At 66.7% G+C, this 43341-nt stretch carries 40 protein-coding genes and 2 pseudogenes; 22 read left to right on the forward strand and 20 right to left on the reverse strand.

Features of this window, described 5'->3' with window-relative positions; all coding sequences use genetic code 11:
- Both ON27_RS35955 and ON27_RS35960 read left to right on the forward strand, forming a co-directional pair.
- Positions 1 to 2692 (forward strand): response regulator (locus tag ON27_RS35955; protein ID WP_043737948.1); only part of this gene is annotated, 2692 nt, incomplete at its 5' end.
- On the forward strand, positions 2692 to 5064 hold the full coding sequence (locus tag ON27_RS35960; RefSeq protein WP_051047394.1) for a SpoIIE family protein phosphatase: 2373 nt from the start codon (positions 2692 to 2694) through the stop codon (positions 5062 to 5064). The genes ON27_RS35955 and ON27_RS35960, both read left to right, overlap by 1 nt.
- Before the next feature lie 101 nt (positions 5065 to 5165).
- Here the strand turns inward: ON27_RS35960 and ON27_RS35965 are convergent, their stop codons facing one another.
- Positions 5166 to 5594, reverse strand: coding sequence for a hypothetical protein (locus ON27_RS35965; RefSeq protein WP_043737950.1), 429 nt, complete (start codon positions 5592 to 5594; stop codon positions 5166 to 5168).
- Positions 5595 to 5625: 31 nt separating this feature from the next.
- On the reverse strand, positions 5626 to 5823 hold the full coding sequence (locus ON27_RS35970; protein WP_043737952.1) for a hypothetical protein: 198 nt from the start codon (positions 5821 to 5823) through the stop codon (positions 5626 to 5628).
- 249 nt (positions 5824 to 6072) lie between these two features.
- Here ON27_RS35970 and ON27_RS35975 point away from each other — a divergent pair, with 249 nt between their 5' ends.
- The 3 genes from ON27_RS35975 to ON27_RS43610 all read left to right on the forward strand — a co-directional run bounded on the left by ON27_RS35975 (position 6073) and on the right by ON27_RS43610 (position 9343).
- Positions 6073 to 6999, forward strand: a complete 927-nt coding sequence (locus tag ON27_RS35975; RefSeq protein ID WP_083888068.1) for a helix-turn-helix domain-containing protein — start codon at positions 6073 to 6075, stop codon at positions 6997 to 6999.
- Positions 6989 to 7195 (forward strand): DUF397 domain-containing protein, encoded by a 207-nt coding sequence (locus tag ON27_RS35980; protein WP_043737954.1) that lies wholly within the window; start codon positions 6989 to 6991, stop codon positions 7193 to 7195. Before ON27_RS35975 ends, ON27_RS35980 begins: the two co-directional genes overlap by 11 nt.
- 171 nt (positions 7196 to 7366) lie before the next feature.
- Entirely contained in the window at positions 7367 to 9343 is a 1977-nt protein-coding gene (locus tag ON27_RS43610; protein WP_157227754.1) for an NACHT domain-containing protein, read from the forward strand.
- A 268-nt stretch (positions 9344 to 9611) separates the two neighbouring features.
- Here ON27_RS43610 and ON27_RS35990 read toward each other — a convergent pair whose 3' ends face one another.
- On the reverse strand, positions 9612 to 11258 hold the full coding sequence (locus ON27_RS35990) for an MFS transporter (RefSeq protein WP_043737958.1): 1647 nt from the start codon (positions 11256 to 11258) through the stop codon (positions 9612 to 9614).
- 338 nt (positions 11259 to 11596) lie between these two features.
- Here ON27_RS35990 and ON27_RS42190 point away from each other — a divergent pair.
- A pseudogene (locus ON27_RS42190) lies at positions 11597 to 11757 on the forward strand (ATP-binding protein); the annotation flags it as partial.
- Between the two features lie 134 nt (positions 11758 to 11891).
- Here the strand turns inward: ON27_RS42190 and ON27_RS35995 are convergent.
- Positions 11892 to 13322 (reverse strand): DUF2252 domain-containing protein, encoded by a 1431-nt coding sequence (locus ON27_RS35995; protein WP_043737960.1) that lies wholly within the window; start codon positions 13320 to 13322, stop codon positions 11892 to 11894.
- A 240-nt stretch (positions 13323 to 13562) separates the two neighbouring features.
- Positions 13563 to 14099 carry a hypothetical protein gene (locus ON27_RS36000; RefSeq protein ID WP_043737962.1) on the reverse strand — a complete coding sequence of 179 codons (537 nt, stop codon included), beginning with the start codon at positions 14097 to 14099 and terminating at the stop codon, positions 13563 to 13565.
- Positions 14100 to 14563: 464 nt separating this feature from the next.
- Between ON27_RS36000 and ON27_RS36005 the strand changes: the two genes are divergently transcribed.
- Complete coding sequence (locus ON27_RS36005) at positions 14564 to 16276, forward strand: alpha/beta hydrolase (protein ID WP_043737963.1); 1713 nt, start codon at positions 14564 to 14566, stop codon at positions 16274 to 16276.
- Between the two features lie 20 nt (positions 16277 to 16296).
- On the opposite strand, the gene ON27_RS43620 is transcribed toward ON27_RS36005, so the two are convergent.
- The 3 genes and pseudogenes from ON27_RS43620 to ON27_RS36015 all read right to left on the reverse strand — a co-directional run.
- On the reverse strand, positions 16297 to 16434 hold the full coding sequence (locus tag ON27_RS43620) for an SHOCT domain-containing protein (RefSeq protein ID WP_157227756.1): 138 nt from the start codon (positions 16432 to 16434) through the stop codon (positions 16297 to 16299).
- A gap of 91 nt (positions 16435 to 16525) precedes the next feature.
- Entirely contained in the window at positions 16526 to 16930 is a 405-nt protein-coding gene (locus ON27_RS36010) for a DUF7144 family membrane protein (protein ID WP_043737965.1), read from the reverse strand.
- A 323-nt stretch (positions 16931 to 17253) separates the two neighbouring features.
- Positions 17254 to 17492, reverse strand: a pseudogene (locus tag ON27_RS36015) (hypothetical protein); the annotation flags it as partial.
- Positions 17493 to 17561: 69 nt separating this feature from the next.
- On the opposite strand from ON27_RS36015, the gene ON27_RS43625 reads away from it, so the two are divergent.
- Both ON27_RS43625 and ON27_RS36020 read left to right on the forward strand, forming a co-directional pair.
- Positions 17562 to 17966: a hypothetical protein gene (locus ON27_RS43625; RefSeq protein WP_157227758.1), complete on the forward strand. Its 405-nt coding sequence runs from the start codon at positions 17562 to 17564 to the stop codon at positions 17964 to 17966.
- A gap of 107 nt (positions 17967 to 18073) precedes the next feature.
- Complete coding sequence (locus ON27_RS36020; protein ID WP_043737969.1) at positions 18074 to 18487, forward strand: SHOCT domain-containing protein; 414 nt, start codon at positions 18074 to 18076, stop codon at positions 18485 to 18487.
- A gap of 184 nt (positions 18488 to 18671) precedes the next feature.
- Here ON27_RS36020 and ON27_RS36025 read toward each other — a convergent pair whose 3' ends face one another.
- Positions 18672 to 19136, reverse strand: coding sequence for a hypothetical protein (locus ON27_RS36025; RefSeq protein WP_157227760.1), 465 nt, complete (start codon positions 19134 to 19136; stop codon positions 18672 to 18674).
- A gap of 771 nt (positions 19137 to 19907) precedes the next feature.
- Between ON27_RS36025 and ON27_RS36030 the strand changes: the two genes are divergently transcribed.
- The 3 genes from ON27_RS36030 (at position 19908) to ON27_RS36040 (ending at position 23550) form a co-directional block, all read left to right on the forward strand.
- Positions 19908 to 20471, forward strand: coding sequence for a dihydrofolate reductase family protein (locus ON27_RS36030; RefSeq protein WP_043738005.1), 564 nt, complete (start codon positions 19908 to 19910; stop codon positions 20469 to 20471).
- Between the two features lie 288 nt (positions 20472 to 20759).
- Positions 20760 to 21626, forward strand: coding sequence for an alpha/beta fold hydrolase (locus ON27_RS36035; protein WP_043737973.1), 867 nt, complete (start codon positions 20760 to 20762; stop codon positions 21624 to 21626).
- A 253-nt stretch (positions 21627 to 21879) separates the two neighbouring features.
- Positions 21880 to 23550, forward strand: a complete 1671-nt coding sequence (locus ON27_RS36040) for a bifunctional 3'-5' exonuclease/DNA polymerase (protein ID WP_043738007.1) — start codon at positions 21880 to 21882, stop codon at positions 23548 to 23550.
- A gap of 13 nt (positions 23551 to 23563) precedes the next feature.
- Here ON27_RS36040 and ON27_RS36045 read toward each other — a convergent pair whose 3' ends face one another.
- The 5 genes from ON27_RS36045 to ON27_RS36070 all read right to left on the reverse strand — a co-directional run bounded on the left by ON27_RS36045 (position 23564) and on the right by ON27_RS36070 (position 28713).
- Entirely contained in the window at positions 23564 to 23863 is a 300-nt protein-coding gene (locus tag ON27_RS36045) for a hypothetical protein (RefSeq protein ID WP_043737975.1), read from the reverse strand.
- A 298-nt stretch (positions 23864 to 24161) separates the two neighbouring features.
- Entirely contained in the window at positions 24162 to 24572 is a 411-nt protein-coding gene (locus ON27_RS36050) for a hypothetical protein (RefSeq protein WP_043737977.1), read from the reverse strand.
- Between the two features lie 162 nt (positions 24573 to 24734).
- Complete coding sequence (locus tag ON27_RS36055) at positions 24735 to 25931, reverse strand: L,D-transpeptidase (protein WP_245560524.1); 1197 nt, start codon at positions 25929 to 25931, stop codon at positions 24735 to 24737.
- 227 nt (positions 25932 to 26158) lie between these two features.
- Positions 26159 to 26596: a Zn-ribbon domain-containing OB-fold protein gene (locus ON27_RS36060; RefSeq protein WP_051047397.1), complete on the reverse strand. Its 438-nt coding sequence runs from the start codon at positions 26594 to 26596 to the stop codon at positions 26159 to 26161.
- An 893-nt stretch (positions 26597 to 27489) separates the two neighbouring features.
- Positions 27490 to 28713, reverse strand: coding sequence for an FAD-dependent monooxygenase (locus tag ON27_RS36070; protein WP_043738014.1), 1224 nt, complete (start codon positions 28711 to 28713; stop codon positions 27490 to 27492).
- Between the two features lie 305 nt (positions 28714 to 29018).
- On the opposite strand from ON27_RS36070, the gene ON27_RS36075 reads away from it, so the two are divergent.
- Positions 29019 to 29435 carry a VOC family protein gene (locus ON27_RS36075; RefSeq protein ID WP_043737981.1) on the forward strand — a complete coding sequence of 139 codons (417 nt, stop codon included), beginning with the start codon at positions 29019 to 29021 and terminating at the stop codon, positions 29433 to 29435.
- Positions 29436 to 29575: 140 nt separating this feature from the next.
- Here ON27_RS36075 and ON27_RS36080 read toward each other — a convergent pair whose 3' ends face one another.
- Positions 29576 to 29965 carry a winged helix-turn-helix transcriptional regulator gene (locus tag ON27_RS36080; protein ID WP_043737983.1) on the reverse strand — a complete coding sequence of 130 codons (390 nt, stop codon included), beginning with the start codon at positions 29963 to 29965 and terminating at the stop codon, positions 29576 to 29578.
- Positions 29966 to 30020: 55 nt separating this feature from the next.
- On the opposite strand from ON27_RS36080, the gene ON27_RS36085 reads away from it, so the two are divergent.
- From ON27_RS36085 to ON27_RS36100, 4 genes are read left to right on the forward strand one after another with little or no spacing between them, the layout of a single operon-like run.
- Positions 30021 to 30875 (forward strand): NAD(P)H-binding protein, encoded by an 855-nt coding sequence (locus tag ON27_RS36085; protein ID WP_245560525.1) that lies wholly within the window; start codon positions 30021 to 30023, stop codon positions 30873 to 30875.
- Entirely contained in the window at positions 30872 to 31270 is a 399-nt protein-coding gene (locus ON27_RS36090; RefSeq protein ID WP_043737987.1) for a PPOX class F420-dependent oxidoreductase, read from the forward strand. Before ON27_RS36085 ends, ON27_RS36090 begins: the two co-directional genes overlap by 4 nt.
- Before the next feature lie 39 nt (positions 31271 to 31309).
- Positions 31310 to 32215, forward strand: a complete 906-nt coding sequence (locus ON27_RS36095; RefSeq protein WP_051047399.1) for a haloalkane dehalogenase — start codon at positions 31310 to 31312, stop codon at positions 32213 to 32215.
- 44 nt (positions 32216 to 32259) lie between these two features.
- Positions 32260 to 33261, forward strand: a complete 1002-nt coding sequence (locus tag ON27_RS36100) for an alpha/beta fold hydrolase (RefSeq protein ID WP_245560526.1) — start codon at positions 32260 to 32262, stop codon at positions 33259 to 33261.
- Between the two features lie 52 nt (positions 33262 to 33313).
- Here ON27_RS36100 and ON27_RS36105 read toward each other — a convergent pair whose 3' ends face one another.
- Positions 33314 to 33961, reverse strand: a complete 648-nt coding sequence (locus ON27_RS36105) for an MBL fold metallo-hydrolase (RefSeq protein ID WP_218003099.1) — start codon at positions 33959 to 33961, stop codon at positions 33314 to 33316.
- 351 nt (positions 33962 to 34312) lie between these two features.
- Between ON27_RS36105 and ON27_RS36110 the strand changes: the two genes are divergently transcribed.
- Positions 34313 to 34984 (forward strand): chymotrypsin family serine protease, encoded by a 672-nt coding sequence (locus ON27_RS36110; RefSeq protein WP_043737989.1) that lies wholly within the window; start codon positions 34313 to 34315, stop codon positions 34982 to 34984.
- A 209-nt stretch (positions 34985 to 35193) separates the two neighbouring features.
- Here ON27_RS36110 and ON27_RS36115 read toward each other — a convergent pair whose 3' ends face one another.
- On the reverse strand, positions 35194 to 36705 hold the full coding sequence (locus ON27_RS36115) for a DUF11 domain-containing protein (RefSeq protein WP_043737991.1): 1512 nt from the start codon (positions 36703 to 36705) through the stop codon (positions 35194 to 35196).
- 296 nt (positions 36706 to 37001) lie between these two features.
- Between ON27_RS36115 and ON27_RS36120 the strand changes: the two genes are divergently transcribed.
- Positions 37002 to 37295 carry a hypothetical protein gene (locus tag ON27_RS36120; protein ID WP_245560527.1) on the forward strand — a complete coding sequence of 98 codons (294 nt, stop codon included), beginning with the start codon at positions 37002 to 37004 and terminating at the stop codon, positions 37293 to 37295.
- 83 nt (positions 37296 to 37378) lie between these two features.
- Here ON27_RS36120 and rfbD read toward each other — a convergent pair whose 3' ends face one another.
- From rfbD to ON27_RS36135, 3 genes are read right to left on the reverse strand one after another with little or no spacing between them, the layout of a single operon-like run.
- Positions 37379 to 38248, reverse strand: coding sequence for a dTDP-4-dehydrorhamnose reductase (rfbD, locus tag ON27_RS36125; RefSeq protein ID WP_043737993.1), 870 nt, complete (start codon positions 38246 to 38248; stop codon positions 37379 to 37381).
- On the reverse strand, positions 38245 to 39588 hold the full coding sequence (gene rfbH, locus ON27_RS36130; RefSeq protein WP_051047401.1) for a lipopolysaccharide biosynthesis protein RfbH: 1344 nt from the start codon (positions 39586 to 39588) through the stop codon (positions 38245 to 38247). The genes rfbD and rfbH overlap by 4 nt, the downstream gene beginning before the upstream one ends.
- Position 39589: 1 nt before the next feature.
- Positions 39590 to 40816, reverse strand: coding sequence for a glycosyltransferase (locus tag ON27_RS36135; protein WP_157227762.1), 1227 nt, complete (start codon positions 40814 to 40816; stop codon positions 39590 to 39592).
- Positions 40817 to 41279: 463 nt separating this feature from the next.
- On the opposite strand from ON27_RS36135, the gene ON27_RS36140 reads away from it, so the two are divergent.
- The 3 genes from ON27_RS36140 to ON27_RS36150 form a co-directional block, all read left to right on the forward strand.
- Positions 41280 to 41753, forward strand: a complete 474-nt coding sequence (locus ON27_RS36140; RefSeq protein ID WP_043737997.1) for a hypothetical protein — start codon at positions 41280 to 41282, stop codon at positions 41751 to 41753.
- Positions 41754 to 41757: 4 nt separating this feature from the next.
- Positions 41758 to 42789 carry a hypothetical protein gene (locus ON27_RS36145; RefSeq protein WP_043737999.1) on the forward strand — a complete coding sequence of 344 codons (1032 nt, stop codon included), beginning with the start codon at positions 41758 to 41760 and terminating at the stop codon, positions 42787 to 42789.
- 258 nt (positions 42790 to 43047) lie between these two features.
- Positions 43048 to 43341, forward strand: a 294-nt coding sequence (locus tag ON27_RS36150; RefSeq protein WP_043738026.1) for a DUF4158 domain-containing protein, incomplete at its 3' end; no start/stop codon positions are given.

A 43341-nucleotide genomic window follows, 5' to 3' on the forward strand; every position in this document is an offset into this window, starting at 1 on the left:
CGATCAGCTGTCCGCGTTCGCTGCCGAGGTGACCCGCGTCGCCCGTGAAGTCGGCTCGGAGGGCCGGTTGGGCGGGCAGGCCGAGGTCGAAGGCGTCTCGGGCACGTGGAAGCGGCTGACCGAGAACGTCAACGAGCTGGCGGGCAACCTGACCCGCCAGGTGCGCGCGATCGCGGCGGTCACCAGCGCCGTGGCCGAGGGCGACCTGACCCGCTCGATCACCGTGGAGGCTTCCGGCGAGGTCGCGGAGCTGAAGGACAACATCAACGCGATGGTGGAGTCGCTGCGCGAGACCACCATGGCCAATCAGGACCAGGACTGGCTGAAGACCAATCTGGCCAGGATCTCCGGTCTCATGCAGGGGCAGCGAGACCTGCACGTGGTGGCCGGGCTGATCATGGACGAGCTGGCGCCGTTGGTTTCCGCGCAGTTCGGCGCGTTCTACCTCGCCGACGACAGCGAGGAACAGCCGGAACTGCGACTGATCAGTTCCTACGGCAGCCCGCAGCAGCCGGGCAGCCCGCCGCGGTTCGCTTTCGGCCAATCCCTGGTCGGCCAGGCGGCCCGCAGCCGCCGCACGATCGACGTGGAGAACGTGCCCGGCGACTATGTCACCATCTCCTCCGGGCTGGGACAGACCGCGCCGGTCAACCTGCTCATGTTGCCGATCGTGGTGGAGGACCAGGTCCTCGGCGTGATCGAACTGGCCACCCTGCACCGCTTCACCCGAATTCACCGGGACTTCCTCGACCAGCTGATGGAGACGGTGGGCGTCAACGTCAACACGATCATCGCCAACGCCCGCACCGACGAGCTGCTGGTCGAATCACAGCGCTTGACCACCGAACTGCAAGCCCGTTCGGAGGAGTTGCAGGTACAGCAGGAAGAACTCCAGCGCTCCAACGCCGAGCTGGAGGACAAGGCGGCTCTGCTGGCCATGCAGAACCGCGACATCGAGGCGAAGAATCTGCAGATCGAGCAGGCCAGGCAGGAACTGGAGACCCGCGCCAAGGAACTCGCGCTCGCCTCGAAGTACAAGTCGGAATTCCTGGCCAACATGAGCCACGAGCTGCGCACCCCGCTGAACAGTCTGCTGATCCTCGCGCAGCTGCTGGCCCAGAACCCGAGCCGCAATCTCACCCCGAAGCAGGTCGAGTACGCGGGCATCATCCACTCGGCGGGTTCGGACCTGCTCCAGCTGATCAACGACATCCTCGACCTGTCCAAGGTGGAGGCGGGCAAGATGGACCTCACGCCGGAGCGGGTGCTGTTGCGTCAGCTGCTGGACTACGTCGAGGCCACTTTCCGGCCGATGACCACTCAGAAGAGTCTCCGCTTCCATGTCACGACCGCGCCGGGCCTGCCGTTGGACCTGCTCACCGACGACTCGCGGCTGCGGCAGGTGCTACGGAACCTGCTGTCCAATGCCGTCAAGTTCACCGAGACCGGATCGGTGCAGCTACGGATCGAACCGGCGGAGGCGAGCGAGCTGCCCGCCGCCGTGCGCCAGCACGGCCCTGCCGTCGCGTTCCGGGTGATCGACACCGGTATCGGCATCGCCGAACACCAGCTGGAGTCGATCTTCGGCGCATTCCAGCAGGCGGACGGCACGACCAGCCGCAAATACGGCGGCACCGGCCTGGGCCTGTCGATCAGCCGGGAGATCGCCTACCTGCTCGGCGGCGCCATCACCGCGGAGAGCGCGCCGGGCCAGGGCAGTACGTTCACCCTGTATCTCCCGGTCGCCCGGCCGGACTTCCAGGAGGCGCCGCCGCGTGAGCGGGAGGACGCACAGCGGGACGACAGCCGCGCCGAGCACACTCCCGCTCCCTCCGCGCCCCAACAGCACCGCAGGCTGCTGGTCGTGGAGGAACGCCCGCAAGGTCTGCTGTCGCTGGTCGCGCAGAGCGCCGTCGCCGAACTCGCCGACAGCAACGATCCGCGCGGGCCGGTCCAGGTCGTCACCGCGGTCGGGGTGGAAGAGGCCGCGGCGGCGATGGCCGCCGAAGCGTTCCACTGTGTGGTGCTCGAGCTGGAGATGCCCGACGACGCCGCCCTGCGTTTCCTGGAGACGATGAACGGGGACGCCGCGTTGAGCAGCGTGCCGGTACTCGTGCACAACCGTAGGCTCGACGCCGAGCAGGAACGCCTCCTGCACGATCACACCACGCGTCAGCCGCTCGAGCTGCTGTCCAGCCTGGACGATCTGCGGGAACGGATCGCGCTGCACGTCACGGCCGAGGCGCCCGGCGACATGGTGCCCCTGGTACGGCGCGAGGACGCCCCGGCCACCGCCCCGCAAAGGCCGGACGGCAAACTCGCCGGCCGCACGGTGCTCATCATCGACGACGACGCCCGCAACCTCTTCGCGCTGAGCAGCATTCTCGAACTGCACGGCATGAGTGTCCTGCACGCGGAGGACGGGCGCGAGGGCATCGACACGCTCCTGGCTCACCCCGAGACGGACCTGGTCCTGATGGACGTGATGATGCCCGAGATGGACGGTTACACCGCGACGGCGACGATCCGTGACATGCCGCAGTACGCGAGCCTGCCGATCATCGCCGTCACGGCCAAGGCGATGCTGGGCGACCGCGAGAAAAGCCTTGCCTCCGGCGCCAACGACTATGTCACCAAACCGGTCGACGCGGACGCCTTGATCGCATGCATCCAGCACTGGCTGGGTGCCTGATGCCCGACCTGGACAGACCCGACGCCGATACCGGCGGTCATACGACGACGGGGCCCGCCGTGCACCGCCTCGCGGCCACCGTGGAGCGGTTGCGTGCGGAGATCCAGCAGGCCCAGGCCACCGCCGACGGGCGCGCGCTGATCGAGATGGCCAAGGGCGTGCTGGTGGAACGGCTGCGCTGTGGGCCCGCGCAGGCCGCGCGGCAACTCGGCACCCTCGCCGAGCAGGCGGGCATCACACCGCTGGAGTTGGCTGCCGAGCTGGTCGGCCAAGCGGCCCAGGACGAGGTCAGCGCGGTCGTAGGAGAGTTTCTGCAGCGCACCGCCACGCGCGAGGAGCCTTCGGCGGCCGTGCGGTTGCGCACGGCCGAAAGCGGGCTGCTCGCGGCCGGCGACGCCCACCGGGTGGCGGAGTCTTTGCTCGAGCACGCCGCGATGCCGCTGGGCGCCACGGCTGTGGCGATCTGGTCTGCGGGCGCCGACGCGTCGCTGACCCTGGCGGGTTTCGCCGGCATCAGCCGGCAAGAGGCCGAGCGCTGGCGATACGTGCCGCCCGGGGTGGCGACTCCGGCCCGGCAGGCGCTGGTGGAGCGCAACGCGGTGTGGATCGGCGACCTGGGCCGGTCGGGGCTCCCGTCGATCGGCGACCGCGACGGCGGCCGAGCGGCGATTCCGGCGGGTGCCGGGGGCAAGCTGCTGGGCGTGCTGGAGGTGGGCTGGCCGCAGCCGCTCGCGCCGCAGCCGCCTCAGGTCCACCGGCAATTGGAGGCGCTGGCCGAGCTGTGCGCGCACACCCTGGAGTCGGACACGGCCGCGGTGCGGGCAACGGACCGGTCCGACGTCGCGGATCTGGTGCGGCTCGCGGACGGTCTTTTCGATCCAGCGCTCGTGCTGCTGCCCCACCTCGACGAGGGTGGCGCGCTGGTCGACTTCCGCATCCATCACGTCAACCGTTGCTTCGTCGACCCGGCCGGTCGTCCCCGGGGCTTGGTCAACGGCGCGTTGCTACTCGAGGCGTACCCGATGGCCGCGAGCGATGGGCAGCTGTTGGAGCGGATCGAGCACGTCTTCGCCACCGGCGAGACCTACCGCGCCGACCGAATGTTGTTGACCGAACTGGTCGACCAGGTTCCGCTGACCGTCTCGGTGGCGCTCAGCATCAGCCGCCATGGCGACACCGTGCTCGTGGTGTGGCGGGTGGAGGACGAGACGGCGCGACTGGCGGCGCTGCTGCAACATGCCCAGCGGCTCGGCCGCGTCGGCGGATTCGAGGAGAACGCCGCCACCGGCGAGATCACCTGGAGCAGTCAACTGTTCGCTCTCTACGGGCTGGCGCCGACCGCGGATCCGATCCCGCTTTCGCAGCTGCCCGCGCACGTCCACGACGACGACGCGGATGCGGTGCGACGGTTCCTGCGAACCCTGCTGCGCCACCGCCGTTCGGCCTCGACGGCCTTCCGCCTGATCCGGCCGGACGGCGTGGCCCGGCACATCCGGATCGTCGCCGAACCGGTGCTGGAGGCGGGGCACCTGGCCGCCGTCCGCGGCGCGTACCAAGACATCTCGGCGCAGCACTGGACCGAAGTCGCGCTGTCGGCGACGCGCGACCGGCTCGCGCACACCGAGCAGCACGCCGCCGAACAGAGCCAGCTGGCGCGGCAACTCCAGCAGGCGATCATGCCGGACGCGCAGCCGTCCATCGAGGCGTTCGGGCTGCGCATCGCGGTGCGCTACCGCCCCGCCGAGCAGGACTACACCGTCGGCGGCGACTGGTACGACGCGATCGTGCTGCCCACCAAGCAGATCCTGGTGTCCGTCGGTGACATCACCGGCCACGGCATCAAGGCGGCCACCGGCATGGTCGTGCTCCGCAACGCCCTGCGCGGTCTCGCCGCCACCGGCGCGGGCCCGGGCCAGATGCTGACCTGGCTGAACCAGGTGGCGCACCACCTCACCGACAGCATCTTCGCCACCGCCATCTGCGGGCTCTACGATCCGAACACCCGGGTGCTGCGCTGGGCTCGTGCGGGGCACTTGCCGCCGGTGCTGGTGCGCGCGGGCCAGGCCACCAGCCTGCCCATGCTCCAAGGCATGCTTCTCGGCGCGGTGGCCGAGGCGACCTTCGAAGAAGCGGAACTCCAGCTGGAAACCGACGACACCCTCCTGCTCTACACCGACGGGCTCATCGAGCGCCGGGATCGACTCCTGGACGAGTGCATCGAGCGGTTGCTCGCGACGTCGGCACAACTCACCGGCAGCCTGGACGACCGACTGGACGACCTGCTCGACGGCAGCGACGCGGACACCGACGACGACACCTGCGTGGTGGGCATTCAAGTGGGACCAGGTCAGGACGCGCCGGACGAGGGATGACCGCGCCGATCACCGGCATCGCCGATATTGTCGGCGGTCTCGGTGCGGCGTCAGGGCGCAGGACCCGGCTTCTGACCGGTGGCGATCGGTCGCGCTTCGGCTCACCGGCATCGCCGATGTCGTCGCCGGTCTCGGTTCGGCGTCACGGCGGACGACCCGCTTCTGATCGGTCGCGCTTCGCGCAGGGGAGGAGCCCGGACAGTGCGTGAAAGAGGGCTGCCGCCGGGGTTCGGCACCCTGCTGGTGGTGCACGGAGGTGCGCGCTCTGCCGGTTCGTCGGGCGGGTGCCACCGCGTCGGCACCCGGTGGCCCACTGTGAACTCCTCGGCATCGCGCAGTGCCCGGCCTGCGGCGAGATCCAGTTCGAACGAGTGGTCGTCGTGTCCGGTCGTCGCCGCGATCATCCGGCGGGCGGTGGACCGGATCGCCGACTTGTCACCGGTCACCGTCCAGCGGTCCAGCGCAGGCACATGGATGAGCCAGCGCGGGCCGCAGCAGTGCACGTCGACGTAGTACCGGCGCACGGTCACGGCCTCCCCGCTCGGACGGGACGACGGCGGGTCACTCGGCCCATGACAGAGCCTCGGTGAGGGTCACCGGAGGCGGGGGAGTGGTCGGCACCCCGCCTCCGGGACGTTCGGGTGCGGCGGCCCACTGCCGCAGGGCGACCGCGTAGCGCTCGAGCACGGGCAGCGGCACGCCCTTGTACGGGGCGCGCGGCCGGGGGAACGGAACGCGTCGCGGGAGTGCGTTGGTCACGGGTCCTCCGCTGGTCGAGTGGCGGCGAACGGGAGTCTCGCCGCGCCGAAGACGCGCTCAGTGGAGCACCGGACGCGGGCCGCGTCGACCTTCCCGTGGAAATTCGCGAAGGAAAGTGGCGAAAGCCCTGGACACCTTCCAGCGACCCGGCAGAATGTCGTCTATAAGGCCGAATTATGGCCTTCCACAACGGCTTTCGGAACATTCCAGTACGCGGGTTCGGATCTTCCACAGAAGGGAGCAAACAGTATGGGGGACAGGGACGCGGGCGCCGATGATCGGCAGCTCGAGGCCGACATTCGCGGGACCGGGGGCGTTCCACACCGCAGCCTCGGCCGCTGCCTGCGCGGGATGCGGCAGGAGGCGGGACTGTCCATCGAAGTGGCGGCGCGAGCCATCGGGCGCGGGGCGGGGACGCTGCACCGGCTGGAGACCGGCGCGCCGAACGTGATCGTGCGCGACGACGACTTGCGGCGGCTGTGCAGGCTGTATCAGCGGGTGGACATGCTGCCGGTGTTGAAATCGCTCGCGGCGCAGGGGAGGACGCCATCCTGGTTGGACGAGTTTCCCGATCAGGTGAATCCGACGTTCAACGCGTACATTCAAATGGAGGCGGCGGCGTCCCATCTCACGTTCTATCGGCCTGACATGGTGCCGGGACTGTTCCAAATCCCGGACTACGCGCGAGCGCTGGATCGTGCCTACTTCCCGATGGACACCGCCGATGAAATCGAACGGCGGGTACGAGTCCGGCGCAACCGGCAGGCGTTGATAACCCGTGATTTCGCGCCGCTGGCAGCGATGCTCGTGCTGGACGAGGCGGCGATCAGACGGGTCGTCGGCAGTCCACGGATCATGTCGGCGCAGCTGCGACACCTGGCGGACCTGCCGCCGAACGTGCGGGTCTACGTTGTACCGTTCGGTGCCGGATTCCCGCTGGGAACATCGACCGGTCCGTTCACGATCTTGGACTTCGCTGCCGATGGCGACGGTCGGCCGTTGGAGCCGCCAGTAGTCCATGTCCAGAGCTACACCGGCGACATCTACCTGGAACGTGCCAACACAGTGCGCAGGTACAAGGCTGGAGTCGATGTCATGCGGCGAGTAGCGTTGGACACGCCCAACAGCAAGCGTCTGCTACGGCAGGTGGCGAAGGAGTTCGACTGTGTCCGTTGATCTATCCGGAGCGCGCTGGTTCAAGAGCACCCACAGCTCCGCTGGTAGTGAGTGCGTCGAGATCGCGCATTTGGACGGCGGGCGCGTCGGAGTTCGTGACTCGAAGAATCCCAACGGCGGGGTGCTGGTGTTCACTCCCTCGGAGTGGGACGAGTTCATGTCGGGTGCGCGTGACGGGAAGTTCGACCGGCCCTGAGCTGATCGCTCCTCACGCACCGTTTCCTTCGACGCCTGAGAATGCGGTTCAGCGCAATCAGGCCGGTTCTCGCGGAGACCGTCGGCATAGTAATGCCCTGCACCGGCTCGATGCCGGTCGATCGTTCGACAATGCGCGTGTCGAATGGTGCGGAATGGCAGTCTGTTTCGCGTGACGGGTGTGGAGACGGGAGTTGTCGTACGCGTTGTCGCGGCGCTGTTCAAACCGATGGTGGAGCTGTGGCGACTGTGGCGGCCGCGCACCGACAGGGTGTCGGTCGCGGCCCTGGCCGACGATCTGGCCGAGGCGGCGCGTCAGGAGGAGCAGCGGCTACGGGAGGAGTTGCGGGCGGGGCCGGGCTCGTTCATGCACGTCGGATTCACCGCCACCGCGCAGGCGAGCCCCGGCGAGGTGATCGAGTCGGCCGAGGTGTGGGACATCGTGACCTATTTCGAGTTGCTGACGACGCCACGGCGGTTGATCGTGCTCGGTGAGCCGGGCAGTGGCAAGACCGTGGCCGCGGCCCATCTGGTGCTGGGGTTGCTGGAAACCCGACGAGACTCGGTCGATGCCCGCCGTGCGGTGGAACCGGTACCGGTACGGGTCAATGCCGCCGGCTGGGATGGGAAAGAAGACTTCTCCGGGTGGCTGACCACACGGCTCGGATACGACTACCGCCTGCGCCCCAGGAGCGCGCGGGCTCTGGTCGACGCGGGGTTGGTTCTGCCAGTGCTCGACGGCCTGGACGAGATGGATGCCCACAACGGCGAGGAGTCGCGGGCGCGGGCGGTGTTGAACCGTCTCAACGAAACCCCTTGGGGCAACCGACCGGTGGTAGTCGTGTGCCGCAGCGACGAGTTCGAGGAACTGACCCGCCTCGGTGCGGACAACGGGCTGCATGGCGCGACGACCATCACACTGCGCCCCTTCACCTCCGGCCAGATCGCTGCCTATCTCACCTCCTACCGACGCCGGATCGGCGCGCTCGGGCCGATATGGGCCGAGGTCACCACCCGGATCGCCGACCAGCCGGACGGTCCGCTGGCGCGCGCGCTGAACACTCCATGGATGCTCGGACTCGCCGCCACCGCCATGCACCACGACCCGCGCACCGCCGAACAACTGACCGGCTGCGCCGACACCGATACTGTGCGTGGTCTGCTGTTCGCGGCCCAGATCCCCGCGGCGGTGGCCGGCACCGACCGCACCGGCCGTCTCCGCGGCTACACCGTCGAGAACGTCCGGACGTGGATGCTGTCCCTGGCTCGGTGCCTCGAACATCGCCGTGATCTCGGGCAGGACGGCACCGCCATCCGTCTCGACGAGATCTGGGAGATCGCCGGAACCGCCCGCTGCCGAATACTGCACGGACTCACCGTGAGCATCGCCGTGACAACCCTCATCGTGATCGCGGTGCGTCTCGAGTTCGGGCTCGTGGCCGGACCGGTGGTCGGGCTCGCGTTCGGGCTGTTGGCCGGCCTCAGCCGGTCTCCTCGCGCGAATCGGATGGCGTGGCGTGTCCCCGCACGGTCCCGATGGCGCGGCGGGCTCACCTATGGGCTCGCGGCCGCGCTCACGTTCGGACTCACGGCCGAGCTCACGCTCGGGACCTGGTTCGGCATCGCAGCCGCGCTCACCGCCGGACTCACAGTCGGGCTCACGTTCGGACTCGAAGCCAATGCCGAAGATCAGCTTGGTATCGCTGTCGACGAAAGGCGGCTGATAAGGGACGATGCTCGGGTCGCGGTCTTCACCGCCGGTGTGGTCGCGCTCGCGCTCGCGCTCGCGGCCGGGCTCGTGATCGGGCTCGTCGGTGGACTCTCAGGTGGACTCGTGAACGGACTCACCGGCGGGCTTGCCGCCGGCGCCGTGGGTGGGCTCACCTTCGGGCTCACGCTCGGGCTCATGCGCGGGCTGGCCGCTACGCGATATTTTCTCGCGGCGCTGATCTTCCGGTTCACCTCGTCGTTCGCGCCCCGGCCAGGTTTGTTCCTCGAATGGGCTCGTCGCAGTGGCCTCCTGCGCGTAACCGGCACCGGCTACCAATTCCGGCACGAAACCTACCGACAGTGGCTCCTGCGGCCCTGCACAGACGACGCGGACCGATCCTCGAACACCAACGTGCCACCGCTGGTCATCGCTCCGTAGCTCGACCTCGGCGGCCGATCGGAGATGCGCCATCCGACCAAGAGCATTTCGGTCCGCTCGGGCTGGCTTTCACTTCGGTCAGTTGGCTGTTCGTCCTGTCGGTGGTGATCGTGGGCTCGGCCTCGATCGTCAAGGCGCTGGCCCTCGACGAGACCACCCTCGGCCGCTACCTGCGCGGCCGAGTCGACGGCGACCAAGCATGAAGCCCGCCGGACTGGCACCGGCTCCGGCGTGCGAGGCGAGGTTCGGCCGCCGATGTGCGGGCGTGTCATCGCTCGGCGTCGGATTCGGCTTCCCCTGACGTGCGCCGATCCTTTCCGTTGCGCAGGGCGACCGGTCGCCGCGGCAGCAGACCGGTGCCGAACAGTGCCGCCACCGCGAGCAGGGCCGTCACCGCGAAGGCCACTTGCAGCGCCTCGAGACGGGCGTCGGAGTTGACCGCGAGAACGGCGTCCGCGGTGGTGTCATCGATACCGGCGCTGTCGAGCGCTCCCGCCAGCTGGCTGTCGGACAGGAACGGCACACCCGCGGCCAGCTCCGTCGTGGCTTGTTCGCGCACGGACACCGGAACGGCCGGGTTGTTCTCGATGCCCGTGACGACGGTCGAGGTGAGCGTGGCGATCAGAATCGACCCGATCAGCGCGGTGCCCAGCGAGGCACCGAGAGTGGTGGCGGTGTTCTGTAGTCCGCCGACCTCGGAACTCCGCGAATCAGGCACGGCCGACACCGTGACGGCGCCCAACTGGGAAGCCAGCGCGCCCAGACCCAGACCCATCAACAGCATCGGAATCGACACCACGCCCGCGTTGGCGCCCGGGTCCATCCCGGCGGCGAGGATCACAACGCCGACGATCATCGCGCCCAGACCCAGGCGCACGACCCGGCGCGGGTCGGCATTCGGCCGGAACCGGGGGATGCCCGCCGCGGCCAGGACAAGCGCGATCGACAGCGGAAGGATCCGCACCCCGGTCTCGAGTGCGGTGAGCTCGAGCACCACCGACAGAAACAGCGGCACGGAGAAGAACACCCCGGCTTGAACGGCGAACTGCGCGAAGAACATGCACGAGCCGCCGACGAGTTGTCGATTCCGCAGCAGTGCCGGATCGACCAGCGGGTCACCGCCCCGCTCCGCCAGATACGTCTGTCTCCGCAGGAACAGGTACAACGTGAGCAAGCCACCGATCAGCAGCCAGATGACCGGAGACAGGCCCAGCACGACAGGTCCGCCGGGCTCGGTCCGCACCCACCCCCATTCGCTCGACCGCAACACCCCGTACACGACCGCGCCGAGGCCGATCACCGACAGCAGCGACCCGACGATATCCAGCCGGACCCGGTCGGCAGGAGCGTCCTCGACCCGGCGCAGCACCAGCAAGATCAACAGGACGATCACCACTTCGCCGAAGAAGACGTAGCGCCACGACGCGAACGTCGTCACGGCGCCACCGAGCAGCGGGCCCACGGCGACGGCCATCGCTCCCGCCGCCGCTATCAGGCCGTAGGCCGCCGATCGGCGTTCCGGGGCGAAGTTGCCGGCCACGAGGGCGACGATCGCGGGCATGATCAGGGCCGCGCCGATTCCCTCCAGCAGAGACCACCCCAGCAGGAGAATCGGCAGGTTCGGCGCGAGCCCGGTGATGAACGAGCCTGCGCCGTAGACGACGAGGCCGAGCCCGAAGGTCCGGCGTCGGCCGAGAATGGCGCCCACCTTGCCGCCCGTGATCATCAGGGATGCCATCACCAGCGTGTACAGGGTGATGGCGGTCTGGATGCCGGTGATCGTGGTGCCGAGATCCTGGGCGACAGTGGCCATGGAAACGTTCATCACCGAGCTGTCGAGCGTCATCAAGAACTGCCCCGCCGCCAGCACGCCCAGCACGAGCGAGTTCGACCTCACCACCGGCGCCGACGACATCTGACGCTCCCTTCCCGAACATATGTGCCGACGTCCGAACAATCTCCGCCCGACCCAGCACACACGGATATCCGCTTCGCCCGCACCGGCGGGACTTCGGCCGAGAGAGGCACCGCCGCTACAATTCGAGATCCTGTCGAGGGAGGCGAAGTTGTGCGCGAACTCTGCACCTGCGAATGGGTGAGTTCGAACTTCCCAGCTCCATCCATATCTGCGCTGATATCGCATCCTATCTGCGAAGACCGGCTGTTCGGGCCATAAGCCAGTAGTGCGCCGCGCGCGGCGAGGCAGCCGACACGCGCCTTCGGGGTTCCGGTCACGCCTACCAGCAACCGGGACCACCCGAAATTCTGACCATGACGGCCGACCCCTGCTGGCGCGATCGGCGATGGACCGGCTGCAATCCGCCGCCTACGAACTCGTCGTCGAGGGCGAGTCCTACCGGCAACGGCAGAAGCCGCGCCGCGGCAAACCAGCCGGACCAGCCGGCTCGGATTGACCAGCAACCCGATCATGCGTCACCATCACTGGAACAGCCGCCGCGAGAGACGCCAGCGCGAGCGACGCCCGCGCCCACCACCGCTGGGATCGAGGTGCGGCATCAGCGGACGGGGCGCGGTCACCGTCAACCGATTACACCCCTTGCCACGCGGTGATCGTGCCGTCGTCGATGGCCTTGCGCAGGGCAGCGTGATCGCGTGCGTTCTGGTCGGCGTAGCTCTCGGCGAAGGCGGACATCGATTCCTCGAAATCGTCGTCCGCGTCGAGGTAACCGGCGATCGAGAACCGATCGCCGGCGCGGGCGTGAGCGTGCGCGAGCACACGCGCGCACAGGCGGCCGTAACGAGTCATCAGTTCGGCAGACATGGTCTGGATTTCGGCGGACCCTTTGCCGTCCCGCAGTTGACGGACGTAGAAGTCGCGCACCACTCCGTCTTCGCCCGGTCCTTGCTGCCAGCCGAGGAGGATATCGCTGGCAGCTTGCATCAGCCGCTGCCCGGAGACGACCCGTTCTCCCTGATTGCCGAACGACGGGCCGTCCAGGTGCTTCGCGAGGACCGACGGCTCGGCTTCCTTGATCTGTAGGAAGAGTGGGTCGTTGCCCGGTCCGCGCAGGAGGATGATCCAGGTGCGGGTGCCCACGCTGCCCACGCCCACGACCTTTCGCGCCGCTTGCACGTATTCGAACCGGTCGAACAGGGTCCGCCGGTTGGGCTGCAGCGTGTCGCGGTACCGCCTGAGCCGTTGGATCAGCGTCCGGTTCACCTGCTCTGCGTCGGCGCCGGTGAAGATTTCCTCGATCGGGATGATCAGCGGCGGCGTGCTCGTGATCCGCGGCTGCCCGGCTACGACGGTGGTCAGCTTGGACAGCGCCTGGGCGCTGTCTCGGGTCCAGGACTTGTCGATCGTCTTCTTCACCCGTTTCCTGGTCGGGGGATCGAGGACGTCGCGGAGTTCGCCGAATTGCGTCACGGCGTCGATATGGGAGTACCAGACCGCGAGCTCGCCGCGGGTGGACTGCTGATTCATGATTTCGCGGTACTCGGCGGCGCAGGCGTGAAGGTACTTCCTGCGTTGTTTGCCGCTGTGATTGTTGTCGCGCCCGGCGACCGCGAGGCTGGCGACCAATCTTTTGACGTCCCATTCGAACGGGCCGGGATAGGTTTCGTCGAAGTCGTCGAGGTCGAACGCGAGATTGCGTTCCGGTGTCGCGAAGAGACCGAAGTTGCTCAGGTGGGCGTCCCCGCACAGTTGAGTGATCAAGCCGGTGGTCGGCATGTGCGACAGATCCTCGGCCATGACCACCGCCGCGCCGCGATAGAACGCGAACGGCGTGGTGCTCATTCGCCCGTACCGCACCGGAACCAGGTCGGGAATTCGTGTCGAGTCCTCGGCTCGCAGGAGCCCGAGCGGATCCCGATCAGCGCGGGGCTCGAACGCGGCCAGCACACCGGACGGCGCTCGGACCTGTACGGATCTGCCGTGTGCGGCGCGGTCGGCACTGGCCGATCGGTCGGCCGCGTCAGTGTGTTCGCCGGCCGCGGGATCTTTTCGCTCGGTCATGGTTTCGGCCCACCGTTGGCGGTCTCGCTCGAATAGTGGAATTCATCGGACGCGTTCGGGCTTCAGGTATGAACGATTCTCCACCGGGTGCGTTCGCCGATGTGCGGCAATTGCGGATCTACGCCTGATGTCGTGAACGGCGACACAAGCGCGCGGCAAAAGTGATCGAATTCGATCTGCTCGCATGAGCAGCACGAAATCCCCCGGGGTCGCGGTGCCCGATCGGTTCGCCGGTGCGAATCAGTGGGTCAGGACGACCTTGACCGCGACGACGGTGGTGGCGGCGCACGCCAGCAGGACCGCCCCGAGCATCGTCGAACGATGGGGCCGCTCGCCGTGGAGCCGACCGATGACGAAGACGATGCCGCCGATTCGCACCAGCATGGCGGATTCCGCGAGCACCTGCGCGGTGCGTGGTTCGACCCACCCGATCGCCGCGCCCGCGAGAATCACGCAGGGCAGCACCGCGGAGCTGAGGATGGGCAGGGAGTCGCGCAGGTCTGCCCATCGCTCCTGTGGGGTCAGAGCATGGGTCTGGCGCACCGATTGACCGACGCCTTCGGCGAAGGCATGTGCGATGAACGTGGAAAGGGCCGTGCCGAGGACGACCAGGATGCCGACGTCTTCGGCGGAGGGCGTCACCGGGATCAAGGCGGCGAGAATCAGCACGTTGCCGTAGATGTACGCGCTGATCCGGCTGGCCGCGTTACGGCGGTCGAGGGGAACGCTCCGGGAGAACAAGGGCCCGTGCAAGAGTTCGTGTCTGTTGCCTTCCATCGTTCCTCACTGGAATCGTCGCGGCGGCACCGGGCTCAGCACCGACGAGATCGAGGGTTGTCGGATGATTGCTGATCTAGTCGATTGTCGCGCGCCGCTCGCAGTGACCGGCTTCGAGCCCCGTATGAGCCGCATTTTTGGTGCAGCGAATGCCGCAAATAGGTTCGCTATGAATTCGCCACCGGGACCGGTCAACTTTCGGCAGTCCGCACCCGCTCGTCGGCAGTGCGGCGCACACTGTGAGAGACAGTGCTTCCGACGAGGGAGCTGCGGACGCGCCACACACAGGCTGGAACGGCTCGGCGACCAAGCTGGGGTGTTCCCCGCGGCGATGCTGCCTCGAAGTGCCGTCGCCACAGCGGCGAGCCTGGCAGCCGGGTGACGGCAGCAGGACTGGCGCCCGAGCCGCGCATTACCACTCGCAACTGCTCAGCAATGCTGATCTCTGCCGCTACGCTTATCGTGTGCCGACCGACGTGATCGACGGCGCAGCGAGCCGTCAACCCGGTTCTGTCCGCTCACGCGGGCATCGCCGCTGGCTACCCGCCCGATATGCGTTCGGCGGGCTGGTTGTCGCGGTGCTGTTCGCGTGGCTTTCGTTGACGCCCACCCTTTTGCCGCGCGGACCATTCTTCCAGGGAGTGGTTACCGGCGTATCTGCAGCAATCGGATACTTGATCGGGTTCCTCGGCTCCAAGTTGGTCCGCTACCTCCTACGCCGGGAGGCGCCACCGTCCGTCAAGACAGTCGTGCGGCGGACGGCCGCGGTGATCGCTGCGCTCGGGACAGCGGCGATGCTCGTGTGGTTCGCGGACTGGCAATCGCGGCTGCGCGAACTCATGGACGCTGCCCCCTTCCCCTGGTGGGGCTATGTCCTCACGGTGGCGCTGGCGGTCGTGTTCTACGTCGGACTGGTGGCAATCGCACGGATGCTGCTATATGCGGTGCGATGGGTCGAACGCCAAGTCGGCCGGGTGGTTCCGCGGCGTTTCTCGGCGACCGTCATCGGGGTGCTCGCGGTGGCGCTTCTGGTGGCGCTCGTCAACGGGGCGGCGGTGCGCGTGATCATGTCCGCGCTCAACGATTCCTTCGCGTCTCTCAACCAAGAGACCAAGGCCGGTGACGCCCCGCCGACCTCGTCGCTGCGTTCGGGTGGTCCCGGTTCGCTGGTCAGCTGGGATTCGCTGGGGCGGCAGGGGCGCGCGTTCGTCTCACGCGGCCCGACCGTCGAGGAACTGTCCGCGTTCCACGGTGGACGCAGTGTGGAACCGATCCGGGCCTACGCGGGACTCGCCAGCGGCGGGGACTCGATCCGTGGGAATGCCCAGGTGGCAGCTGACGAACTCGAACGCGCCGGCGGATTCGATCGTGCCGTGGTCGCCGTGGCGGTGACCACCGGCACCGGATGGATCAACGAAAGCCTCGCTTCCGCGCTGGAGTACATGCACAACGGCGATACCGCGATCGTCGGGCTTCAGTATTCCTATCTGCCGAGTTGGCTGTCCTTCCTGGTGGACAAGGAACGGGCCCGCCAAGCCGGCGAGGCGCAGTTCGGCGCGGTGTACGACAAGTGGAAGAAGCTGCCGCCGGAGTCACGGCCGAAACTTGTCGTGATGGGGGAGAGCCTCGGCTCGTTCGGAGGCGAGAGCGCGTTCGGGAATGTCGACGATATCGAGCTGCGGACCGACGGCGTGCTGTTCACCGGACCGCCCAATGCCAACCGGATCTGGACAGACGTCACGGAGAACCGCGATCCGGGCTCGCCCGAGCGGTTGCCGATCTATGAGCAAGGCCGAACTGTCCGCTTCGGTGCGCAGGCTCCGGAGGACCTCCCACGCCCGGACGCCCCCTGGGAACGGCCACGGATGGTCTATCTCCAGCACGCCTCCGATCCGATCGTCTGGTGGTCTCCGGAACTCACGCTCCGCGAACCGGATTGGCTTCAGGAGGAACGTGGCGGCGATGTGCTCGACAGCACGCGCTGGTATCCATTCGTGACATTTCTCCAGGTCGCGGCCGACATGGCGGTGTCGACCAACGTCCCCGACGGACACGGACACACCTACATCGTCGACATCGCCGACGCGTGGAGCGCGATCCTCGCACCGCCCGGGTGGACCGCGACCGACAACGACCGTCTGCGAACCACACTCGCCGGAATCGGTGGAGACGGCTGAACCGGCTTTCGGCCCGCGTCTCAGGAGCCGAGTATTCTGCCCTTCTCGGCTTCGAACTCGGCATCGGTGAGCACACCCTGCGCTTCGAGTTCGGCGAGTTCCTTCAAGGCGGCGATCCGGAACTGCTGATTCGTCCAGTCCGGGCCTGGCAGCAGCACGGCGAAGCCGACGCCGGGCCGCGGGCCGACGCATGACCGGACGCGGTCAAGGTGGGGAGTCGGCTGAAGCGCTTGGTGCGTGCGAATCGAGTTAGGCGCGGTCGGGCCGCCAGGTCGTCACCGCCCAGATCACTACGACGTCCAAGGCGATCACCACGGTCGACCACCACGGGTAGTACGGCAGCCACAAGAAATTGGCCAGGATCGACAACGCGGCGAGGAATACCGCTACCACCCTCGCCCACATGGCTCCGGCCATCAGCCCGACTGCCGCGATCACTATCAAGATCCCGAGAACGAGATGGATCCAGCCCCAACTGGTGGTACTGAACTCATAGGTGTAATTGGGTCCGGAGATCAGAACGTCGTCTTTGGCCAGGGCGGAGACGCCCTGGAAGATCGACAAGATTCCGGCGCAGAACAACAGGATCGCCGCTCCGATCGACGTCCCGGCCGCGACGGCCTGCTTGACGGAATGCTCATTGGTAGCTGACATTGCCGTTCGCCTCTCTCATCAGCGCTGTAAGGATGGGATTCCGCAGTTCGGCGAGACCGCCGAAACCGCGGATCGACTGCGAACGGCGACTGAGCGCAGCCGCCTGCGCAGAATCGTGAATCTCTGTGCGCGAAGCGCATAACCGCAGATGCATCCGCAGGAAAAGGACGTGTCGTGGTGCCTCGGGTTGCCTGCCACACCCGGGGCACATCGCTGATCGACGCCCACACAGCGGTCGCCGCTCTTGGCGCTCGACTCACCGAGCAAGCATACCTCAGCGATTTTCTGGTTACCCTGATCTCGCTGTGCTGGTGGGCGCCGCGTCACTTCGCGAGCGCGACGTTGCGCCAGAGGTTGGTGAGGTTTTCGGTTCCTCCGAACAGGGTGGTGAAGTTCGTCGAGTCGACGGCGATGATGTCGCCGGCACGCCGGTCGGTGGGTATTAAGAAATACGCACCGCCCCGGAGGGTTGTGAACGCCGGTAAGCGTTTGACGATCTGGCGAATCGGGCGTTTGGGGATCTTGTATTCCAAAGTGCCGCGCCGTCATTCCCGCACACCGGGCGACCAGCTGGTCGTGCACTCGACCGGGTCTGACCTTCGCGCAGAGCGAGAAATCGAAATTAGCCGGTGTGCGGGAGAAACAGGCCCGTACGACCCTGTTCGAGCTCGAAATATCCTTCCTTCGGGATGGCATCGCCGCCGGCTCGGACCAGTCCCCATTACCCGCGGTCATGTCCGCCTCCGTTTCCAGCGGTGTGGCTCGAACCGGGAAGGGATCGACCGATTTCGAGGCTCGATCCGGCTACCGTAAGCCGCCCCGCGGCGGTGCTCACGCGGCGATTTCAGCAGTCACGCTGCACCAGGCAGCACGCTTTCCGGCGAGCACACTGCGCATCGGAACAGTCGAACGGCAGCACCTCGCATCCGCGTATCAGGTTCTCAACAATTTTCGTCGAGTGGTTCCACCGATGTCGCTCGGGGCCTATTTTCGAACCGCGCTCATCAACTGTGCGAGTGAACGCTCGCGACGATGACAGAGGTTTGTTCTTCACCGGAATTCCGACCGGCGGTACGTTCTTCGTCGCCATCTGTTCCGCGCGTGGCAACGATATGGGAAAGATCATCCGAGGAGGTTCACAGCATGGATTCGTTTTGGGATTACGTGTGGTACACGATTCTGGTGTTCGCCTTCGTGGCGTACCTGATCGTGCTGTTCCAGATTCTCGTGGATCTCTTCCGCGATCACTCCGTCTCCGGCATCGCCAAGGCGTTGTGGGTGATCGCCCTGGTGGTGTTCCCGTACCTGACGGCCCTGGTCTACCTGATCGTCCGCGGGCGGGGGATGGCGCTGCGCGCCCAGCGGATGCAGGCCGAGACGAAGCAGGCCACCGACGAGTACATCCGGCAGGTCGCGGGCAAGTCGCCCGCGGAGAACATCGCCGACGCCAAGGCCCTCCGCGACTCCGGCGTCATCACCGACGCGGAATTCGAGCAACTCAAGGCCCATGCCCTGGGGCGTCCCGCCGCAGCACACGACGCGCCGACTCGCCGGTGAGGCACCTGCCGTCGGTCACCGAACACACGATCGCCGAAGGCCACGCCGACGGCAGGCAGGCTAACCTCCCGCACGGATTGGCCGCGAGCATGCTGGCCGTGCTGGACGATCGCTACCTGCGCAAGCGCCAGCACAGCAGGGTCTGCGGCGCAAAGGATGGGCGCGGTGACGCCCTCGTGGAGAGTCAGCGCTGGTCAGCCGGTCCGTCCAGCCGTGGGGCATCGGTGTCACCGCCGCGACCACTGTCGTGATCGACTTCGGCGCCGTGTCTCTCGCCTGCGCTGCTTCCGATTCGGCGCGGTTTGACCATGCGCCGGGTGCCGCCGGCCGGAGCATCGCCACCAGCTCGCTTCCGCCGCAACGCGTCGAGATCGACGACGCTCCCCTCAGGCCCGGCATTGGTCGAATCGCCCTCCGGGGCGCGGTGCCGCCCCGCGCCGGGGTCGACCGGCCACCACCCCGTCTCCCGCTGCAGTTCCGATCGCAATACGGGCTTGGTCGGTGCGGGATCATAGACAGAGCCGCGTTCCGATCGCCACGTCTTGTGGGGACGCTCGCCGGCCTCTTCCGTCACGCGCCGCGGGCGACGCGGTAGCCGGGTGACTTTCGCCGTGCCGTCGTCCGCCCCGGGGGGCTCGGCAGCCTTCATTCCTTCTTCCAGCTTCCTGCGCGACCGTTCCAGCGCGTCGAACCTCTTCCTGCCGGGGTCCGGCGAGGGTTCCCGTCCCGGCACTTCCCGCTCCGACATCGAACTAGCAGCCGATGAGTGCCACTGCACCCGTCGGCGCCGCGGTCACTGGTACGCCGAGCCGATGTCTGAACTTGTCGCTGATTGTGTCGCTCACGTCCGTATTCTCCATCAGTGGGTAACCACTGAGCACCGGAGCCAGGCCGGCGCCCGCCGCGAGACTCGATGGGTTTCGGTGTCCACAGGCGAGTGGCCCTTTCAGGTATACCGCTCATACCTTAACGCTCGGCCGGACGGAGTGCCGAGGTGTAGATACAGACAGGCACGAACGCTGCGGCCGCTCATGCGAGCCGACAGGCTCCCGTCACGCGAGGCGGCCGGGCGAGTTCACCGGCCACGGCGTCGAGGCGTACTCCAGCTGGCCACTGCCGTCGAGGAGGACCGGACCTGCCCTCGATGAGCGGCATCCTGGCCCACAGCGCCTACCGCCTGCTGGCGGCCCCGCCTCGCTTCCCGGTGCTGGGCGAAGGGCCGGGCTGCGTCACGGCCACCGGGGCGGCGGCGAGATGGCACTACGTCCGCGTCGGGCGCGAATCCGGCGGGCGGCCGGTGCGGGCGGCCGGAGGCTCGAACCAGCCACCCGCGCCGACCAGGACACAGATCGCGCACAGATTAGATTTTCGCGCCGCACCCGTCTGTACGTGTGAAATCGACTCACGAGAGGCTGGCATGATGCGGAAATTGATCTACGGGATGAACGTGACCCTGGACGGCTACATCGCCGCGCCCGGCGACGACATCGGCTGGGGCGGGCCGAGCGACGAGCTGTTCCAGTGGTGGCTCGACCAGCAGCGGGCGAGCGACCTGTCGCTGTACGGGCGCAAGCTGTGGGAGACGATGAGCTCCTACTGGCCGACCGGCGACCAGCAGCCCGACGCTACCCCGGCGCAGATCGAGTTCGCGCGTACCTGGCGGGACACGCCGAAGGTGGTGTTCTCCTCGACGATCGACAAGGTCGGCTGGAACACCCGCTCGGTCACCGGCGACGCAGTCGCCGAGATCACCCGGCTCAAGGCCGAGGACGGCGGCCCGATGGATATCGGGGGCGCAACGCTCGCCGGAGCTGCCATGCGGGCCGGGCTGATCGACGAGTACGCCCTGGCCACCCATCCGGTCCTGGTCGGCAGTGGCACGCCGTTCTTCACGGCACTGGACAGTTGGGTGAACCTGGACCTGGTGGAGACGCGGACGTTCCCCGGCGGCGTGGTCCTGACCAGATACGAGACGAGGCGCTGAGCGGCTGGGGGCCATATGCACCAGAGCCTCCAGCGGTGCGAGGGGCTGCCAGAACTGACGACATGGCGGAGGATTTCCGCTCGGTGTAGCCGCACATCGCTCCGCGGCTGTTGCTCTGCGGCGCAGAGCGTATTCCCCGGTCGATAACCATCTATGTCACATTGACAGGTTAGTTCCGGTCGGCGCACTCTTAACCGGTCAACACTATTTGAACGGTTAGAAGTAGCGGGAACGGGGCACGAGCCCGAATCGAAGTGTCCAGTCGTCCGCGCAACTAGGAGAATCAGCATGACAACAGTGCGTCACCACACCGTCGAGATTCAGGGACTGCCGGTCTTCTATCGCGAGGCGGGAGATCCGGACAAGCCGACACTGGTCCTGCTGCACGGCTTTCCGACCAGTTCGGCGATGTTCCGCAATCTGCTGCCGGAACTGGCCTCGGATTATCATCTGATCGCACCGGATCATATCGGGTTCGGGCAGTCGGCCATGCCGTCCGTGCTCGCCTTCGACTACAGCTTCGAGAAGCTCACCGAGGTGACCCTGGAGCTGCTGAACACCTTGGGCATTCAGCGGTTCGCACTCTACATTCAGGATTACGGCGCACCGATCGGGTTGCGTATCGCCTCCCGTGATCCGGACCGTGTCACCGCGATCATCACCCAGAGCGGCAACGCCTACCTGGAGGGCTTCACCCCGTTCTGGGAGGTCTTGTTCGCACATGCCAACGACCGCGCGGCACACGAGCCGGAGGTCCGTAAGCTGCTCGAGCTCGACGCCACGAAATGGCAGTACACGCACGGTGTCCCCGCCGACCGCCTGGCGCTGGTGAGTCCGGACACGTGGACCTTGGACCAGCACTATCTGGACCGTGCGGGCAACAAGGAGATCCAGCTTCAACTCTTCGCCGACTACAAGCTGAACCTCGACCGCTACCCGGAATTCCAGAAGTACTTCGCCGAGCACCGGCCCCCGGTCCTGATCACCTGGGGTGAGCACGACGAGATTTTCAGCGCCGACGGCGCCCGCGCCTACCTGCGCGATCTGCCGGAGGCCGAACTGCACCTGCTGGATACCGGCCACTTCGCCCTGGAAACACACGGCACCGAGATCGCCGCACTGATCCGCGACTTCCTCATCCGCAAACTCGGCTGACCGGCGCACGATCGGGCCGAGCCGACCTCGCGCCGGAGCGAAACGTCGCTGGGCGCGGAATGCAGACGGGACATGCCCGGCAACAGGCATGCCCCGTTTCCGGATCGACGACCAGCTCGTCGTGGTGAAATCGCCGGTTGCCGGAGTATGCCGACCTCGGCAGATGCGGGTAGCACCGCCGGGCGCACGGAGCGATCCCGACAGCGACGAACCGCTGTCGATGGTGTCGGACACTGGTGCCAGACTCGGGGACGTGCGGTGGGCGGTGGCGGAATCGGGCGATGGGGGAGCGTGTCTGTGTCCACTCGATGTGGATGGCCGCCCTGCTGGATCGGTGGTCCACGAGCCCTCGATCACCGAGGCAGTGCGCTCCCGCCCCGATGTCGAGCGGTGGGTGTGGCGCTCCACCGCGGAGATCTACCGCCCCCTGCTGGCGGCGGGCGTGCGGGTCGAGCGATGCTACGACGTGGAGGCCGCGGAGGCTTTGCTGATCGGGTATGAGGGGCAGTCGGGTCAGCCCCGTTCGCTGGCGGCCGCTTGGGCTCGCCTGCACGATCTTCCTGTTCCGCCGGATGCCCCCACTCGGGCCGCCGAGACCGAGCCGTCGTTGTTCGAGTCGGCTCCGGTGCCCCTGCCTGCCGGGACGAATGAGTTCACCGCCCTGTTGGAGGTCTACGCGGGTCAGATCGCCCGTACGGCGGCCACCGAGCATCCGGGGCGGATGCGGCTGCTGATCGCCGCGGAATCGGCGGGCATGCTGGTCGCTGCGGAGATGTCGCGGTCAGGGATCCCGTGGCGCGCGGACATTCACCGCGACTTACTGGACACACTGCTGGGCGAGCGGTATCCGGGAGGGTCGCAACCGCGCCGGATGGCGGAGTTGGCCGAAGAAGTATCGCGGGCATTCGGGGACGGGGTGCGGGTCCGTCCGGACTTGCCCAACGACATCATCAAGGCCTTCGCCCAAGCCGGAATCGAGTTGTCTTCCACGCGGAAGTGGGAACTCCAACGAATCGATCACCCCGCGGTAGCGCCACTGCTGGCCTACAAGTCTCTGTATCGGCTGTATACCGCCCACGGCTGGTCCTGGCTCGAACAGTGGGTACACGGCGGCCGCTTTCGTCCCGAATATCTACCCGGCGGCACGGTCTCGGGCCGCTGGACCACCAACGGCGGTGGCGCCTTGCAGATCCCGAAAGTGATCCGCCGGGCGATACGCGCCGATCCGGGCTGGTCCCTGGTGGTCGCTGACGCCGACCAGATGGAGCCACGGATACTCGCCGCCGTCTCGCGCGATCCAGGGTTGATGGAGGTGGCCGGTCGAGGTGCGGATCTGTACGCGGATCTGGCGGCCCGTGGCTTCGGCGGCGACCGCGCGCAAGCGAAACTCGCACTACTGGGCGCGATTTATGGCCAGACCTCCGGCGATGCCCTGACCCACTTGGCCGGTCTGCGACGACGATATCCGGCTGCGGTGGCCTACGTCGACGACGCGGCGCGCGCCGGTGAGGAGGGCCGTCTCGTGCGTACGTGGCTGGGGCGGACGTGCCCGCCGGTTTCGGCCGCGTCGCCCGACCAGCAGGACCTGTCCCGGGAGGTGATCGGCGAGTACGGCAGCACCTCGGCGGCGCGTGCCCGTGGCCGCTTCACTCGCAACTTCGTGGTGCAGGGCAGCGCCGCCGACTGGGCCCTGCTGGTCCTGGCGGGCCTGCGTCAGGCGCTAACCCGGGCGGGGCTCCGCGCCGAGCTGGTCTTCTTCCAGCATGACGAGGTAATGGTGCACTGTCCGTCGGAGGAGGCGGCGACGGTCGCCGAAATGATCACCGCCGCGGCCGATACCGCAGGTCGACTGGCCTTCGGGCCGACACCGGTGCGGTTTCCGTTCACCACGGCGGTGGTGGAATGCTACGGGGACGCCAAGTAGGGTCCGGGGCAGTTCAGTCCTCGTCCGGATATCCCCATTCCAGATCGATGTCCGCCTCCGGCGCAATCCCGCGAATGGCATCCGTGACGTCGCGTTCGAAGATCTTGCTCCACTCGCCGAACCCGCGGACGATGATCGGGCCGTTCTCGCTGGAAGCCTTCACCCAGGGCGGGTTGTGGAAGACGCTCACCTGCACCCACGAGTCGATCCCGTGCTCCTTCGACACCTGCTCCACCGCCACCTCGATGGCGTCGGCTTCCGCTGGCGAGGAGAGCTTTTCGACGTACAGCGAGAGGTGAATGTTCACGGACATCAGCGATACCCTCCTGCGATCCCTAACGATCTGGACTGTATCCGCCGCCTATCCACTGCCCGAAACGCGGGCTTGGATTACACCGCACAGCGCCGATTTGCGCGACTTCGTTCTCGCCGGTGCAACTGCCCGCGGGCGAGTAGTTCGGCGGTGGCGCATGATCGGTGCGAGCACGAAGTCCGCGCCGTGGTGCAAGTCTGTCGGTAGAGGCGGCGTACGCCGAGCAGAAGCAGCGCGGTGGTGGCGGACACGCACCACCGGAGCGCCTGCGCCGATGTGGTCGGCGAGTACATACGGCCTATTGAGAACCGAACGGCATGGCGACGATCTGATGCGGATCGTCGTAGATGATGTCGCCTGGGGCATCTGTCTCCAGGCGTATCCAACCGACGTGGTGCGCATCGAGAATGGACAGATAGTCGGCAACCGGTGCGATCAGATCGGTCGCAGAGGATTTGAACCAGGCGGTGGCGCCGGGGTGGCGTGTTCGATCGTATACGGAAGGGTCTACGCGGCCCGGGTCGGCGAGATTTGCGTTGTACCAGGCGTTCATACAGCGGCGGTACTCTTCCTGCGCGGGTGTCAGACAGCCGTCCCGAGACAATCCGTTGACGAGAGCGAACACTCCCGGAAAGCGACCACGACGATTCGGGGCCGATGACTGGAATCGGATGAACCGTTCGGTCGCCGATGGCTGCGCGAAGTCCATTCGGTCAGCGGACCAGACCGATGGGACCACCGCAACATAGCGGTCGAACTCGGACCGTTCGGCTGCGCAACCGGCGCCGAGATGCCCGCGCCGTGACAGAACGGGATCGCCGGTCCGGTCGCCGCGTCTACGACGAGGCGCGCATCTCGCCGGCGGACAGCGTCACGGGTGGGCGCCACCGCGAAGCCAGTCGGTCCACGGAATGCTCCAATCGCCGTTCTGCCAGATATCGAGTGGGTCGCCGCCGGTGTCGCGGACCTCGACGACGTCGCCGGGGATGACGAAGTCGTAGAACCATGCGGCGTCGGCAGGGGAGAGGTTCAGGCAGCCGTGTGAGACGTTGGTGTTGCCTTGGGCCCACATGCTCGCGGCCAATGCGTGCACGAAGATGCCGTCGTGGCTGATGCGGACCGCATGGTTGATGCTCGTGCGGTAGCCGAGCGCGGAGCTGGTGGGCAGGCCGTAGGTGGCGGAGTCCATGATCACCGGGTCTTTTCGGTCCAGCACGGTGTAGATGCCCGGGGGAGTCCAGAACGACAAGGCTCTGCCGCCGACGACCGCGGTGCCGCCCATGCCCATCGACGTCGGCATGGTTCGTACCAAGTTGCCGTTTTCGAAGACCTCGATCTGTTTGGTGTCGTCGTCCGCGACCGCGACGTGCGCGGGCCCGATGATCACCGAGACCTGTTGGTCACGCATTCCGTAGCGGCCGTCCCCGAGCGGGCGGCCGAAGAGTTCGGCCGAAATCGCGATCTGGGTGCCCGGTGCGTGATAGTGCTCCGGCCGCCAGTGTGCGTTCTGATCGTCGAGCCAGTACCAGGCACCGTTGACAGCAGGCTGAGCGGTGACCTTCAGGTGGCGTTCCGCGGCTGCCCGATCGACGGGTTCGCCGAAATGGGCGACGAGAACGAAACCTACTCCGTAGGTGTCGTTCTCGGCCAACTCGACGAGATTGGCCGAGCGTAAGGAGACGTCGATGAGCTGTTGCGGCGCTACCGTCGTGCAGGTTGCCGTCGCGATGACGTCGCCGGTTTCGCCGTGAGCCACGGCTCTCGCTGTGTAGGTGTGTCCGTAGCCGAGTGGTTCGGCGCTGGTCCAGGTTCGTTGATCGGGTGCCGACGTGCCCGGCAGCGATCGGCCCGTCTCATCGATCCATTCGACCGACCGCAGCGTCCCGGCGGTGACGGTGATCGTGCCGTGGCTGCGCGCATCGACATCGGGGGTGCCGGGCGGAGGATCGAACCGGATGGTGGCGGGTTCGGGTGGCGGCGTGAGTTCGCGCGCCCACCCGCATCCGGCCAGGGCGAGGCCACCCGCACCGGCGAAGCCGATCAACAGCCGACGACGTCCCAATTCCACCGTCTCTCCCTTCTCCGGGGTGCTGGGCCGACCTCCGCCCGTCAGCATGCGGCAGCCACGCGCCGCTCGTGACACCGACGACCTGCATCTCCACCGATCCGCCGCACAACCGAGACCGTTCCTCGATCGGTCCGGAGCCTCGCGAAACGGTCATCGGTCTTCTGCGAAACCGCAAGTCACAGGGTCTGGTGACGCATCGACCAGCGTTCGGGACGGGCGTGCTTCCATCACCGGGAAGGCAAGCACCGATGCTCGGCATCGCGCGGATCGGCGCAGACGGTGAACACCGGGAACCTGTCTTCCTCGGGATGTGGCTGGAAGTGGACGCGCACCGCTTCTCCCCGGAGCGGAGGGATGTCCCCTTCGATGGAGGTGTACACCCACGGGCCGTCATCCAGCTCGACAATGGCGATGGTCAACGGCACCAGATCGCCGCGCCGGTCGGACGGGGCCCGATCCACTACCCGCCACGACACGATCGAACCGGCGCCGGACGACGGCACACGCACCAGATCCTGCGATCCGCAGGACGAGCACCCGGCAGTCAGCGGCGCGAACAGCTTGTCGCATATCGCGCAACGGCGAATCATCAACATGTCGTCCGCGCGCTCGGCGATGCCGTCGCCGACGACAGTCGCAGCGTCGTTCGTATCGTGTGCGTGCATTGTGAGCCTCCGCAGAATGGTGCCGGTGGGTTCTCTCCAGAGTGGTCCGGTCGGCGCAATGCGGCGACGGTCGAATTACCTACGGCATACCTATTTTTTCGGAAGGCGCGGCGTGGTCGGCGACGCGGGCAGCGCCTGTTTTCAGCCGCTGAGCAGGGTGAATCTCGCTCGCATGTGCTGTGCGGCGATCCGCGCGCCTCGCGGACCGGAGCGCTGAGAGACCGCCCATACGTAGTCGGCTGTGCAGGTCGCATGCCCGCAAACAGGGGAGAGCGCCGGCCCACGCCAGGCACTTCTCCGACCAGATCGCGCGGAAGTTGGATCAAGCGGCGATCCCTTTCACGGGCAGCTGTCACGTGGTTGCCGCGGCGCGGCGAACCGCCCTCGATGACAACAACCGCGCGTCAGCATCCGCTCGTGGGGTGGCACCGCCAACCGTTGTCATATGTCACCTGGAACCGGTCAGCCGCGCCGAAGGCGGCTGCGGTCGCAGCGCAGGCCGCCGCTCGCATAGCCGTCGGCACAGTATCGACCAAGCTCATGCCTGCCCACACCAGTCGCACCGTCCAAGCGGATGCGTCGATACCGAACTGGCCGAGTGCGTCCACAGCATCAGCTGCTCCCGCGAGCGCCGCGGCAACTTCCTCCTCGTCCAACTTCGGCTGCGCGGACGTAGTGTCGGCCGGATCGACCGCCCAAACGACGGCGCCCCCGCGACCTGGATCGGCGCGAGCGAGAACCACCCGGACATGTGCGAAAGCACCCCGCCCACCGCCGTGACGCTTCAGCCGGTATTCCCCCACAGGCCCTTCACTCGCTGGCATGGGAAAGAGTCTCGCCAGGCGCTCTCGGCCAGCGCAAGCGCATTCCCGCGTGGGATCACCGACCTCTTCCTACGGCTTGGCCGACGAGGTGATCGGCTGTCCGGTTGGGGCTGCGGAGTCCGGCACTCCGGCGTAGTCGGGCAGTTCGACGCCGTTGATCGCGCGCTCGATCAGATCGGTGAACCATTCTTCGGTGAAATCGGGGCTGGGCTCGGCGCCCGGCCCGGAGACGTCGCGGCTGCGCGCGTGCAACCGGCCGATCTCCTGGTTGGCTTCGACGAACGAGCGCATCCGCCTTTCGTAGCCGGCGAACCCGGCTTCCGGGTCCCACTCCGCGGCGGCTAGTTCTCCGGCCAGTAGGTAGGCGCCGACCAGGGCCAGCCCGGTGCCCTGGCCGGACATCGGCGACGAGCTGAATGCCGCGTCCCCGAGCAGCCCCACCCGTCCGCTCGACCAGCGGTCCATCACGACTTGGGCGACCTGGTCGAGGTAGAAGTCCGGGGTGTCGTCCAGGTGCGCGAGAATGCGCGGGGCCAACCAGCCCAGGCCGGCCATCCGCTCGCGCAGCAGGCGCTTCTGAGCCTCGACGTCACGGTAGTCGACGTCGAGGTCGGCCGCGGGAAAGGAGAACATGGCCATCGCCCGGGTGGCGTCCTGGATGGGCCGCAGGCCGGCGGAGCGCCCGGACTCCTGGTAGTCGATCAGCCAGCGGTCCAGCCCGAACTCGTTGGGCACGCTGTAGAAGGCCAGCACGTGCCCGAGGTGGCGGACGAAACGCTCGTGCGGTCCGAAGACCATCGCCCGTAGTGCCGAGTGCAGCCCGTCCGCCCCGACCACCAGGTCGAAGCGCCGCCGGTCGCCGCCCGCGAATGCCACCTCGACGCCGTCCGCGTCCTGGGCGAACTCGGCGATCCGGTCGCCGAAGATGTACTCGACATCGTCGCGGGTGGCGTCGTAGAGCACCCGGGACAGGTCCCCGCGCAGGATCTCGATCTCCGAGATGTACCCGTCGCCGCCGTCGTCGTCGGCACGGTAGGTCTCCAGCACGTTCCCGTCCACATCCACTGTGTACGCGCCGGCGGTCTCGGTGCAGGCCGCGCGCACCGCCGCGTCCAGCCCCATGCGCCGGATGACCTCCTTGGCCACCCCGCGCGCGTCGACCGCCTGCCCGCCCGGACGCAACGCGGGTGCCCGCTCCACCACGGTCACCTCGGCCCCCCGCCGGCGCAGCCAGTAGGCCAGCGCGGGCCCCGCGATGCTCGCCCCGGCCACCAACACCCTGATACCACTCACCACTGCCTCCATGTGTTTCCTCCCGCGCTGGAACGGTCCCAGCACAGACCCACCGCTGTCGGTGTATCCAGCGATATCGACGCCCGATCCACACAGAATTCATCGGTGCGGCCGAGATCGTGCCCACGCTCCCGCCAACACCCTGAACGCGACCATCCGCATCAGTCGGTACTCGCTGCCCAAACGCGCGAACCTCCAAGTCCGGCTCCGGCCCGTGCAGAACGCGTGAACCCGGGTGCCGGGTTGATCGCGGGGCGGCCGATGGATCTCCGATGGAGCGCAGTGGCCATGACAGGATCTCGGTTATGCCGATCTCCACCAGTTCGTTCGACCATGTCCGCTTGACGGTGACCGACATCGACCGATCCCGGGCCTTCTATGACGCCGTGTTCGGATGGCCGATCGCTTGGGAGTGTCCCGCCGACGCGGACGAAACCACTCGTGCGCGATTCGGTTTCCTCTTCGGTGGTGTGATCTACCAAATGGGTGATGCGCTGCTCGGACTTCGTCCTGTCGCCAGCGACGAGTTCGACGAGGATCGAGTAGGACTCGACCACCTCGCCTTCGCCCTCGCCACTCGGGCGGATCTCGATTCGGCGGCTGCCTTGCTCGATGAACTCGGCATCGCGCACGCGGGGGTGAAGGATCTCGGTCCCATGTACATTCTGGAATTCCGCGATCCGGACAATATCGCGCTGGAATTGGTTGTACGCAAACAGTAAGCGCTTCGTCGCGCAGGCGCGGCACCACAGGTGCCGCGCCAAGCCGGTGAGCACCGTGCTCGAGCGCGCCAGAGTACGTGGGGTGGAGCGCTACTCACGCACATTCATCCGCGCCGACACCAGGTCACCGCTACTTCGGATCAGGTTCGCCGGTGATGTGCCCGGTCTCGGGCGTCGTAATCCTGTCGGGCCTGTTCGACCTTGTCCAGGTTCACCGACCATTCGGCGAGTGTGGCGAACAGTGGCGCCAGACTGCGCCCCAGTTCGCTGATCTCGTACTCCACCCGGGGTGGGACCTCGGGGTGATAGGTGCGCACGACGAGCCCGTCGCGTTCCAGTTGCCGGAGCCGCTGCGTCAGCACCTTGGGCGTGACCGTTGTGATGCGGCGTTCCAGCTCGCTGAACCGTTGCCGCCCGAATTCGTTGAGCGTCCACAGGATCGGCGTGGTCCAGCGGCTGAAGACGAGATCGACCACCGGAGCGATCGGGCACGCCAGTTCCGGAGGGACCTGCGATGTGGTCTCGGTCACCTGCAACCCACTTTCCCCTAGGTACCTACTAGCTCTTGGACAGTACCGTCACCGAGTGCATCGAACAATCGAGGAACAGGAGACACAGATGATCGTGGTGACGGGAGCGACCGGAAATGTGGGGCAGCCGCTCGTGCAGGCACTCGTCCGGGCTGGTGAGCCGGTGATCGCAGTGTCCCGGAGTGCGGTCGGGGTTCCTGCGGGCGTCCGGCATCACCAGGCCGACTTGACCGAGCCGCAGAGCCTCGAGCCGGCCCTGCGGGGAGCTGCGGCGATATTTCTGCTGACCTCCCCGGACTTCTTGGCAGCCAACGGCGATCTCGAAGCCGTGCTCGACGTCGTGCGTGCGGCCGATGTGCCGCGCGTGGTTATGTTGTCGTCCCTTGGCGTCGGCACGGGACGACACCCTTCGGCGCTGGAAGACGCTGTCGTGCAGTCGGGTCTGGAATGGACGATGTTGCGGCCGGGTAACTTCGACTCCAACTCGCTTCAATGGGCCGATATGGTCCGTACACAGCGGGTGGTCGCGGCGCCGTTCGGCGATGTCGCGATCCCGGCCGTCGATCCGGCCGACATCGCCGAGGTAGCCGCCGTCGCGCTGCGTGAGCCAGGACACCAGGGCAGCATCTATACGCTGACCGGGCCGGAACCGATCTCACCCCGGCAGCAGGCCGCGGCGATCGGCGCCGCATTGGGTGAGTCGGTGCGGTTCGTCGAGCAGAGCCGAGCGGAAGCGCGGGCCCAGATGCTGACATACATGCCCGAGCCGGTCGTGGAGGCCACACTCGGCGTGCTCGGCACACCGTCCGCCGCCGAGCGAGCCGTGAGCCCCGATATCGAACGACTCCTGGGACGCCCGCCCCGCACCTTCTCCGAATGGATGGCACGCACCATCACGGCGTTCAAGTGACCCGCCACAAGCCGCTGTCGGCCTCGGCCGAGGCGTTCTTGGCCGAACCGCTGTCCGCCACACTGACGACCATTCGGCCGGACGGTTCACCGCACGCAACGCCGGTCCGCTTCACCTGGGAGAGTGACCTGCGGCTGGCGAGGGTCATGACGGTCGGCTCCTCGCGCAAGGCCCGCAACCTGGCGGCGAATCCGGGCAGCCGCGTCGCCCTGTGCCAGGTGGACGGTTTCCGCTGGATCACGCTCGAGGGCACGGCGACCATGTCGGACGATTCACGCGCGGTGGCCGACGGCGCGTCCCGGTACCTCAGGCGTTATCAGTCGCCGCCGCCGAACCCGCCAGGGCGGGTCGTCCTCATGATCGCGGTGGACAACGTCATGACCCTCAACACCTGACCTCGATGGTCGAACCGAATTCCAACACGGAGTAAGCACATGCCTGTCGCACACGTCCTCGACTCGACGATCTACTACCAGGAGATGGGCACCGGGGTGCCGCTGATCTTCCTGCACGGCAACCCCACCTCCTCGCACATGTGGCGGCACATCCTTCCGGCCGTCGGCGGCTCCGGCCGCAGGCTGGCGCCCGACCTGATCGGGATGGGGAACTCGGGCAAGCCGGACATCGCCTACACCTTCGATGATCACTCTCGATACCTCGACGCGTGGTTCGACGCCCTCGGCCTGGACGACGTCATCCTGATCGGGCACGACTGGGGCGGGGCGCTCGGCTTCGACTGGGCAGCCCGCCATCCCGGCCGGGTGCGCGGCACAGCGTTCACCGAGACGATCGTGAAGCCGATGGCTTGGCAGGAATTCCCCGAGGCCGGGCGGGAACTGTTCGAATCCATCAAGACCCCGGGAACCGGCGAGGCGATGATGCTCGACCAGAACATGTTCATCGAGATGCTACCCGGCACCGTCGCTGTTCCCCTCGCCGTGGAAGATCTCGACATCTACCGCAAGCCGTACCCGACGCGCGAGAGTCGCACACCGCTGCTGCAATGGGCGCGTTCGATGCCGCTGGGCGGGGAACCAGCCGACGTCGTGGCCAGAATCGAACGGTACGACGACTGGCTGGCGACCAGTGCCGAGATCCCCAAGCTGCTGCTCAGTTTCCAGCCCGGCCCCGGGTCGATGATGGGACCAGAACTCAACGCATGGTGTGCCGCCAACATCGCCGGTCTGGAAATCGCCGAACATGACCTCATCGCCGGTCACCACACCCCGGAAGACCGACCCGAAGCGATTGCCACCGCCCTCACCTCCTGGCTGGACAAGCACAACCTGCGAGCAGATGGCGGCAGATTGCCGCAGCTGTCCGTGCAAAAGGGGCGCTGACCGGCGGGCTCAACCTCCCGGAGCGCCACCGGTGCAAGCGTGAGATGCCGTTCGACTTACCACTACGTTGCGCCACCGACGGGATGGCGGTGGTGTTTGCGAGGCGAGAACCTGTCAAACCGCAGAGTATGTCGAACGGTCTCACAGCAGTTCATCATCGGCGAGCGGACATTCGCGGAATCGACACCTTCTACCGGGAAGCGGGCCCTGCCGATGCCCCTGTCCTGCTGTTACCGCATGGCTATCCCGGGTCGTCCTATGTGTACCGTGGGCTCCTGGCGGCATTGGGTGTTCGGTGGCGACTGATAGCTCCGGATCTGCCCGGTTTCGGCTACAGCGCCACCCCGTCTCCGGAAGAGTTCGCCTACACCTTCGATGGGTACGCCGGGTTCCTGCAAGCGTTCGTGGACGAGTTGGCGCTCTCGGAATATGTTCTCTACCTGCATGATTACGGCTCTCAGTTCGGTTTCCGGCTCGCTTTGGCCGCGCCTGATCGAGCGCGGGGACTGATCATCCAGAACGGTGACATATACGCGGACGCCTTCGGTCCCAAATATGACTTCCTGACCAAGCTGTGGAATGATCCTGGCCCCGAATCGCGCCACCGCATGGCTCAGCACGTGAGCCTGGAAGGATTTCGCAGCGAGTACTTGGGCGAATTGCCCGACGCGATGGCGGCACGGATCAGCCCCGACCTCTGGACTTTGCACTGGACACTGATGTGCACACCGCAACGCACGGCCAATCTGATCCGACTGCTGGAAGATCAGCCTTCCACTTTGGGCTGGTTCCCGAAGGAACAGCAGTACTTGCGCGAGCAGGCCCCACCCACTCTCATCGTGTGGGGTGTCCATGACGGATACATGCCCGAGCAGTCGGCCCGCGCCTACACGCGTGATCTCCCGGATGTTCCGCTGCATCTGTTCGGCGGTGGGCATTGGCTGCTGGAAACACATCTGGCCGAAGTCGTCCCGCTGGCAGACGAGTTCCTGGCACAGGTCTATGGCGTCGACCGGCGTCTCGGTACTGCAACGGCGCTCAGGTGAGTGGGTGTCATCGTCGCCGGTAGTGGGATAGGCGGGCTTGGTGTTGTCGTGATCACCACCGTATGGCGCTGAAATCTATCGGTTGAGGGCGAAGGGCTTTGACACGTTCCGCCAGGCCCCGCATCCGGAGCGCCATCTCGTCCGCCGGAAGCTGTCGGCGATCCCCATGACCGGGCAGCAGCCATTCGAAACGAAGCCGATCAGCCGATCGCGCCAGCGACTCGGCCAGTACTTCGACCGAATACCAGGTGACGGTCTCGGCGATTTCGATGTCTTCGGTGGTGCGGGACCAATACAGGCTGTCCCCGCTGAAACAGTATCGGTCGTCGACCATATAAAGCACGCTTCCCTCGGTGCGGCCCGGAAACGGATGCGCCATTACACCGTCGACGATCTCCACGGGATCGGTTCCCCGTATTATCTGATCGGCATCCGGGGCCGAATCGAGATCACCCTCGTGAATCCACAGTCGTGCCCGGAACCGGTCCGCGTAGCGTCGGCCGTGCGCGGCGTGATCACGGTGGGTCAGCAGAACGTCCGTCACCACGCCGAGCGTCTCGTATCGCGCTGCCAGCGACTCGCTCCAGCGTGGCGTATCGACCATGAGGTTGCCGCCGCGGCGTCGCAGCAGATAGGAGTTGGCTCCCGCAGTGTGCGACGAATTGTGGCCACACAGGTGAACACCCTCGTCCAGGCGCATCGGGAAAGGGTCGAACGCCGTGTCGAGCGGCACGTTCCCACGCCGAACCGATCGGGTTTGACAGGCGAATGCTGCCGCGGCCAGAGCCCTTTCCTCGGATTCGTCGCGCGGTTGACGCGACGAGGCCACCCGCTCGACTGACCACCGAGGTGCCGTTGCAGTGTCAGATGAGATCCGAGGTCCGGTTTCCGCATCGCCGGTGTGGGTAGTTCCGCTGGCACGCAGGAAAGTTCGTGCTGGATCGAGACTTCGGCCGTGGGAGACGATGCGGATGTCGAGTTTGTCGACGGCAGTTCAGGGCACGGCTCGGGCCCGGTCGCGGGTGCTCTGCACGGTCCGGTGGGAGGAACAATGACTCATTCGCTGATGAAGGTGGTCGCCACGGCGGCTCTGGCGTGCGGCCCGGTCTCGGTCGGCACAGGAACGGCGGTCGCTGTTCCGCAGCTACCGCCACCGCCGATCGGCGGTGGATCGGGAATCGTGATCGACGACGAGGCCGAGTGCACGCTGACCACTATCGGCCACGACGCAGAGGGCCGGTTGATAGGTCTGACGGCGGGCCATTGCGGCGACCCCGGCGCGCGCGTCACGTCCCTGACCTATCCCAGCTACGGGGTGCTGGGGCGCTTCGTCCACGCCGATCACGAACTGGACTACGCGATCATCGAATTCGATGCCGCACGGGTGGATCCCGCCCGGGACATCGGTGGATTCCGCATCGACGGGCTCGGCGCTCCCGCGCAGTTTCCCGACGTCGTCTGCAAGAAGGGCCGGACCACCGGTCAGACCTGTGGCGTCGCCTGGGGCGACATGATGGGCGACAGCAGGGACACCTGGACCCAGATGTGTGTGCTCAAAGGCGATTCCGGCGCGCCGGTGGTGATCGGTTCCACCCTGGTCGGGATGGTCAACGCCTATCTGGGAATCGGGTGTTTGGGGCCCGAGGTAGGAACCGACATCAACGCGATACTCGCCGATATCGACGCCCGCAACGACATTGGCGCGGGATTCCGTCCCATCTGATACGCACGAGTCGATTCATGCCCGGCCAAGGGCGATACCGCATCCCGCGAGGACCCAGTCTGCGATGTCGGACATCCGATGAGCGCTTGCGCTGCCGGGGTGAGAGGCCGAGGCGGGGTGACGGCGTCCCCGGTCCGCCTCGGCCTCGAGAGAGCGAGCATAACCCGGGCCGGTGAACGCCGACCCGCACGAACGCATTGGTGATCGGGCTATGGGCGGGTCACCTCGGTGGCTTGGAGGTTGCGCAGGATGCCGTCACCGGCCTCGTGCTGAGACGGGTAGAGCAGTTGCACGGCCACGGTCAGGGGTGTGCCGGGCTCGATGGTGTGGGTGTCATCCGGTGTGGCGATGACGACCGATCCGCCGGTGCCGTCCTCGAGCACCTTGTACCACTGCGTCTGCTGGGGATTGATGCGAGTTCGTGGCGGGACGTCGAAGCGGATCTCCCACCACACCACCCGCTGCTCGTGGGCGGCCAAGGTGAGGTCATAGCTGATGACCCAGCCCTTCGCGTCCTCGGGCCAGGTCTGGGGCCACTGCCCGACGATCACGGGGGAGACGGTGACGGGGGGCCTGTCGACCTCGGTGGTGACCGAGCCGTAGTGCCGTTCGGCGGTGTTGGCGCGTGAGGGAGAGGTGATGAGGCTGGTGCAGGTGAGCCGGCCCTCGAATTGCGGGTCGATGGTGCCGGTCAGCTTGATGACCGCTTTGCTGCCCTTGGGCAGGTCGATCGGCATGTGTAAGCCGTCGCTGACCGAACCGGTGCCGCAGACGGCCCCGTTCTCGGGCTGGCAGGTCACCTCCAGATCGGTCAGCTCTGTCGGGATGGCGGCGTCCAGCACGGCGTCAGGGGCGTCGTTGGGGCCGAGATTCTGCACGCCGATGGTGTAGGTGATCCGATGCCCCGACTGCGCTGTCTGCGGGCCGCTGATCTCGAGCGGCATTTCCGCGGGCAAGGTCACCTTGAGGTTCCTGATGCGGTGGTAGGCGGTCGCGGCGCCGGTTCCGGCTGCGAAGCCCAATTTGAGGGTTTCGGGCATGGCTGGCTGACCGCTGGCGCCGGCGAGATCGAAGTTGTCGATCAGCAGGGTGCCGTTGGGATTGGTTTTGTCGGCGTGGCGCACGGTGAGCCGTCCCCCGATGATGGAGACCTGGATGTGGGCGCCGCGCTCCCACGCCGCGCGGAATCCGCCCGGCACCTGCACGCCGGTGAGCCATGCGAACCCTTCTCGGAGATTGCCCGCTCCGCGCACCCCGACCGTGTTGGGCCGTTGCGCGCCGCCTCCGGTACCGGCCAGCGGTGTGGCGTAGTTCCCGTAGTTGTCGAAGCCGACGCCGACGAACCCGGCGGTGACTCCCGGCGCGACGATCTGCCCGGGCGAGGACTTCGTGACCGAATAACCGAGTGCGGCGCCGATGCCGCCCGGCTGCGTCGTCTGCGCGCCGTCGATCACGTACACGCTGAAGCCGTCACCGAGCATGGCCGCTCCCTCGCAGGAGTAGTCGAAGTCGATGGTGACCCCCAGCGTGGAGGAGAACGCCTGGTCGAGGAACGCCGTCCCGGCCTTGGAATTGGCGTTGGGAGTCAGCTCCAGACTGCCGTCGTGCAGCCGCGCGCTGCCCAGCAGCTGCCAGTGTGGGTTGGTCGGCGCCTCCTGGGTGAACGATTCAACGATCGGGAACTGCGCCTGCTGGATGGTGACCGGTGCATACGTCGTCATATCGAATCCTCCTCGCTGCCGCATATGCCATGAGATGAGCGATTACGCCACACAGATCGACTCCGCCGCAGATCCAGCGAAGCCCCGGTTCATCGATGCCGCTCCCGGCCGGCAGCCAAGAGCCGCACCGTCGACAGTAGGAACATCCGAGCGCTGCCGATTCACCTCTTTCGAGTGAATCGGGGCAGCCGCCACCGCCGTCCACCGCCATTCCGCACGACCCGGGCTTTCCGTTCTCGCCGACCCTGACGCGTCTGGTGCCGACCAGTTGTTCCGCGATCATCGACGCGGTCACCGTGCGGCAGGAGCAGCCTGGCACGTTCGGCGTGCGGGTGAAGGTCACCCAAACCGGGGAAGGCTGCGCGGACTGGAAGGTCGCCGTTCGCTTCAAGAACCTGGATACCGGGTACGCGGACGGCCAGCAGCACCGTGTCGTGAACGGTGTGGTCCAGCACACGGTGGACGGCGTGATCGTCGGTTTCGGCACGGCGCCGGGCGCCGGCAGGGTGGAGGCCCGGATCGTCGCGCTGGATGCGAACGATAGGGAAATGGAGCAGATCTCGGGTACGGCGACGTTCACACTGAGCTGAGCGCGGGCGCTGTGTCCAGTGATCGTCGGACACGGCACACTCGGCATTCAGTCACCTCCCCGGTGGTCACCAGTTCGCGCCATTCACGACCGGATGTTCCGAACGGCGGCTCCGATCGCGCGACGCAGTCCGTCACGCCAGTGAGGGAGTGGCTCGAGGCCGCAGTCGATCCACGATGAATTCGACAGAACAGCATTCCGGGGACGGGTTGCGGCATCTCGGAAATCCGCTGTGACGCAGGGCCGCAACAGGTCCACATCCAGGCCCGCCGCTTCCAGGATTGCTCGAGCGAACTGGTATTTGGATGCGCCACCACCTCCTGTCGCGTGGAGCAGGCGCGATGGATTCGGGTGCGCGACGAGGTCGAACAGTGCGGATACGAGATCATCGACATAGGTGGGGGATGCGATCTGGTCGGTAACGACCGCGACGTGCTCGCCCCGGGAGCACCGTCGGACGAGTGCAGCCGGGAAATCCTGATCTATCCCCGAGTACAGCCACATGGTGCGGACGATCCGCGCATCGGGCAACGCCGCACGGACCGCCTTCTCACCTGCCAGCTTCGATTTTCCGTACACGCTCGAAGGGGCAGTGGGCGACGAGGTTTCCCACGGACTCGACGCCGCCCCGTCGAAGACGTACGCGGTCGAGATGTGCACCAGTCGGGCTCCCTTGTCCGCGCAGGCTCGGGCCAGCAGGCCCGGGCCGACCGCGTTGACGGCGAACGCCTTATCGACTTCGGTCTCGGCGGCGTCTACGCCGGTGTAGGCCGCGCAGTTGACGACCACGTCGCCGGGGCCGATGGTGTCGTTCACCGCCGTCGCATCGGTGATGTCGAGTTCTTTCGATCCGAACCCGAGTACATGTCGATCAGCGCGGCGAAAGGGACTCGTAGCCTTCGTTATTCCGCTGCCCAGCAGTCCGTCGGCGCCGGTCACCACCAGCCTGCTCACCGCTCGTCCTCGACGGAGTGCCGCACGAGCCGGACCGGGGAGCGCCGGAAGCCGGAAACATATTCTCGGATCGAGGCGATCATGTAGTCGGTCATCTCGTCGGTTATGCCCGGGTATACGCCGACCCAAAAGGTGTTGTCGGCGACGTAGTCGCTGGCCGCCAAGTCTCCGGAGATACGGCAGTCGATATTCGAGTACGCCGGATGACGGAGGAGATTTCCGGCGAAGAGGCCACGGGTCGCTATTCTGCGGCCTTCGAGGAAGTTGACGATGTCGATGCGACCGAAGGGCGCGTCCGGCAGCACCGTGAGGGCGAATCCGAACCAGCTGGGATCGCTGCCAGGGGTCGGTTCCGGCAGGCGAAGATGGTCGATCCCGTCCAGACCTTCGCGCAGTCGACGCCAGTTGTGACGCCGGCGCGCGCAGAAGTCGTCCAGTCGGGCCAGCTGGGAGAGTCCGAGCGCAGCCTGGATATCTGTGGTCTTCAGGTTGTAGCCGATATGCGAATAGATGTACTTGTGGTCGTATCCGTAGGGAAGGCCGCCCAACTGTTGGGTGAACCTCTTCCCGCACCGGTTGCTCTCGCCCGGCTCGCACCAGCAGTCGCGTCCCCAATCGCGCAGCGACTTCACGACGCGAGCCGTGGTCAGGTCGTTGGTCAGTACACATCCGCCCTCACCCGTGGTCAAATGGTGCGCCGGATAGAAGCTGATGGTGGCCAGATCGCCGAAGGTGCCGGTCAGGCGCGAGTGGTATGTCGATCCGACCGCATCGCAATTGTCTTCGATCAGGAACATCCCGCGCTCCGCGCACAACGCGGAGATCTCTGCCACCGGAAACGGGTTACCGAGCGTGTGTGCCAGTACGACGGCACGTGTTCTCGGGCCGATCGCCGCCGCCACGGCTTCCGGTGTCGTGTTGTACGTGGCGGAGTCGATGTCTACGAACACCGGTTTCAACCCGTTCTGCAGTATCGGGTTCACTGTCGTCGGGAAACCGGCGGCAGCGGTGATCACCTCGTCTCCGGGGCGCAGCCGGCTGTCGCCCAGCTCCGGGGCGGTCAACGTGGTGACCGCGAGCAGGTTCGCCGAGGATCCGGAGTTGGTGAGTCGAGCCTTCCGGTGCCCCATTTTCCTGGCGAACTCTTTTTCGAATCGGTGCGCCAGGATTCCCGCCGCGATACGCATATCCAGCGCTGCCTCGGCGACGGCGGCCCGGTCACCGTCGTCGAGGCAGGCGCCGGATGACTGGATCTCGGTGACGCCCGCGACGAAGTGGCGCTCGGGTTGCGCACTGTGAAACCGTCGGATTCTCGTGAGCAGATCGTCTCTGTCGTTCACTCTATTCCTCCCGGTGCGAGCCTGGAACGAGATCTCTGAGGTCGTCGGTGAATGCGGATTGCGGCGGCAGTGCCCACATATGCCGCTTGAGCGCTCGCGCGGCCTGCCGGTAGGCCGGGTCGTCGAGGATTCGCCGGCACGCGGCGAGCACATCCGATGCGGTGACGGTCATGGGGTCGAGGTGAATGCCGGTGCCGAGGGTTTCGCAGCGTCGTGCGTTTCCGGGATGATCCGCGAAGAAGGGAAGTACCAGGTGCGGAACTCCGTAAGTTATCGTGTCGCGCATCGAATTCAACCCGCCGTGCGTGATGAACAGGTCCACGTTCGCCAATACCAGCGACTGGGGGACGTACGGCAGAATGTGAATGTGGGCCGGGAGCGACCGGAACATATCCTGGTACAGCGACGGCAGCGACACGACCGCGGTACACCGGAGCTCGGCCAGAGCCGCGAAGACCTCGCCGTAGATTTCGGCCATTCGGTCCCTGAACCGCGGCGAGAAGGGGCCGATGGAGCCCAGTGAGAGATAGACGATCGGTCTATCGCCAGGCATCGACGTGAACACGTCCGGAAGCAGTTGATCATTGCGACGTACCGGGGGTTCGTGCCGGTAACGGACCAACGGGGTGTCGAGATCGGCGTTATTGAATTCCCTCGGCGTCAGGGAGACCGTGAGGTGCCGCAGGATTCCCGGTGTCGGCGGTTCCTCCGGCAGGCCGAGTTTGGCCCGCTGAGCCGTCAGAGCGGGCCGGATCAGGTCTTCGTGGAGGTCTCGCACCAGCCGCAGTGGGCCGATATCCACCGTGACATGAGGTATGCCGAGCACCTCCGCGGCCAGGTAGCCGCCGAATTCCGAGCACTCGTGCACGACGACGTCGGGCCGCCACCGCTCGGACAGGTTCAGTACGTCTTCCGCGACGCGCAGAGCGATCCGGTCACCGAGAAACTCCCTCATGTACATCCGGTCGAACGCGTCTACGTCGCGATCGAGCAGACGTCCGAAAATCGCTGCGTCGAATGCGCGGTCGGCCCACCGCACGCCCGCGTCGACGGTCTCGACACCGTAGTTGCCGCGCAGCCACGCGCCCCACTTCTCGGGTGCCGCGACGCGGACGTCGTGGCCGTCCCCGCTCAGCGCGTCGGCCAGGGTGACCAGTCCGCGGAAGTGGGATTCGAACTGGTTGACGGTCACCAGCACACGCATGCGACCTGCCCGCGAGAAAGCCATGTCGGCAGCGTGACACATTGGGGCACAACGAGGTACATGTTTTCGCGCAACTGGACAAGCGACTGTTTTCAGCGCGGGGCGTGGTCGAGTGAATTGCCCGATGGAAGCGGTGTACGCGGTCGGTCGCGACCGGGCGGGCATGTCCGCGGCCTTCATAGTCCAGCCCACCCACACACGGCAGGGGTCGACGCGCACCGGCTCGGCCGCGGCGGCCGCCGCCGCTCAGGGCCGCGGTCAGGCGCGGCGAGCAGGGGCAGGTACTCCGCGGTCGGCCCGAGGACGTGAGTCTGGCCGCGCCCGGCGGTATGCCCGGGAAAATCGGGGCGCGGGAGGCTCACGCTCGGACCGGGTGCTGCGGCAGAATCATGCGCATCGAGTGTGCGCGGCAAGATGGGTGGTGGCGGCAATCCCTATTTGGAAACCGGACTCGACCCGTCACGCGCAGCGTCGAACCCGGGCGGAAGTGCAACGGCGCACCGCCCAGTTGCAACCCTTCACACTGACCGCTTTCGGCCGGATACTGTCCTCGGCCAGCGGAATCCCGGTCCACATCACCGCCAGCGGCACTCTGCCGCCGTCGGTAGCGGGCAGATGGCTGCGCACCGCCGCGGGAGATCGAATCGAATTCGACGCCGAACTGCCGGACATCGCCCGCATCAACACCGTGCTGCACGAAGCAGGTCACATCCTCTACGGCCACGCCTCGGTCGAGCACCGCGTCGACGCAGGCCAGGCGCTGTGCTCCGTGCTCGGCCCCGCGGCCGTCGCGCACTTCGCGCACGTCCGATATCGATCGGCATACGACACCGGCAGCGAACGCGAAGCCGAGGACTTCGCCAGGCAAACCCTGCGCACGATCTTGTGGAGTGATATCGGCACGGGTGAGTCGGCCGAACTGCGTACAGCGCTCGGTTTCCCACGCACTCGGATCGAGTAGGCGCATGACGCACTTCACCGGCGTGGTCTCGGTGCTCATCCTTCTCGGCGTATGCGCGTTGGGATGGCAGCTCACGCCACAAGGGGCCCGGGGACAGTGGAAGCCCATCGTCATCCTCGGATTGATCTCGCTCAGCTACCTTTTGCTGACCCCGGCGTTCGAAGCCGCGCTCGCGCCGATCCGAGTCAATACCGCATACCTTCTGAGCAATCTGTGCGCTGTTACCGCGATCGTGCTGACCACCCTGTACTGGCGAAACTATCTGTCGGCCGATCCACCGACTCGGCAACGCGTACTCGCGGCGCGCGCGGTATACGGGTCGGTCGGCATAGCTCTGGTATTCCTGTTCATGACGTCACCACAGCAGCCACACGGAATTGGTTTCGGGCGGGAATTCGCTGGGAATCCGCGAATGCAGCTGTACTGGGCCATCCAGGCGATCGTGGCGATGCACGCGATGTCCACCTTGGCCGGCGTGGCCGCCCGCGCCCGTGCGCACGAGCGACGGTGGCGCCGAATGCTTTTGACTGTCCTGACGTGCGCGTCCGTCCTGCTCGTCGGGTACGAGGCCTGGGTGCTGGTGGTGGTCGGTCTGTGGCCGGCCATGCCGCCGTTGTGGGCGCAACGACTCACCAGCTCGTGGCAAGTTGTGGTGAGCCTTCTGCTGGTCGTCGGCACAACCGGTCCGGTCGCGCTGGGGACACTTCGGAGCACCCGGCTGGCTCGCTCCTATATCGAACGGCTCGCACCCCTGCACCATTGGCTGACGCGACGCTATCCGCAGGTGCGATTCCGCTCCCGGGTGAGTAGACGCCCCGAAACGCGCGTCACCGATATGCTCATCGAAATCAGTGATGCCTTACGACTGCTGCAACGCGACGCACCAGCGGTGGCGGCGGCCTACCGGCTCGACCACGACTCGATCCGCGCCGCGGCGCGCGACAATCCCCGCCATGCGGCATACGAACTGACTGCCGCCGAACTCTTCGATACCCGGCACACGTCCAAAGCCGAGCGCGAGCACGCGGGCGGGTAGCGGGGCTGCGTCCACGGTCAGGGTTCCGTGGCCTAACCCGATGTGCCAGGAGGCGAATGGTGTCGAACGAGCCTGGCCGGACGGCCATCGTCGGGGCGGGAAACCCGGATTGGGGTCCCGGTAGTAACCGCCGAAAAGCCAACGGATATGGCGTAGCGGTAGCTGATCGCTGGTGAGGCCCGGTTCGGCCTGCAGTGGAGGCGGACTACTGGTTGGCTTGGCTCCCAACGCTGTTGGTTGGTGTGGGAGGTCGGTTTCGTGGCGACGCGGGTGTTCGCGGATGAGGAGTTGGCGCGTCTGCGGGAGTTCCCGGAGATCGGCCGCGAGGAGTTGTTTCGGTTCTTCACGCTCTCGCCGGCGGATCTGGCGTTCGTCGATCCCGGTCGCGGGCGTGGTCCGGCCGATCGGCTCGGCATCGCGATCGCGTTGTGCACGCTGCCGTGGCTGGGGTTTGTGCCCGATCGCGTGGTGACAGCACCGCCGGTCGCGGTCGCGCGCCTGGCTGAGCAGCTGCGGGTCGACGGTACCGAGATCCGTTCCTACGGCCGCCGT

The sequence above is a fragment of the Nocardia asiatica NBRC 100129 genome, from assembly GCF_000308415.1.
GTDB classification, from domain to species: domain Bacteria; phylum Actinomycetota; class Actinomycetes; order Mycobacteriales; family Mycobacteriaceae; genus Nocardia; species Nocardia asiatica.

What these genes read in the sequence shown, in the direction of transcription:
- ON27_RS35960 (WP_051047394.1), top strand. Translation starts at nt 2,692, where the DNA reads ATGCCCGACCTGGACAGACCCGACGCCGATACCGGCGGTCATACGACG.
- ON27_RS36110 (WP_043737989.1), top strand. Translation starts at nt 34,313, where the DNA reads ATGACTCATTCGCTGATGAAGGTGGTCGCCACGGCGGCTCTGGCGTGC.
- ON27_RS35990 (WP_043737958.1), bottom strand. Translation starts at nt 11,258, where the DNA reads ATGTCGTCGGCGCCGGTGGTGAGGTCGAACTCGCTCGTGCTGGGCGTG.
- ON27_RS36060 (WP_051047397.1), bottom strand. Translation starts at nt 26,596, where the DNA reads ATGCACGCACACGATACGAACGACGCTGCGACTGTCGTCGGCGACGGC.
- ON27_RS36010 (WP_043737965.1), bottom strand. Translation starts at nt 16,930, where the DNA reads ATGTCAGCTACCAATGAGCATTCCGTCAAGCAGGCCGTCGCGGCCGGG.
- ON27_RS36035 (WP_043737973.1), top strand. Translation starts at nt 20,760, where the DNA reads ATGACAACAGTGCGTCACCACACCGTCGAGATTCAGGGACTGCCGGTC.
- ON27_RS35995 (WP_043737960.1), bottom strand. Translation starts at nt 13,322, where the DNA reads ATGACCGAGCGAAAAGATCCCGCGGCCGGCGAACACACTGACGCGGCC.
- ON27_RS35975 (WP_083888068.1), top strand. Translation starts at nt 6,073, where the DNA reads ATGGGGGACAGGGACGCGGGCGCCGATGATCGGCAGCTCGAGGCCGAC.
- ON27_RS36045 (WP_043737975.1), bottom strand. Translation starts at nt 23,863, where the DNA reads ATGTCCGTGAACATTCACCTCTCGCTGTACGTCGAAAAGCTCTCCTCG.
- ON27_RS36030 (WP_043738005.1), top strand. Translation starts at nt 19,908, where the DNA reads ATGCGGAAATTGATCTACGGGATGAACGTGACCCTGGACGGCTACATC.
- ON27_RS36095 (WP_051047399.1), top strand. Translation starts at nt 31,310, where the DNA reads ATGCCTGTCGCACACGTCCTCGACTCGACGATCTACTACCAGGAGATG.
- ON27_RS36075 (WP_043737981.1), top strand. Translation starts at nt 29,019, where the DNA reads ATGCCGATCTCCACCAGTTCGTTCGACCATGTCCGCTTGACGGTGACC.
- ON27_RS36145 (WP_043737999.1), top strand. Translation starts at nt 41,758, where the DNA reads ATGACGCACTTCACCGGCGTGGTCTCGGTGCTCATCCTTCTCGGCGTA.
- ON27_RS36100 (WP_245560526.1), top strand. Translation starts at nt 32,260, where the DNA reads ATGCCGTTCGACTTACCACTACGTTGCGCCACCGACGGGATGGCGGTG.
- ON27_RS36105 (WP_218003099.1), bottom strand. Translation starts at nt 33,961, where the DNA reads ATGCGCCTGGACGAGGGTGTTCACCTGTGTGGCCACAATTCGTCGCAC.
- ON27_RS36050 (WP_043737977.1), bottom strand. Translation starts at nt 24,572, where the DNA reads ATGGACTTCGCGCAGCCATCGGCGACCGAACGGTTCATCCGATTCCAG.
- ON27_RS36115 (WP_043737991.1), bottom strand. Translation starts at nt 36,705, where the DNA reads ATGACGACGTATGCACCGGTCACCATCCAGCAGGCGCAGTTCCCGATC.
- ON27_RS36020 (WP_043737969.1), top strand. Translation starts at nt 18,074, where the DNA reads ATGGATTCGTTTTGGGATTACGTGTGGTACACGATTCTGGTGTTCGCC.
- ON27_RS36000 (WP_043737962.1), bottom strand. Translation starts at nt 14,099, where the DNA reads ATGGAAGGCAACAGACACGAACTCTTGCACGGGCCCTTGTTCTCCCGG.
- ON27_RS36135 (WP_157227762.1), bottom strand. Translation starts at nt 40,816, where the DNA reads ATGGCTTTCTCGCGGGCAGGTCGCATGCGTGTGCTGGTGACCGTCAAC.
- ON27_RS36025 (WP_157227760.1), bottom strand. Translation starts at nt 19,136, where the DNA reads ATGAAGGCTGCCGAGCCCCCCGGGGCGGACGACGGCACGGCGAAAGTC.